The sequence below is a fragment of the Acidovorax sp. GW823-FHT01C06 genome, assembly GCF_058798375.1.
Genome location: NZ_JBXAKN010000017.1, coordinates 1 through 50107, shown reverse-complemented (window position 1 = coordinate 50107; position 50107 = coordinate 1). Strand labels below are relative to the sequence as shown.

Genomic DNA, 50107 nt, shown 5'->3' with positions numbered 1-50107 from the left:
TTCGTCCGCAGTGTTCAACTTCATTCCCAAGACGGCGATGGACTTCTACAAGGCCGTGGCGGCCGACGACACGGCCACGCAGCACAGGCTGCTCAAGGAGTTCTTCATGCCCTACCTGGCCATCCGCAACCGGGTGGAGGGCTATGGCGTGAGCATCATCAAGGCGGGCGCCAGGATCGTGGGCCATGACGGTGGGCCGGTGCGCGCGCCGCTGACGGACTTGAAGCCCAGCGAGATGGAAGAGCTCAAGGCGCTCATCGACAAGCTCGGCCCGCAGTAAGCGCGCCGAGGGGCCTGGCAAGCCAGGCCCCTCTTCTTTGGTTGCATTCCACCACGCGCCTGGCCGTGCACGGGCGCGTGGTGCAGCCGTGGCACGCACACACATCCCCAACACCACAACGGAGACAGACAAGATGTTCAAGCAAATCGTTCTCGCCACCGCCGCCGCCTTGGCCATTGCCGCGCTCACGGGCTGCGCCGCCAGCGCACCCGCTGCATCTTCGGCATCGTCCGAGCAATCGGTGGCCGCGGCTGCGGAAAAACTGCGCGTGGCCATGATCGATCCCACGCCCACGGCCCTCGCCCAACTCGTCGCCGACGACCTGAGCTACGGCCATTCGGGGGGCCGCGTGGACACCAAGGACAGTTTCATCGGCGACCTGATCGCAGGAAAATCCGACTTCGTCACCATCGCCATCTCCGACCAGACCATCAAGGTCGTGGGCAACACTGCCATCGTGCGCCACACCCTCACGGCCGATACCAATGACTCGGGCAAGCCCGGCAAGGTGCAGATCAAGATCCTGGGCGTGTGGCAGCAGCAAGGCGGCCAGTGGAAGCTGCTGGCGCGCCAGGCCGTGCGCGTCGCGGCATGATGTAGACACATCGGGGCGGCTGTGTGCCGCCGTATGCCGCCCGTTGCATTTTTTGGCACTGCTGCCCCACGAAACCATGACCACGACTCCCCACCGCATCCTGCAAATCGGCCGCCTGCCCCTTCCCGCGCTGGAGGCCGAACTGGCGGCCCGTTACAGCGTCGCCTGCCTGGCCGAACAGCCCGATCCAGCGGCTTTTCTGGCGTCACACGGTGCGGAGTTCACCGGGGTGGTGACCACCGCCGCCATCGGCCTCGAGGGCGAGGTCATCGCCGCGCTGCCCCACCTCCAGGTCATCAGCAGCTTTGGCGTGGGCTTTGACGCGCTGGACATCGATGCGGCCAAGGCGCGTGGCGTGCAGGTGGGCTACACGCCCGGCGTGCTCAACGACTGCGTGGCCGACATGGCATTTGCGCTGATGCTGGATGTGTCGCGCAACCTTGCCGCCAGCGACCGTTTTGTGCGCCGTGGCGAATGGCCGAAGGCCAGGTTTGCGCTCGGCAGCCGCGTGTCGGGCAAGCGCCTGGGCATCGTGGGCATGGGCCGCATCGGCCAGGCGGTGGCCGATCGTGCGGGCGGCTTCCGCATGGAGGTGGGCTACCACAACCGTCGGCAGGCCGAGGGCTGCGCACTCCCTTATTTCGAGTCCTTGACCGCGCTGGCGCAGTGGGCCGACTATCTGGTGCTGACCGTGGCGGGCGGCGCTGGCACGCGCCACCTCGTCAACCGCGATGTGCTGGATGCCCTGGGGCCGAACGGCTACCTCGTCAATGTGGCGCGCGGCAGCGTGGTGGACGAAGCCGCATTGACCGAAGCGCTGACCGAACGCCGCATCGCCGGTGCAGGGCTGGACGTGTTCGAGAACGAGCCCACCGTGCCCGCCGCGCTGATGGCGCTGGACAACGTGGTGCTGACGCCCCACACCGCCAGCGCCACGCACGAAACCCGACGCGCGATGGCCGACCTGGTGCTGGAAAACCTGGAATCGTTCTACACCACCGGTGCCGTGCTGGCGCCGGTGCCTGGCACCTTGGTACTTGAGTAAGCCGTAAACAGCGCCTCCGTGCCTGGCTCCTCGCCCTGCAGCACCGGAGACGCCCCCGCAGGGGGGAGGCACGAAGCGGCTCAGGGAGTCACTTCAGCTTGTCGCGCGAGATGTCCATGATCATGCGCGTGGCCAGGTACAGACGCGGCACGATGGTGTTGATCTGCACGTACTCCGCATCATTGGAGTGGGCGCCGTAGCCCGACAGGCCCATGCCCTCCACCACCGCGCCCTTGGTCTTGAGCGCCGCAAAGGCCGCATCGGTGCCGCCCCCGGTGGCTTTCTCGACCACATTGAGCGGCAGGCCCAACTCCTGGTAGATGACCTTGCCGTAACCGGCCACACGGCGCGATGCCTCGCTGGCTTCGAGCGGCGGCCGGCGCACCTCGAACTTCACGTCCACCTTGGAGGCGGGCAGCAGCCGGGTCTTGATCTTCTCCTGCAGCGCCTTCTCCAACCCGTCAAAGTCCGCCACCTTGAGGGCACGCGCATCGGCCTGGGCGGTGGCCTCGGCCGGAATCACATTGCGGTTGGTGCCGGACTTGGACACCGTCCAGTTGAGCTTGAGGCCTTCGTCGTTCTTCGACAGGTCCTTCATCTGCAGCAGCTGGTGCGACAGTTCGTACAGCGCGTTCACGCCATCCTCGGGCTTGGCCCCGGCGTGCGATGCCTTGCCCTGCACCGTGAGGTAGGCCGCCCCGATGCCGCTGGTGGCCAGGCGCAGCGTGCCGTCGGTGCCGCCGCCTTCGAACGACAACACCACGTCCTGCTCGGACGCCACACGGGTGATGGTGCTGCGCCAGCCGGGCGAGCTGATTTCCTCGTCGCCATTGATCAGCACGGTGAGCGTGCCGTAGTCCTTGAAGCTGAGCTTTTGCAGCAAGGCCACGGTGTGGATGATGAGTGCGATGCCCTGCTTGTCGTCCGAAATGCCCAGGCCATAGGCCTTGTCGCCATCGATGCGGAACGGCTGGCCTTTGAGCATGCCTTTCAGGTACACCGTGTCCATGTGCGCGATGAGCATGATCTTCTTGCTGCCCGTGCCCTTGAACACGGCCTGCACGGCAGGGCCCACCTTCTCGGGCGTGTCGTCCAGGCGGTAGATGTCGCTGGTCTGCAGCACGTCCACCGTACCGCCCAGTTGCTTGAGCTGGCTGGCAATGCGCTCGGCGATCTGGTTCAGGCCCTCGATGTCCTTGCTGCCCGACTCGATGTGCACCAGGTCGCGCAGGGTGTCGAGCACCGGCTGCTGCTCCTTCTGGGCCAGCGCGTGGACATCAGCCACCGGCGCAGCGTGGGCCACGGCGGCGGCAAACGCCAGCGCCAGCGAGGCCATCAGGGGGCGGACAAACGAAGGGGTTAGTGTGGGCGGCGCTGCGGATGGTGCATGGTGCAAAGGCTCGGTGAAGGGATGAGGAAAGCGATTATGGAGTCTTGCAACACCAATTTCAAACACTGATCCTCCTTGCAATGCTTCGGTCAGCGCCTGCGCGCCAGACTCAGCCCGCAGGCGCAAACACCTCGGGGCTCAGCCGTGACTTGTAGCCCCGGGGTTCAAACAGCCACATGCCATACAGCGGCAGAGATTCCGCCAGCCGCAGGGGCGCCACCAGCGTGGACGCACCGCCCAGCAACGCAGGGTGCGGCACAACAGCCAGCAGGTCGGACTGCGCCACCAGGTGCAGCAGGCTGGCAAAGTCGGGGCAGCGCACGGACATCTTGGGCGCGGGCATGCGGCGCACACGGTGCGCTTCCGTCAACACATCCACCGGCCCGCTGACACTGGGCCCCACACAGGCCCACGCAGCGCCCTGCAGTTGCGCCAGCGACTGGGCCCGGACCCATGGGTGGCCCTTGCGCGCATAGACCTGGGGATGCAACTCGTACAGGGGGCGCTCCGTCACATCGGGATGCGCAAACTTGCGCGGTTTGGGGGCAATGACCGCATCAAAGCGCCGCTGCAGCAGGCCCTCCAGCAGACTGCCTTCATCGGCCGTCGCCATCTCCAGCGAGCGCCGGGCGTTGGGCAGGCACCAACTGGCATACAGCAGCGGGCCACAGACCAGCGCCGCTGAAGACGTGAGCCCTACCCGCAGCAGGTAGCGGTCTGCCGCAGCCACTGACGCGCGGGGCAGCGCCTCAACCCCTCGTGCCAGGTGCAGGGCCTGCGCGGCTACAGCCCGGGCCAGGTCGGTGGGCACATGGCGGCGCCCCTCGCGCACCAGCAAGGGCTTCGCGAAGTGGGCTTGCAGTGCCTTCATGCCATGGCTGATCGCAGGCTGCGACACGCCGCAGGCCTTGGCCGCCAAGGCGAACGAGCCCTGTTCGACGACCGCACGGAGGTATTGCAGGTAGCGCAGATACATAAACACCTTTTATGTATAAGCCACCATTGTCTCTTGTCGTGCGGCGCGGAGTTGGCGAAGCTACGCACTCCACTCCACGCCCTTTGCATCGCCACGTATGAGCCCTACCCCCATCGACACCGTCCGCACCTACCTCGCCCACCTGCACGCCAGCCACACCGAAGGCCTGATCGCCTGTTTTGAAGACGATGGCGTGGTGCACTCGCCGTTCCTGGGCACGATGCGCGCGAGCGACTTTTTCAAGAAGCTCGCCCAGGCCTCCAGCGGCAGCGTGATCACCGTGCTGGATCTGTTCGCCTCCGCCCAACCAGAAAGCGGCGGCGCCGTGCGGGTCGCCGCCTATTTCCGCTACGACTGGACCTTGAACGATGGCCGCGAGGTGACGTTCACCTGCGTGGATGTGTTCACATTCGACGCGGGCAGCACCCGCATCCGCGACATGAACATCGTCTACGACACCCACCCGCTGCGCGAAGAAGTGGGCGGCAAGTACGCGCCTGATCCGATTGTCACAAAAGCTCCACGCCCTTGAGCGTCACGAAACTCGTCTCGCGCGTGACCTGCACAAAGTCCTGCAGGTACGGCTTGGCCGACAGGCTGGGCAGGCAGGCGGCGTGCAGTTCGCCCCGCAACCCCCGGGCTCCGATGGGCCTGGCCGTCACATACCCCCGGTCCAGGTAACTCTGCACCGCCCACAGCGGCAGCGCCGCCACGCCGCGCCCGCTGGCCACCAGCTGCAGCATGGCCACCGTCAGCTCGGTGGTGCGGCGCGGGGGGCGCACCCCGGCGGGCTCCAGCACCTGGCGGATCAGGTCCAGCATTTCGTCCGGCACGGGGTAGGTGATGATGGTCTGGTCGGCAAAGTCCTGCGCCACCAGGTGCGGCCTGGCGACCAGCGGGTGCGTGTTGGCCAGCAGCGCGCGGATCTCGAAGCCAAACAGCGCGTGGTAGTCCACGCCCGCCTCGTCGACATCCACCTCCGACACGATGGCCACGTCGGCCCGGCCCTGGTGCAGCAGGCCCACGGGGTCGGCGTGAAAGCCACTCACGATGTCCAGCTCCACCTCGGGCCAGCGGGTGCGAAACGCATCCATGGCGGGCATCAGCCAGTCAAAACAGGTGTGGCATTCCACCGCAATGCGCATCTGCCCGCCCTGCCCCAATACCAGGCGGGCAATGTCGCGCTCGGCTCCCTCCACCTGCGGCAGCATGGCATCGGCCAGGGCCAGCAGGCGTTCGCCCACGGCGGTGAACTGCGGCGGGACGGACTTGCGCTCAAACAGCGGCTGGCCATAGCGGTCCTCCAGCAGCTTGATCTGGTGCGACAGCGCCGACTGCGTGAGGTTGAGCAGCTGCGCGGCCCGCACCAGGCTGCCGCTGTCGCGCAGGGCGACCAGGGTGCGCAGGTGGCGCACTTCCAGAATCGACTGATTCATTATTAATTTTCAAGTTGATCGCATAAAACTTTCGTTTGAATAATAAACGAGCCCGCGCGACCATCGGTGCCTTCATTGCACTGCTCCATTCAGAAGAAGGAAATCACCATGTCGCTCGCCGCCCAATCCTCCTCTCGCCCTGTGCTCACGCACACACTGGGTTTTCCGCGCATGGGGGCGCAGCGCGAACTGAAATTCGCGCTCGAGTCCTTCTGGCGCGGCGACAGCACCGAGGCCGAGCTGCAGGCAACCGCCGCCCAATTGCGCCAGTTGCATTGGCAGGCGCAGGCCGATGCGGGCCTGGGTTGTGTGACGGTGGGCGACTTTGCGCTGTACGACCACGTGGCCAACCACATCCAGCTGCTGGGCTGCGAGCCTGCCCGTTTTGGCTTTGACGCCACGCCCGAGCTGGCGCGCTACTTTGCGATGGCGCGGGGCGTGTCGGCCCACGCCGCCGAAGACCATCAGGGCTGCAGCGCCGGTTGCCAGGCAAAGCACACCACCGCAGGCCAGCCCGCTCTGGAGATGACCAAGTGGTTTGACACCAACTACCACTACCTCGTGCCCGAGTTCAGCGCCCACACCCAGTTCCACCTGGCCAGCGAGCGCCTGTTCGCCGAAGTGGCCGAGGCCCAGGCCCTGGGCCACCGCGTCAAGGCCGTGCTGCTGGGGCCCCTGAGCCTTTTGTGGCTGGGCAAATCCAAAACGGCGGGTTTTGACCGCTTTAGCCTGCTGGAGTCATTGCTGCCGGTGTACGAAACCGTGCTGGCGCGCCTGAAAGCCCAGGGCGTGGAATGGGTGCAGATCGACGAACCCATCCTGGGGCTGGACTTGCCCGATGTGTGGCGCCATGCCTTTGAGCCCAGCTACTGGCAACTCGCCCGCAGCGCGCCCAAGCTGCTACTGGCCACCTACTTCTCGCCCCTGGCCGAGAACCTGCGCCTGGCCTGCCAGTTGCCAGTGGCCGGCCTGCATGTGGATGCCGTACGCGCGCCGGAAGAACTGGTGGGCGTGGCCGACTGGTTGCCGTCGCACAAGGTGCTGTCGGTAGGCATTGTGGACGGCCGCAACATCTGGCGCACCGACCTCGATGCCGCTCTGGCCAAGCTGCGCCCCGTGGCCGACAAGCACCAGGGCGAGCTGTGGCTGGCACCGTCGTGCTCGCTGCTGCATGTGCCGTTCAGCTTAGAGGCCGAAACGCAGCTGGATGCCGAAGTGAAATCCTGGCTGGCGTTTGCCGTCGAAAAGCTCGACGAGCTGCGTGTGCTCTCCACCGCCTTGTCGCAAGGCGAGGTTGCGGTGGACGATGAATTGCACGCCGCCCGCATCGCCCTGGCCGCCCGCCGCGCCAGCCCCCGCGTTCACCGTGCCACCGTGGCCGCCCGCCTGGCCGCCGCTGCGCCGGGGGCCGACCAGCGCCACGACGCCTTTCCCGCCAGGCAAAAGGCACAGCGCGCACGGCTGAAACTTCCGCTGCTGCCCACGACCACGATTGGTTCGTTCCCACAGACGGCCGAGATCCGTGCAGCCCGCGCCGCCTTCAAGCGCGGTGCGCTCGACGCGGCCCACTACCAACAAAAGATGCAAGCGGAAATTGCCCTGGCAGTGCGCAAGCAGGAAGCCCTGGGCATTGACGTGCTGGTGCACGGCGAAGCCGAGCGCAACGACATGGTCGAATACTTTGGCGAACAGCTCGATGGCTTTGCCTTCACCGCCAACGGCTGGGTGCAGAGCTATGGCTCGCGCTGCGTGAAGCCGCCCATCATCTACGGCGACGTGGCCCGCCCCACGCCCATGACTGTGGCCTGGACGCAGTATGCGCAGAGCCTCACCGCCAAACCCATGAAAGGCATGCTCACCGGCCCCATCACCATCCTGCAATGGAGCTTTGTGCGCGACGACCAGCCGCGCGCCACCACGGCCGACCAGATCGCCTGGGCCATCCGCGACGAGGTGTGTGATCTGGAAGCCGCCGGCATCGCCATCATCCAGATCGACGAGCCCGCCATCCGCGAAGGGCTGCCGCTGCGCCGCGCGGGGTGGAAGAGCTATCTGGAGCGCGCCACGCGAGCCTTCCGCATCAGTGCCAGCGGCGTGCGCAACGACACGCAGATCCACACCCACATGTGCTACAGCGAGTTCAACGACATCCTGCCCGCCATCGCGTCCATGGACGCCGATGTGATCACGATTGAGACGAGCCGGTCGGACATGGAGCTGCTACAAGGTTTTGGCGACTTCAAATATCCGAACGAGATCGGCCCCGGCGTGTACGACATCCACTCCCCCCGCGTGCCCGGCGTGCAGGAGATGGCCGCGCTGCTGGAAAAAGCCGCCGAGGTCGTGCCCGTGGAGCACCTGTGGGTGAACCCCGACTGCGGCCTAAAAACCCGGGGCTGGCCCGAGACCGAAGCCGCCCTGCGCCACATGGTGCAGGCCGCGCAGGAAGTGCGCGGGCGGCTGCTGGAGGAAGCGGCCCTGGCATGACGGAGGCCCGGCCGCGAGATCGGCTGGCCGCCCACTCAGCCCGCAGCGCCCTTCATCTCCGCCAATTTCACGAGGACCAGCAAAGCGTGGTTGAGAGGCGTGGGCACGCCCAGGGCGGCCCCGCGCCTGACGACGTAGCCGTTCAGATGGTCGATCTCGGTGGGCTTGCCCCGCGCCAGGTCCTGTGCGGTGGACGAGAACTGGCCGGGCATGGTGGCAGCGATGCCGCGCACGGCGGCCTGCACGTCGCCCGCAATCGTCACTCCGTCCGCAGCTGCCACCGTCAGGCATTCGGCCACGATGTCGGTGATCACCTGCGTCACGCCGGGCACCTGCACCAGCGGGCCATAAGGCTGTTGCGACAGGGCCGAGAGCGCGTTGTACGCGCTGTTGAGCACCAGCTTGGCCCACAGCGCACCGCGCACGTTGTCTGACACCTGGGTGGGGATGCCCGCCGCCGTGAGCTGGCGGGCGGCCTCGCCGCTGCGTGGCGATGGCGCAATCACCAGCTCGCCCCGGCCATGGTGCACCACATGCCCCGGGCCGCCCATGGCGGTGGCGACGTACACCACGGCGGCGGCCACGGTGGTGTTGGCGCCGAGCACGGCGCGCACGCGCTCGTCGTTGTCCACGCCGTTCTGCAGGGTCAGCACCAGCGCGCCGGGCGCCAGGTGCGGGCGCATCCCGCGCGCGGCGTCCTCCGAGTCCGAGGACTTGACGCAGAACAGCACCACGTCGGCCCCCTGCACCGCGCTGGCCTCGGTGCTGGCCGCCAGCGGCACCTGCACATCCAGCACGGCTGTCTGCAGGCGCAGCCCGCGTTCGCGCACGGCCTGCACATGGGCGGGCCGGCCAATGAGCGTCACCGGGTGCCCGGCGCGTGCCAGCAGCGCGCCGTAGTAGCAGCCCACCGCCCCCGCGCCCATGACGGCGATGCGCAGCAAGGGGCCGGGGGTGGGCGGGGCGCTGGAGGAAACGGCTGTGGTCATGGAAAGTCCGGGGGACACAAAAAAGAAGGCTGGGCCGATGGGCCTTGAGACTATATCGGGCGATCGGCCGCCCGCACGCTCATGCGCCGCGCAGCACGCGCTCCGCCCACCTGCCCGCCCCCAGGAAGAGGAAACCCACCAGCACGAAGCCGCCCAGCAGGCCAGCCGCATTGCGCAGCACCGTGGCATACCCCAGGGCGTTCACATCGATGAACGGATACGGGTAGCTGCCCAGCCACACGCCGCGCACCAGCGCATAGGCAAAGTACGCCAGCGGGTAGGCGCAGGCTGCGAGCGGCACCCACCACCGCAACCCGCGCTTGCCGGGCGCGGCCCCCAGCCAGTACAGGCCGAACAGCACGGGTACCGCGTAGTGCAGCAGCACATCGGCCAGCCACTGCCAGCCCTGGGGATCCCAGATGTTGCGCAGCAGGAAGTGGTAGGCCAGGCCCACCAGAACAATGCTGATGGCGGCACACGCCTGCACCGGCGCGCGCGCGAAGAACCGCCCCCAGGAGGAGCCTGCGGCCACCGCCGGCAGGGTCAGCACCAGGGCCACCAGGATGTTCGTGAGCACGGTGAAGTATCCCAGATAGGCCACCAGGCCCTGCAGGGCGGACTGGCCGCCGGCCAACGCAAGCCGCAGGGAAAGCACCAGCTGGAGCAGCACGGCGAACCAGACAAGCAGTGCAAGGGAAAAGGTGGCCCGCCTTTCGGCCGGGGTGGGGCGCGCGGCGTGCGCAGACGGGGGTGGCGAAGGATTCAAGGGTGTGCCCTGCTCTCGATGGGATGTGCCAGCACCATAGCCCAAAGGCCGTGGCACGGCCATCTCACCCAGGGCCGGAAGTTGCAATAACCCCTGGCAACAACTCGGGAATCAGTTGATTGCAAAGACAATCATTGTCTAGTCAATTAAATTCCTGCCCATGACTTCCGCGCGCCCCACCCCCTCGATCCAGGGCTTCTACAGCCCCGACCACCTCCAGCCCGAGGACAGCGTGGGCTACCTCATGCGCAAGGTGATGTCCTCCATCCGCACCCAGGCGGATGCGCAGTTGGCTCCGCGCGACCTGACCTACGCCCAGTGGCTGCCGCTGTACAAGATCTCGCGCTGCGACAAGACCACGGTGGCCAGCCTCGCCCGCGACCTGGAGACCGATCCGGCGTCGATGACCCGGGCACTCGACCGGCTCGAAGCCAAGGGCCTGGTGCTGCGCGAGCGTTCCACCACGGACCGCCGCGTGGTGCAACTCGCGCTCACGGCCGAAGGCCAGGCCGTGGCCGCCCAGGTGCCCGCCGTGCTGGCCGACGTGCTCAACGGCCACCTGAGCGACTTCACCCACGACGAATGGCAGCTGCTGCTGCGCATGCTGCGCCGCATGCTGGCCAATGGCGAAGCGCTGCGCCAGCAGCCGCCCGCGCAGCCCTGATCGCGGTGCCCCGTACTTTTTTCGAATCCCTGGAGATTGACGTGTCCCAACCCACCCCCTTTTCAACCCGCGCCGCCGTGGCGGCCCACTTCACCGTCTCGGCCGTCGCGCTGGCGGCCGCCCTGTTCCTGGTCGGCTGCGCCAGCCCCGGGCCGGCACACACGCCGCTGGCACAGACCACGCCCGCCGGGGCGGGCCTGAACGCCTCGGCCAGCGAATCGGCCGCCCCGTCGCAGTGGTGGACCACCCTGGGCGACACACAGCTCAATGCCCTGGTCGACAAGGCCCTGCAGGGCAGCCCCAGCCTGGCCGTGAGCCGCGCCCGCCTGGAGCAGGCCGTGGCGCTGAGCCAGGTGCGCGAAGCCGCCAGCGGCCCGCAGGTGAACCTGGGCGTGGACGCCACGCGCCAGCGCTACACCGCGCACGGCCTGGTGCCCGCCCCGGTGGCCGGCAACACCTACAACAGTGGCACGGTGCAGGCGACGTTCAGCTGGTCGCCCGACTTCTTTGGCCAGCACGCCGCCGAGCTGCAGGCCGCCCTGGGCCAGGCGCGCGCGGCCCAGGCCGATGCTGCCGCGGCAGCCAACACCCTGGCTGCCCAGGTGGGACGCAGCTACGTGGCCCTGGCGCGCCTGGTGTCGCAACGCGAAGTCGCGGTGCGCGCGCTGGAGCAGCGCGAAGAACAGCGCCGCCTGACCAATGACCGCGTGGCCGCGGGCCTGGACAGCCAGGTCGAGCTGACCCAGGCCCAGGCCGCCGTGCCCGATGCGCGCACGCAGATCGAGGCGCTGGACGAGCAGATCACCCTGGCGCGCCGCCAGGTGGCCGTGCTCACCGGCCAGGCGCCCGATGCGCTCACCACCCTGACCCCGCAGCTGGCCGCCCTGCAGCCCGCGCCCGTGCCCGAGGCGCTGGGCGCCGACCTGCTGGGCCGCCGCCCCGACGTGGTGGCCGCGCGCTGGCGCGTGGAAGCCGCCACCCAGGGCGTGAAGGTCGCGCGCACGGAGTTCTATCCCAACATCAACATCGGCGCCTTCATCGGCCTGAACTCGCTGGGGCTGGACAACCTGTTCAGCGCCGGCTCGCGCCAGATGGGCGTGACGCCCGCGCTGCGCCTGCCGATCTTCGACGGCGGCCGCTTGCGCGCGCAGCTGGGCGGCCGCCAGGCCGAGCTCGACGCCGCCATCGCCCAGTACAACGGCATGGTGCTCGACGCGGTCAAGGAAGCCGGCGACGCCATGGCCTCGGTGCAGTCGCTCACGCGCCAGCAGGCGCTGCAGGACGATGCCGCCGCCAGCGCCGAGAAGGCCTACCGCTTCGCGCAGGAGCGCTACCGCGCGGGCCTGGGCAACTATCTGGTGGTGCTGTCCACCGAAAGCCAGGTGCTCGCCCAGCGCCGCCTGGCCGTGGACCTGCGCGCGCGCCAGCTCGACACCCGCCTCATGCTGATGAAGGCCCTGGGCGGCGGCTGGACGGACGACACCGACACGCTGCGCACCGCCGCGCGCTGATTCCTGGCACACGCAAAACACACACAACAAACACCTACCGAAAGATCACAGCCATGAGCGAACCCCTCACCTCCCAAGAAGCCAACACCGCCCGCCGCCGGGGCCTGACCCTGATCGCCGCCGCCGTGGCCCTGGCCGCCATCGGCTGGGGCGGCTGGCACTGGGCCAATGGCCGCCATGTGGAGACCACCGACAACGCCTACGTGGCGGGCAACGTGGTGCAGATCACGCCGCAGATCGGCGGCACCGTGGTCTCCATCGGCGCGGACGACACCGATTACGTGAAGGCCGGCCAGCTGCTGGTCAAGCTCGACCCCGCCGATGCCCGCGTGGCGCTGGAGCAGGCCGAGGCGCAGCTGGCCCAGACCGTGCGCGAGGTGCGCACCCTGTTCGCCAACAACTCCACGTTGAAGGCCCAGGTCAGCCTGCGCAGCGCCGACCTGGCGCGCGCCCAGGCCGATGCCGCGCGCCTGCAGGACGACGTGGCCCGCCGCGCCCCGCTGATGGCCAGCGGCGCCGTGGGCAAGGAAGAGTTCCAGCACGCCAATGCCCAGGTCACGGCCGCCAGGAGCACCGTGGCCGCCGCCCAGGCCGCCGTGGTGGCCGCGCAGGAGCAACTGGCCGCCAGCCAGACGCAGACCGAAGGCACCTCCATCGAGCAGCACCCCAACGTGCAGCGCGCCTCGGCACGCGTGCGCGAGGCCTACCTGGCCGTGCAGCGCGCCCAGCTGGTGGCGCCGCTCGACGGCCATGTGGCCAAGCGCGGTGTGCAGGTGGGCCAGCGCGTGCAGGCAGGTGCCCCGCTGATGACGCTGGTGGCCCTGAACGACCTGTGGGTGGACGCCAACTTCAAGGAAAGCCAGCTGCAGAACCTGCGCATCGGCCAGCCCGCCGAGCTGGTGGCCGACGTATACGGCACCAAGGTCGTCTACCACGGCAAGGTCGCCGGCCTGGGTGCCGGCACGGGCGCCGCCTTCGCGCTGCTGCCCGCGCAAAACGCCACGGGCAACTGGATCAAGGTGGTGCAGCGCGTGCCCGTGCGCATTGCCCTCGACCCCAAGGAAGTCAGCGAACACGCCTTGCGCGTGGGCCTGTCGATGGACGTGAAGGTGGACACGGCCGACCAGAGCGGCAAGACCCTGTCCGACACCCAGCGCACCACGCCCGTGGCCGCCACCGCCGTGTTCGACGCGCAGTTCAAGGCCGCCGACGACGAGGTGGCCCAGATCATCGCCGCCAACCTGGGCCGCAAGGCCCTGGCCGTGGCCTCGCCCAAGGTGGTCCAGACGCCGGGCGGCAGCGCCGGGCAGGCACAGAACCACGCCTCCGCCCCCGTGCGCGCCCCTGTGGTGCAGTAAGCCGGAGTCTTTTCCATGACTGCCGCCAACCCCACCGCGGACCAGGCCGGCGCCTCGGCGCTGCCCGCCGCGCCGCCGCCAGCCGCCCCGCCCGGGCCGCCCACGGCCTACCCCCCGCTGCAGGGCACGGCCCTGCTGCTGGGCACGCTGTCGCTGTCGCTGGCCACGTTCATGAACGTGCTGGACTCGTCCATCGCCAACGTCTCCATCCCCGCCATTGCCGGTGACCTGGGCGTGAGCCCGGGCCAGGGCACCTGGGTCATCACCAGCTTCGGCGTGGCCAACGCCATCTCGGTGCCGCTCACGGGCTGGCTCACGCAGCGTTTCGGCGCGGTGCGGCTGTTCACCATGAGCGTGCTGCTGTTCGTGCTCACCTCCTGGCTGTGCGGCTTCGCCTCGTCGCTGGAGATGCTGGTCTTCTTTCGCGTGCTGCAGGGCCTGGTCGCCGGGCCGATGATCCCGCTGTCGCAGACGCTGCTCCTGGCCAGTTACCCGCGTGCCCTCGCCGGAACGGCGCTGGCCCTGTGGGGCGTGACCACGCTGGTCGCGCCCGTGGTGGGGCCGCTCCTGGGCGGGTGGATCACGGACAACATCTCCTGGCCGTGGATCTTCTACATCAACGTGCCCGTGGGGCTGCTGGCCGGCGTGCTCACCTGGGGCATCTACCGCAAGCGCGAGACCCCGATCCGCAAGCTGCCGATCGACACCGTCGGCCTGTCCCTGCTGGTGCTGTGGGTGGGTGCGCTGCAGCTCATGCTCGACAAGGGCAAGGAGCTCGACTGGTTCGCCTCCAACGAGATCATCGTGATGGCCGTCGTCGCCGTGGTGGCGTTCGCCGTGTTCCTGGTCTGGGAGCTCACCGACAAGCACCCGGTGGTGGACCTCAAGCTCTTCAAGGGCCGCAACTTCACCTTCGGCGCGCTCGCGCTGTCGGTGGCCTATGCCCTCTTCTTCGGCAACGTGGTGCTGCTGCCGCTGTGGCTGCAGCAGTGGATGGGCTACACCGCCACCTCGGCCGGCATGGCGCTGGCGCCGGTGGGCATCTTCGCCATCCTGCTCACGCCGCTGGTGGGCCGCAAGGTCGGCCAGTGGGACCCCCGGCGCATGGCGACGGGCGCGTTCATCGTGTTCGGCATCGTGCTGTGGATGCGTTCGCAGTTCACCGTGCAGACCGACTTCATCCACATCCTGATCCCCACGCTGCTGCAGGGTGCGGCCATGGCGTTCTTCTTCATCCCGCTGACCACGCTGACGCTGGCAGGGGTGGCGCCCGAGCGCATTCCGGCCGCCGCCGGGCTGAGCAACTTCGTGCGCATCACCGCCGGGGCCATGGGCACGTCCATCGCCACCACGCTGTGGGAAAGCCGCGCCGCCATGCACCATGCGCACCTGACCGAGGGCCTGGTGCAGGGCCAGGGCGTGTTCGCCATCACGCTGGATAACCTGATGGCATCGGGCCTGACACAGTTGCAGGCGCTGGCGCAGGTGAACCGCCTGATCGACCAGCAGGCGTTCACCCGCGCGGCCAACGACATCTTCCTCGGATCGGCCGGGCTGTTCCTGCTGCTGATCGGGCTGATCTGGCTGACCAGGCGGCCGCCCAGGGCCCAGGGCCCGGGCGCCGCCGACGCGGCCGGAGCGCATTGAGGGCCTGCGGGCCGGCAGCAGCTGAATAACACCGGAAAATGGCTGCAGCGCTTTAACAACAAGCGCTAGCAGCTATTTTTTTATAGCATTCAAGCCACCTGCCGCGCCCTGCGGCACTGCGCGGCCTCCCACAGGCCACGTCGGAAAAACCTGACCTCCAGGCGGGCGCGGCACCTTCGGCCGCACCCCGGGGGGCGCCCCAACAATGCAGTCACCGCAACACACAACAAGGAACTGCCATGTCGCTCTCGCTGATTCTGCTGATCGTCCTCATCCTCATCCTGGTTGGCGCACTGCCAACCTGGGGCCACAGCCGCTCATGGGGCTACGGACCCAGCGGCGGGATCGGGCTGGTGGTGCTGATTCTCGTGATCCTGCTGCTGATGGGCAGGATATGACGACGACGCCTCCCGGCTGAGGCTGGGGGCCCTGCTCCCGCAAGGGGGTGGAGGCACCTGTCGGCCCCGCAAGAGAACGGCGCTTCCTTGGAAGCGCCGTTTTTTTATGCCCGTTGGCGGCACCGGGTTCGATGCCCCTGCGGCCTGGCTTTTCACGCCCGGCGCTGGCCCGCTGCCGCGAAGGCTGTCGAGAACGCCGCGAACTCCTTCTGCGCCACCGTGCCATCCGCGTTGCCGCCCTGGTCCATGAGCTGCATCACCGCCTGCGAAAAACCACTGCCCGCCTGGGCGCCCTTGGTACTGGCCAGGCCCTTGAGGAATTCATCCTGCGAGATGGATCCGTCCTTGTTGGTGTCAAAACCTGCCGTCAGCTGCTCGGTTTGGGCCTCGGTGGCACCAAAGCGGGCAAGCAGGTCCCGAAAATCCTCCCTGGAGACCAACCGGCCGCCCGGTGCGCCGGAAGCCCCCGCCGGCACCGAACCGCCGCCCCGCCCCACCGCGCCCACGGCGGGGCCGTCGAGTTTGCCCTGCGAGACCAGAATGCCTTTTTCTGCAAACCCTGCCAGTGCCTCGGCCTGCGGACTCAGGGTGAGGACCGTGGAGGGCTCAGGCTCGGTCGCGCCAGCGCCGCGCCGCGATGCGGCTGACTTGCCCGGCCCGCTGGAGGCTGCGTTGAAGATCAGAGAGGCTACGGACGCAAGGCCGGAGATAAGAGGTGACATCGCCATGGACTCCTGTGGGGCAAAACCCGGTGTCCTGGCCCTTCCTGCTGGTCCTTGCTTGGAGAAGACAAAAGGACAAGGCCACCGTGATCACCGCTTCGCCCAGGACATGAAGGGTACGCCGCGCCCCACGACGCAGTGGCAGGATGAAAGCACCCTTTGGACCCCATTTCGGCACCTGTCCGGCACATCCCGGCTGCGATGCGGCGCTCCGTGCCCCAGCGTTGGAGCACGCCGGCGTCTCGCCTGCCCGGAGCGCGGGGACAAACCCGGGGGCTGGATGCCCCGGCGGCCCGCCGCAGTCGGCGTGCGCCCAGGGCCCTGCCCTACGGGTAACCCGGCCCGAACGCCACGAACTCTCCTTCCAGCCGCCCCGCTGGCCGCCCATCGCAGTGCAGCGCCGACGCCTGCACGATCCGGCCCAGCCCCTTGCGCTGCAGCATCCGGGTGAAAGAGCGCCAGGCCTGCGGCGTGGGCGCCTGCGCCACGGCGGTGAAGGCGCCGGCCATGGGCGCGAGGTAGTCCATGGTGTTGCGCTGGATCACCAGGCGGCTGCCCAGTTGCTCGGCCGACAGGCGCAGGTGCAGCATCGACCAGGCGGCCAGGATCGCCACGGCCGATGCGCTGCCGCCAAACACCGTATCGCGGTGGTTGATGTTGGGCCCCAGCGGAGCGGCCAGCACCACCTGCTGCGGCGTGGCGTCGACCACCGTCACCTCCATGGCGTGGGACAGGGGAATGTGCTGGTGCAGATAGGCTTGGAGGGCAAGGGGAGTCACGGCGTGCATTCTGAAGGGTCACGGGAGAAACTGTCGGTGGCGGACGCATGCAGTGCTCGCAGTTGCTGCGACAGAGGCAGCCCCCTGGCAATGAGGACCCAGTCATGCACGCGCCAGCACGAGGATCATCCTAACCCGGAGTGGTGACTGCCACTTTGCAGCCGGACGCCGGCGTGAGGCCCCCTCACACAGCGCTCCATGGATCCATGGATACAGCGCGCGCGTCAGACACGGCGCTCTGCATATCGCTCAACGCCAAAAAAGAAAGCCACCCCGCAGGGTGGCTTTCTTGTCTTGCTGTCTCCCCATCCCCCTGTGCGGGGGACGCCGGATCAGTGGAACTGCTCTTCTTCGGTCGAACCCGTCAGGGCCTTCACGGAGGACGAGCCGCCCTGGATCACCGTGGTCACGTCGTCGAAGTAGCCTGCGCCCACTTCTTGTTGGTGCGACACGAAGGTGTAGCCCTTTTCGCGTGCTGCGAATTCTGGCTCTTGCACCATCTCGGTGTAGTGCTTCATGCCTTCGCCCTGGGCGTATGCATGGGCGAACTGGAAGGTGTTGAACCAGTTGATGTGGATGCCGGCCAGCGTGATGAACTGGTACTTGTAGCCCAGTGCCGACAGGTCTTCCTGGAACGAAGCGATCTGCTTGTCGTTGAGGTTCTTCTTCCAGTTGAACGATGGCGAGCAGTTGTACGACAGCAGCTTGCCGGGGCAGGCGGCGTGCACGGCCTGGGCGAATTCACGGGCGAAGCCGATGTCCGGCACGCCGGTTTCGCACCACACCAGGTCGGCGTAGGGGGCGTAGGCCACGCCACGGCTGATGGCTTGCTCCAGGCCGTTCTTGACGCGGTAGAAGCCTTCTTGCGTGCGCTCACCAGTCAGGAAAGGCTTGTCGTTGGCGTCGTGGTCGGACGTGATCAGGTTGGCGGCTTCTGCGTCGGTGCGGGCCAGCACGATGGTGGACACGCCCATCACGTCGGCCGCGAAACGTGCGGAAATCAGCTTCTCGCAGGCTTCCTGCGTGGGCACCAGCACCTTGCCACCCATGTGGCCGCACTTCTTCACGGCCGCCAGCTGGTCTTCGAAGTGAACGCCTGCGGCGCCCGACTGGATCATGTTCTTCATGAGTTCGAAGGCATTCAGCACGCCGCCGAAACCGGCTTCCGCATCGGCCACGATGGGCAGGAAGTAGTCGATGAATTCCTTGTCGCCGGGGTTGATGCCACGGCCCCACTGGATTTCGTCGGCACGCTTGAAGGTGTTGTTGATGCGGCGGACCATGGTTGGCACCGAGTCATATGCGTACAGCGACTGGTCGGGGTACATGGTTTCGCTGGTGTTGCCGTCGGCGGCCACTTGCCAGCCCGACAGGTACACGGCTTCGAGGCCTGCCTTGGCCTGCTGCATGGCCTGGCCGGCGGAGATGGCGCCAAACGCGTTCACGTAGCCCTTCTTGGCGCCGCCGTTGATCTTGTCCCACAGCTTTTCAGCACCGCGCTTGGCCAGCGTGTGCTCGATGGGCAGCGAGCCGCGCAGGCGCACCACGTCAGCGGCGGAGTAGCCGCGCTTCACACCCTTCCAGCGGGGGTTGGTCGCCCAGTCTTTTTCCAGGGCGGCAATTTGCTGTTCGCGGCTCAGTTGTTCGTTGAGGGATTGGGGCATGAGATCACTCCAGGGGTTGGTTGAAAACGCCGGGCTGCTGCGTGCTGCCCTTGGGAACAACTTTAAGTCTTCTATAAGACTTGCGCAAGCTCTTATGTCTTATAGAAGAGATAAATTTTCTTCTTTCAAAACAACAGCTTACACACAACATTTCTCAATACAGAAATTGATTTCTCATATCGAGAAAAATTGCGGCAATGCAACATCTATCGCATTCCAAATCATGAAATCCAATTTCCGCATTGCAAAAGATTGATCAGGAATCGGCTGGCGGCTGCAGAGCCTGCAGCCAATCCCCCCCGGCGATGCGCTGGGCGGACTCCACGTACCTCGGGTTGACCTCATAGACCAGGCAGGGAACGCTGCGTCCCTCGACCTCGACCACGATGTCGCGCTTGGCATATTCGTCGCTCGGATTGGCGCCCAGGTCCTCGATCTCGTCCAGAACGGATTCCAGCGCCGGCGCGATGGCATAGACCTCCCCGGTCACCGACCGCCCTCCACCCAGCGTCATGCCGGGATACCCCCCGAGGTGATAGAGGCTGCCCGCCACCCGGGCCATCCCGATGAACCTTGGCGCCGGCCGCAGGCGGTTGATGTCGTTGGTGCCGCCGCGCCGCAGCGTTCCATAGACAAAGACATGGCGTGCGGGGGGGGCGGGCACGGATTCGTCGGGCATGATGCGCACTCTTTTTCGTTGAACGATCACCAGTCTAGTGAACACCACGCCCAGCCGCCCCTTCGCCTACCTGTGCCTGGCCCTCAGCATGGCGCTGGTCGGCAGCTATGTGGCACTGTCCAAGCCCCTGGCGACGGCACTGCCCGTGTTCCTGCTCGCATGGCTGCGCTTTGGCATTGGCGGCTTGGCGATGCTGCACTGGCTCAGAAGGCCTGTGGAGGAACCCCCGCTCACACGGCAAACCCGGCGGCTGCTGTTTCTGCAATCGTTTCTGGGCAACTTCCTGTTCACCGTCTGCATGCTGTACGGCGTGAGCCTGACCAACGCCGTCTCGGCCGGCGTCACCCTGGCCGCGATACCCGCTGCGGTGGCCGTGATGGGCTGGGTCTTCCTGCGCGAGAAGGTCGCGCCGCGCACCTGGGCGGCCGTGGCCTGCGCAGTGGCCGGCATTGTCTTGTTTTCGCTATCAAAACAAGAGCATTCAGCGCACATTGCACAAACGCCAGATGCCCAAAACATGCAAGATCTGGCATGGCTGGGCCCCTTGCTTCTGGTGGGTGCCGTGGTGTGCGAGGCCGCCTATACGGTGATCGGAAAGAAGCTCACGGGCAGCCTCGGGCCCAAACGCATCACCTCGCTCATCAACCTGTGGGGCTTCGTGCTGTCCACCCCCTTCGGCCTGTATGCGGCCTGGCAATTCGACTTTGCCGCCGTGGGCTGGGGCACGTGGACGCTGCTGGTGTTCTACGCGCTGGCCGCCTGCGTGTGGACGGTCTGGCTGTGGATGACCGGCCTCAAGGCCGTCCCGGCGGCGCAGGGGGGCGTTTTTTCGGTGATGCTGCCTGTCAGCGCGGCCCTCGTGGGCGTGCTGGTGCTCGGCGAATCGCTCACAGGCCTGCAATGGGCGGCATTTGCCATTGCCCTGGCCAGCGTGCTGATGGCCACCCTGCCCTCACGCGCTGCCTTGCGCGTGGGCCGGCGTGCCAGCTGACGCGCTGCCCACGGCCTGCGGCCTCCCCCCGTTCATGCAGCCAGGGGCCCCGCGCTGACCACGATGCCGTCTGCGTCGGCATACAGCCAGTCGCCCGGCCGCACCCAGACGCCCTGGATCTGCACCGCGACATCGCGCTGCCCTTCGCCCCGCCGCTCGGTGGGCAGCGGCATCAGCGCCAATGCGCGGATGCCCACGGCGGCCGCATTGAGCTCGGCCAGATCGCGCACGCAGCCATCGACCACCAGGCCCGCCCAGCCATTGCGTGCCGCGGCGGCGGCCAGGTTGCCGCCCACCAGCGCCCGGCGCAGCGACGCCCCGCCGTCCACCACCAGCACGCGGCCCTCTCCGGGCGACTCCACCGCGGCCTTCACGTGGGTGTTGTCCTCGTGGCACTTGACGGTGCTGACCGCGCCCGCGAACGCAGCCACACCGCCAAAGCTCTGGAAGACCGGGGGCAGCACACGAAAGGCCCCGCCCCTGTCCCCCTTGTGCACATCGCAGAAATCGCAGGTGCTGAATGTGTTGACAGGAAGTGCAGCGGTCATTTTCAAAGGCCTTTCAAACAGGAAAAGAAGGAAAGAGACGGGACGGGGGGTCTGCCGCCAGCGGTCCGTTTCCAGCTTCGGGCGGGCCACCGGCGTCGTGGTGCGTCCGGCATTGTCATACAGACCTCCAGGACGCCATCCAGGCCTGCGCTGCCATAGGGAAAACGCGTGCACACGCACCGCTTTGTCAAGGCAGGAGCGCCGCGCACGCGACTTATTGGCCCGCACGCGGCGCCACGGCTACAAATCGAGGCAAAAAAAGCCGTTTCTCCCTTGGAAACGCGTTTTTTTCCCAGTAGCATCAGCCTGCCAGTGGGACAGCCTAGTTTTCGCTGGTGAAAATTTACTTCCAACAAGGAAAACCCAACATGGCAACTGCAAAAAAAGCTCCGGCAAAAACAGCCCCCGCAGCCAAGACGGCTGCTGCCCCCGCCAAGAAGCGCACCCCCAACGCTGCCTTCATGAAGGCGCTCACGCCCAGCCCCGCGCTGGCCGCCGTGGTGGGCTCGGCACCGCTGCCGCGCACGGAGATCATCAGCAAGCTGTGGGTCTACATCAAGGCCAACAACCTGCAGGACGCCACCAACAAGCGCAACATCAATGCCGACGCCAAGCTCAAGGAATTGTTCGGCAAGCCCCAGGTGTCGATGTTTGAACTCGCCGGCCTCATTGGCAAGCACGTCAAGTAAGCGCTTCGCGCCCCCCGAAAAAGCCGGCTCTGCCGGCTTTTTTTCGTCCGTACCCAGGCAAAGTGTGGCGTGTAAACATCAATGCAAATGAGAATGACCCTCATTCGATGTAACATAAAGATGCACGAAGAAGCATGACTTTGTGACGTATTTCTCACAAGCGTCATTGCATCCGGCTCGTTTGCGGCGCACATCGGGCGCCGACCTGCACATCCCCCATCGACGGAGTCCATCTTGGCAAAATCACGCGCTCAGCGCCGCAGCACCGCGCTGCGTCAAACCGCATCCCCTGTTTCCACCGCCACCGGCGCATCGTCCGACATGGCCCTGCTGCCCCTGGGCGCCCTGATGCTGGCCGCCTCCATGGGCGCCATGGCCCAGTCCGGCACACCGGAAGCCACCATGTCCACCGTGACGGTGCAGGAAGCGGCCGAAGTGCAAGGCAAGGACACCCTGCTGCTCAAGAAGACCACCGTCGGCAAGGGCAACCAGGACATCAAGGACATCCCCCAGTCCGTGACGGTGTTCACCGAAAAGCTCATGAACGACCGCAACCAGGACGACTTCCGCGAGGTGCTGCGCACCACGGCGGGCGTGACCTTCCAGTCGGGCGAAACGGGTGAAGAAGACGTGCGCATGCGCGGCTTCTCGCTGGGCCTGGCCGGTGACATCTATGTGGACGGCATGAAGGACGCTCCACTGATCGAGCGCGACACGTTCAACAACGACCGCATCGAAGTCCTCAAGGGCTCGGCCTCCATGCTGTTCGGCAAGGGCTCGACCGGCGGCATCGTCAACCAGGTCAACAAGTACCCGCTGCTGATTGACCAGCACGAAGCCAGCTACACCTTCGGCACTGGCCAGTTCCACCGCGCCACGGGCGACTTCAACTGGAAGACCGGCGAAAACGCGGCCTTCCGCCTGAACGCCATGGTGCAGGAGTACGACAACTACGGCGCCAAGCAGGACAAGCGCGGCATTGCGCCCACCTTCGCCTGGGGCATCGGCACGCGCGATGAATTCTCCATCGGCCTGTACTACCTCGAATCCAAGGGCCGTCCGCTGTACAACCACCCCTGGCGCGTGGTCGACGGCAAGATCAACACGCCGCTGGACGCCCGCAACTACTACGGCCTGGCCAGCGACCACAACGACACCTCGTCGCAGTACGTCACGCTGGGCCACATCCACCGCTTCGACGACAACGGCGAGCTGACCACGCGCCTGCGCTATGGCAAGTACGAGCGCGACCTGCTGGCCAGCACCATCGGCTTTCAGAACGGCAGCATCACGCTGGGCCAGATCAATGGCAGCACCGTGCTGACCCGTGGCTCCAAGGGCCGCCTGGGCGAGAGCGAAGTGCTGCAGGTGCAAAGCGACTACAACAACACCTTCAACTGGGGCGGCCGCAAGCACGCGGTGCTGGCCGGCGTCGACTACTACGACGACGATGCCAAGCGCAACCAGAACTACGCCAACACCACGCCGCGCCCCAATACCACCGTGGGCTCGCCCAACGATGGCGCCTGGGTGGCCGACGGCCGCGCACCGGTGCAGTGGAACACCTTCACCTCGCGCAACCTGGGCCTGTACTTCCAGGACACGGTCGCGATCAACGACACCCTGAAGCTGGTGGGTGGCCTGCGCTACGACAACTTCAGGGCTTCCTACAAGAACGCCACCGGCGCGCTGAGCAACTCCCGCTCCGACAGCCTGGTCAGCCCCCGCGTGGGCCTGCTGTTCCAGCCCACCGAGCTGACCTCGTACTACGTGTCGTACGGCACCTCGTACAACACCTCGGGCGACACCTACCAGTTCGGCAACCCCGGCGCCGGCACGGCGCGCACGGCCAACACCGACCCTGAAAAGAGCCGCAACTTCGAGATCGGCAGCAAGTTCGAGCTGTTCGAGCGCCGTGCCCTGCTGGGTGTGGCCGCGTTCTACAGCCAGAAGTACAACGAGCGCAACACCGACCCCGACACCGCAGCCCAGCAAGAGCTGCTGTCCGGCAAGCGCCACGCCACCGGCATGGAATTCAACCTCGCCGGCCGCCTGACGCCCCAGTGGGAACTGTTCGCCAACCACACCTGGATCCCATCGGCCAAGATCGACCACAGCAATGTGGTGGTGCCAGCCAACGGAGGTGGCGCCCAGGCGCAGGGCGACCGCCCCGGCCTCACGCCCAAGCACAGCGGCAGCGTGTGGACGACCTACGCCGTCACCTCCAAGGTGCGCGTGGGCGCGGGCGTGACCTACCGCGGCAAGCAAAACCCCGAAGGCTCGCGTGCCGTGTACGCCAGCGGCTTCGCGGTGATGGACGCCATGGTCGAATACGCGTTCGACGACAAGACCACGCTGAAGCTCAACGTCAACAACCTGTTCGACCGCACCTATGCGGACGGCCTGTACCGCGGCTTCTACACGCCGGGCACGGCGCGTTCCGTGCAGCTGTCGCTCAAGACGCGCTTCTGACGCGCATGCAATGCGCCTGTGGTGCGTTGCTGACGCACTGAAAGCGCCGATGTTTTGACGAAACGACACCGCCCCTTCATTGGGGCGGAGTCACAATCAGGCCCCATGTTCCTGCACATCCAAGACGTACTGACGGCCGACGAGGTCGCCCTGTTCCGGCAAAAGCTCTGGGCGGCCGACACCCCCTGGGTGGATGGCGCCCGCAGCGCGGGCAGCCAGGCCGTGCACCAGAAGAACAACCTGCAACTCGCGCAGGGCAGCGAGCTGTCGGCCCAGCTGCAAGGCATCGTCAAGGCCGCGCTGGCCCGCAATGCGCTGTTCTTCTCGGCCGCCCTGCCCCGGCGCATCTACAACCCGCTGTTCAACAACTACGGCGACGGCGCCAACTTCTATGGCCGCCATGTGGACAGCGCCGTCATGCACTCCAAGGCAGACAGCTGCTGGGTGCGCAGCGACCTGTCGTGCACGCTGTTCCTGACCCCGCCGGACGAATACGACGGCGGCGAACTGGTCGCCACCGAAGCCTGGGGCGAAAAACGCATCAAGCTGCCGGCCGGCGACATGATCCTGTACCCCAGCAGCACCGTGCACCAGGTGTCGCCCGTCACCCGCGGCCACCGCATCAGCAGCTTCTTCTGGGTGGAAAGCATGGTGCGCGGACTGGAGCAGCGCCAGCTCTTGTTCGACATGGACATGGCCCTGCTGCGGCTGCGCCAGAGCGTGGGTGAAACGGATCCTTCGGTCATCGCCCTGTCGGGCACGTACCACAACCTGCTGCGCATGTGGGCCGACGTGTGAGCGCCGCCCCTTTCGCTCCTTTATTGATAGCACCTTGCGCGCTCTGAAAAAGCGCCAGGTGCTTTTTTCATTGCCATGACCCACGTCCCCGCACGCCAACAGCTTCCTCCGGGCATCGTCAGCCTGGCCGACCACGAGCAGCAGGCCCGGCAGCACCTGGACGACAACGCCTGGGCCTACTTCAGTGGCGGCGCGGCCGATGAGATCAGCCTGCGCAGCAACCGCAGCGCATGGGACGCCCTGCCCCTGTGGCCCCGCGTGCTGCGTCCGCTGGCGGGCGGGCACACCCGCGTCCAGCTGCTGGGCCGCACGCTGGCACACCCCATCCTGCTGGCACCCGTCGCCTTTCAGCGCCTGGCCCACGCCGACGGCGAGTTGGCGATGGCCTACGCGGCTGCGGCCCTGGGCGCGGGGGTGGTGCTGAGCACCCAGGCGAGCGTGTCGCTGGAGAGCATTGCCCAGGCCGCACTGCCCGACCCCGGCCGCGGTCCGCTGTGGTTTCAGCTGTACCTGCAGCCAGACCGTGGCTTGACCCGCGCACTGGCACAGCGCGCCGAGGCCGCAGGGTTCGAAGCCCTGGTGCTGACCGTGGACGCGCCCGCCAGCGGCGCACGCGACCGCGAGCGCCGCACAGGCTTTCGCCTGCCGCCCGGCATCGGCCCCGTCAATCTGGCCGGCATGCAGGCGCCGCCCACCCCACCCCTCGGCGCGGACCAGAGCGCGCTGTTCGACGGGCTGCTGCACCACGCCCCCACGTGGGACGACGTGGCGTGGCTGCAGTCCGTGACCCGGCTCCCCGTGCTGCTCAAAGGCGTGCTGCACCCGGCGGATGCGCGCCAGGCCGTGGCGGCCGGCGTTGCGGGCGTCATCGTGTCCAACCACGGCGGGCGCACGCTGGACACCGCCCCGGCCACGGCCACCGCCCTGCCGCGCGTGGTGCAGGCCGTGGGCGGCGCACTGCCGGTGCTGGTGGATGGCGGCATCCGGCGCGGCACCGACGTGCTCAAAGCGATGGCGCTGGGGGCATCCGCCGTGCTGGTGGGGCGCCCGGCCGTCTGGGGGCTGGCCAATGCGGGGGCCACCGGCGTCGCCCACGTGCTGCGCCTGCTGCGCGACGAGCTCGAGATCGCCATGGCGCTCACCGGCTGCGCCACGCTGGCAGACGCCACGCCAGCCTTGCTCACCGCAGACAGCCCCGGCTGAGGCGGCGGCTTTGCGCCGGTTTCTCCCTCATGGCAGAAATGGCTTATTGCAAATGCGATAGATTCTTATTTATAATGGCGACACCTTCAACAGCCAGCCACACTGCCTGCCGCCATGATCGTCTGTGTTTGCCGCCGGATTTCCGACCGTGAGATTGCCCGCCACGCACGTGCGGGCATGAGCTTTGACGAAATCCAGTTCGAGCTGGGCGTGGCCACCCAATGCGGATGCTGCGAAAGCTGTGCCCGCGACGTGGTGGCACAGTGCAGCGCATCGAATCCGGTGGCGGCCCTGCACAATGAGGCAGCGCCGCAAACGATCCAGCTTGCCAGCTCCATCCTGGAAAGCAAGTCATGGAACTCCTCTCAACGCTCGCTGGCAGCCTGATCCTCGTCGCAGGCTCGGCCTGGTGGATCTTTCGCAAATAATCAAGGTCTTTTAGGGCGCTAGCGCTTGATCCACAAGCGCTAGCTGCTATCATTTTTATGTCTCACCCAGATCGTTTTGCCACCCCCGGGGGGTTCAGCCGCAACACCGTGATCGTGGGCTCCGTCGTCGCACTGCATGTTGCGGGCCTCTGGGCCCTGCAGTCGGGCCTGCTGCGCCGCGCGGCCGAAGTCATCGTGCCGGCGGAATTGCTGACGGAATTCATCGCACCACCCGCGCCCCCCAAGGTCACGCCACCGCCTCCCGCGCCGCCACCGCCCCCCAAGCCGGCCCCGAAGGCCGCCCCGCGCCCCGCCCCCATGCCGGTGGCCATCGCGGACCCCACGCCCGCCCCCAATGCCCCCACGGGCATCACCACCCCGCAGCCGCCGGCACCGCCCATCGAAGCGCCCATGGCCCCGCCCGCACCGGCGCCAGCCCCTCCAGCGCCCCCCGCGCCGCCCAAGATCGAACTGCCGTCCAGCGACGCCGCCTACCTGAACAACCCCAAACCCAGCTATCCGGCCATCAGCAAGCGCATGGGCGAGCAGGGAAAGGTGGTGCTGCGGGTACTGATCGGCACCGACGGCCTGCCCCAGAAGGTCGAAATCAACAAGTCCAGCGGCTTCGACCGGCTGGACCGACAGGCCCAGGAAGCCGTCATGCGCTGGCGCTTCGTGCCCGGCAAACGCAACGGCGTGCCCGAGACCATGTGGAACCTGGTCCCTGTCAACTTCGTTCTCGAATAACCAAATCACCGCAAATCACCGCTTTAGGGAGTTTTTCTCATGGAATCGCAATTCGGCATCGCCAACGTCTGGATCCAGGGTGACTTCGTCACCCGCGCCGTCGCCATCCTGCTGCTGGCCATGTCGCTGGCCTCGTGGATCGTCATCCTCATCAAGGCGCTGGACATCATCAAGTTCAAGAAGCACGCCCGCACCGCGCAGGACTTCTGGCACAGCGAGGACTTCGCCGCCGGCCTGACCAAGCTGGGCACGGACCCTACCAACCCCTTCCGCCACCTGGCGCTGGAAGGCCGTGAAGCCACCGCCCACCACCGCAACACCAAGGCCCACCTGCACGACACGCTGGACGTGAGCGACTGGGTCACCCGCTGCCTGCGCAACTGCATCGACGAGTTCACCTCGCGCCTGCAGTCGGGCCTGGCCATCCTGGCCTCGGTCGGCTCCACCGCCCCCTTCATCGGCCTGTTCGGCACCGTCTGGGGCATCTACCACGCGCTGCTGGCCATCGGCACCTCGGGCCAGTCCACCATCGACAAGGTGGCCGGCCCCATCGGCGAAGCGCTGATCATGACCGCCCTGGGCCTGGCCGTGGCCATCCCCGCCGTGCTGGGCTACAACGCCCTCGTGCGCGGCAACAAGTCCATCCTGGGCGGCCTCAACAGCTTCGCCCACGACCTGCACGCCTACTTCGTCACCGGCGCCCGCGTGAGCGCGGCGGGCGAACAGGGCAAGGTGCTGCCCATGAAGAAAGGCGGCTGAGCCATGGCTTTCGGAACGCAAGACGATGCCGATGACGTGATGAACGAGATCAACATGACGCCGCTGGTGGACGTCATGCTGGTGCTGCTCATCATCTTCATCATCACCGTGCCCGTCATGAAGCACTCGGTGAACGTGGACCTGCCACGCGCCACGAACCAGCCCGAGAACATCAAGCCCGAGACGGTGCGCCTGTCGGTATCGGCCGACGGCAAGTACTACTGGAACGAGTCGCAGGTCACGGAGGAAGAACTCTTCCCGCGCCTGCAGGTCGAGGCGGCCAAGGAGCCGCAGCCCGATCTGCACATCCGCGGCGACAAGGAAGTGCGCTACGAGCGCGTGGCCCAGGCCATGGCCGCCGCGCAACGCGCTGGCGTGCGCAAGATCGGTTTCGTGACCGACCCCGCGCCCTGACGGCAGTCAATCAGTCAGACAATCCGCCAGCGTCCTGCGCGCCAAAAACCCGCCCGGCCCGGCCGCTGCACCACTAGCTGCAGAGGACGCGCCGGGTTTGTTCGTCTTTGGGTCGTTTTTCCTGCCCAGCCCGATGTCGGCGGGGGGATGTGAAATTCTTCCGTCGCCCAGTGACACGCTCGGGCGCCGAGAACGCCCTGGCTTCCTTCATCCTCTGAAGCGGCTCGCCCGGCGGTGGAGAGGCGGGTCCCTGCAGAGACCCCACAGTGGTCTCTGCCAAGACTGACCCACAGCGGCGCCGCATCCGGGGTCAGTTCACACCTGGGCGGTTCCCGTCGGAGCGGGGTGACACCCGCCGCCCGAGACGTGACCGTTTCCGTTTCCCCCCGGCTGCTTGACCTACTTTCCCGCTTGAGACTGCGTAAATCGGCGCCAAAACCAGCGGCGCACCATTCGAAAGTGGGGAGGTGATCGAATTGGCACGGTCGGGGGCTGTGGATAAATTTGGGCCTCGCTAATGCTTGCGCGGGTTTGCGGGCGATTCAGGGTGTTTGGGCGTTGCCGATGGCTTTGGCACGGAACGGGCGGACCATAGGGGCAAAACGGCCGAAATGGGCGGCTTCCTTCCGGGCAAAGGTGGGCCTGGGGTGACAGGAACTGGTTTCGGGGCCTTGTTGCCCCGTTTTCATAGGGGAAAGCCGTTGGCACAGGCCTCAGCAGGACGGCCGCTCGGTGGACTGAGAGTCAGGCGACAAGTCGCACGTTTGGAAGTCGCACGTTGCGGCGAGTGCGAGTTTCGGTATCTCTTTTGAAATCAATGGGTTAGAGAGACGCACATCGAACTTATCCACAATGCGTGACTTAGTCCAAGTCGCACGTCTTTAAACCCACCCCACCCCGTCTTTAAAACAGCACAGCCTGGCGGCGATCCTCAGGCGCCCGGACTCCATGTGCAGCCACGATGCGCACGATCTGGCTTTCGGTCAGGTGGTATTCCACCGCCAGTTCGCGGGCGGTCTTGTGGGTGGCTTTAAAGAGCGGTACTGGCTGCATCGCAACTGAAGAACACCCAATGATCACATTTCAGAACGCCAGTGGCCTTGAGCTGATTGATGCCAATCGGGAATCGACGGCTGTCGGCGCCTACAAGGCGCGGCAAGCCAACATTTCGATCCTGCTGGCGGCATTGAACGATGAGCTGGCAATGCATAGCCACAGGGCTGGAAACCAGCCGCGCCATTGGGGCTTTGCTGGTGATCTGGGCGGCGTGGAGGAAGGCCTGGAACGGCTCGTGGAGCTTCTCGCGAGCGAGTGAAACCCTCACCGTGCTGGGTTTAAAGCCGCCTTCGGGCGGCTTTTGTTTGACCCTTGGAGTGCCAAAGGCGGCGAGATTTAGCGCCAAAGGCGGCGTAAATCAGTGCCAAAGCGCGCGGCGCGCCATTCGAAATCAAATGTCTCACCCAGAAGAACAAAAAGAAACACTCCTGTTGCTTGACTTGCAATTGCGAATCGTTATCATTAGCAAAACGCACTGCAACGCACCAGGAACAACCTCATGCAAGCCACATTGACCGCCGCTTCGATCCTGCGCCCCGCCTCCGCCAGCAAGGGGGTTTCGCACGCCGACGGACTGGCCAGCCAACGCACCGAGCCCACCCCCCCTACCGCCGCCGTGGACAGCAGCTCCCTGCTGCAAGGCCAGAAGGCCGTGGCCATCAGCCACAACGGATCGGTGTACCGCCTGCAGGCAACCAAGCTGGGCAAGCTGATCCTGACCAAGTAGTCCCTGGCAGCGGCTCCAAGTTTCATCGTGGGGCGACTCCCGGGCTTGCTACAAGCTCGAAAGGGTCGTTTTTGCCAGCCAACGGGTTCGCCCGCGTAGCCAGGCTTTTTTTGCGGTCCCATCCCCGCCCCAGATTTCTCCATCACGCCATGAAAAAACCGGCCTCGCGGGCCGGTTTTTTCATTGAGGGGCACAGGACCTGAAAGCTCTTCAGCCCCCTGCCCCCTGCGGGCCCACGCCCTGGAATCCCATCAAAGCCCCAGAGCGGCGATGCCGGCGCGCGCCACCTGCGCGTCCTCGGTGGACTTCACACCGCTCACCCCCACGGCGCCAAGGCACTGGCCGTCCTTGAGGATCGGCACGCCGCCTTCCAGCAGGCCGTCGATGGCGGGCGCGCTCAGGAAGGCCGTGCGGCCGCCGTTGACGATGTCCTCGTACACCTTGCTCTCGCGGCGCCCCAGGGCGGCCGTGCGGGCCTTGGACGGGGCGATGTGGGACGACACCGCGGCGGCGCCATCCAGGCGCTGCAGCCACAGCAGGTGGCCGCCATCGTCCACGATGGCGATGGTCACGGCCCACTGGTTCTTGAGCGCCTCGGCTTCGGCGGCAGCGGCAATGGCCTTCACGTCGGCCAGTTCGAGTTCATGCTTGGTTTTCATTGGTATACCCGCAAAGGAGAAGAATGCCGGGCCGCGAGAGTCCGCGCCGGCGGGGGAAAGACGGCAAGCATAGCGGCATACGCCCACCGCCTCACCCCCATGCAGGGTGAAAGAACCCTTACCCAAAGTAGGTGACCGGACGCGGATATTGGAAGGCCTCCAGCCGCCACCACCTAGAATTTGCACTGTCTGCGTCGTGCAGGCCAACAAGGAGAGACACAAGATGAATGACCAAGTCACCACCCTGGGGCACTCTGCGGGCTATGGCATCTCGCAGGAGGAGCGCCACAAGGTGCTTCGCAATACCTACTGGCTGCTCGCGCTGAGCATGATCCCCACGGTGCTGGGCGCATGGGTCGGCGTCGCCACCGGCATCACCCAGTCGCTGCGCGGCGGCGTGGGCCTGATCGTGTTTCTGGGCGGCGCGTTCGCCTTCATGTTCGCGATCGAGAAGACCAAGCGTTCGGCAGCCGGCGTGCCCGTGCTGCTGGCCTTCACGTTCTTCATGGGCCTCATGCTCTCACGCCTCATCGGCATGGTGCTGGGCTTCAAGAACGGCACCGACCTCATCATGACGGCCTTCGCCGGCACCGCGGGCGTGTTCTTCGTGATGGCCAGCCTGGCCAGCGTGATCAAGCGCGACCTCTCGGGCATGGGCAAGTGGCTGATGGTGGGCGCGCTGGTGCTCATGGTGGGTGCCGTCATCAACGTGTTTGTCGGCTCCTCGGTCGGCATGATGGCGATCTCGGTCGCTGCCATCGGCATCTTCAGCGCCTACATGCTGTATGACTTGAAGCAGATCCTGGACGGCGGCGAAACCAACTACATCAGCGCCACGCTGGCCCTGTACCTGGACATCTTCAACGTGTTCCAGAGCCTGCTCGCGCTGCTGGGCATCATGGGCGGCGAGCGCGACTGACCCCGTGGCGCGCTCCCGGGCGCCACCTCAAGGCAAAAAGGCTCCTTCGGGAGCCTTTTTCTTGCGCTTCGCACCGCCAAGCCCTCAATAGCGCGGCCGGCGTGCCGATAATGCAAGCACATGTATCGCAAAACCCGCTCCACCGCACTGCGCATGCTGGCCCTGTGCAGCATCCTGCTGCTGGCCGCCTGCAACAAGATCCCTGGCCTGGGCCCGGATCCCAGGATCGTCCAGCGCGAGGAAGAAGCCAAGGCCATCGGCGGCGCCTGCCGCCACGCGCTGCGCGGGCTGGAAGACTGCTACACCCTGAACCCCAAGGCCGCCAAGGCCTCGGTGTTCGCCGGGTGGAAGGACATGGACGCCTACATGCGTGAAAACAAGCTGGAAGGCACGCCTTCGGTGCTCGGCAAGGTGGTCGAGAAGCCCGAGCGCGCCGAACGGTCCGGCGATATCGAGACCGAGCCCCGCGACGCGGCTTCGAACCGCAACCGCAGCTAGGGCTAGCGGGCCGCTCCCCCGTGCGCGCGGCCAGGCCGGCGCACACCGGCTGCGGCGGCCCTTTCTCCCCTCAGGCGCGGTCGAACACCGCCATGCTTTCCACGTGCGCCGTGTGCGGGAACATGTTCACCATGCCAGCCGCCGTGCAGCGGTAGCCCGCCAGATGCACCAGCAACCCGGCATCGCGGGCGAGCGTGGCGGGATTGCAGCTGACGTAGACGATGCGTTTGGGCGGGGTCCAGCCTTCGGCCCCGGCGGGCAGCGGGCCCGCGCCCTCGGCGCCGATGCGCGCCTGCTCGATGTCGGCGAGCGCCTTGGCCAGCGCGAACGCGCCTTCGCGGGGCGGATCGACCAGCCACTTGTCAGCCGCGCCGTCGGCCACCAGCATCTCCGGGGTCATCTCGAACAGGTTACGCGCTACAAAATCAGTAGCTGCCAGCGCTTTATGGTCCTGCGCTGCAGCATGATTCAATGCATAGTTCTCGCGCGAGCGGGCCACCAGGGCCTCGCTGCCCTCGATGCCCAGCACCTCGCGCGCCTGCGTGGCCAGCGGCAGCGTGAAGTTGCCCAGGCCGCAGAACCAGTCGATCACACGCTCGTGGGGCTGCACGTCCAGCAGGCGCAGCGCGCGGGAGACGAGCACGCGGTTGATGTGCGGGTTCACCTGCGTGAAGTCTGTCGGCTTGAACGGCATGGTGATGCCGAAATCCGGCAGCGCATAGGAAAGCTGCTCGCCGCCCTCCTCGAGCAGCTTCACCGTGTCCGGGCCCTTGGGCTGCAGCCACCATTGCACGCCGTGCCCGGCGGCGAAGGCGCGCAGCCGGGCGATGTCGCCGGCGCTCAGCGGCTCCAGATGGCGCAGCACCAGGGCCGTCACGCTGTCGCCGCAGGCCAGCTCGATCTGCGGGCAGGTGTCGCGCGCATCCATGTCGGCGATCAGGGCCCGCAGGGGCATCAGCATGGCGTCTACATGGGGCGGCAACACGGGGCACTGCTGCATGTCCGCCACGTAGCGGCTCTTGCGTTCATGAAAGCCGATCAGCACCTGGCCCTTCTTGATCACATGGCGCACCGACAGCCGCGCACGGTAGCGGTAACCCCAGGCGGGGCCTTCGATGGGGCGCAGCACGGTGCCGGCCTTGACCTTGCCCAGGTGCCACAGGTTGTCTTCCAGCACCCGCTGCTTGACGGCCACCTGGGCGCCCACGTGCAGGTGCTGCATCTTGCAGCCGCCGCAGGCTCCGGCATGCAGGCCAAAGTGCGGGCAGCCGGGGCGCACGCGCTGCGACGATTCGCGGTGGATCGCCGTCAGGCTGGCCTGCTCCCAGTTGTTCTTCTTGCGGTGGGTGTTGGCGGTGACCAGCTCGAACGGCAGGGCACCGTCGATGAAGATGACCTTGCCGTCGGGCTTGCGGGCGACGCCCTGGGCATCCAGGTCCATGGACTGGACCTGCAGCCAGCCCTCGGGCAGATCGCCGTGGGAATCCTGCGCGGTGGGTTCAAACGAGGGGGATAGTTCTTTCGGTTCGCTCATCCCCCGATTGTCTCAGGCCCGGGCCGGTGCCTGCCCGGGGATCGCCGCAGCCTGCCGGCTCGGTCAGGTCAGCCGCGGTCCGCGCGCGCGGGGCGGCCGCCGACGGATCCCATGGATCCCGTGGCGCCCTGCGCGGACGCCAGGGGCAGCTTGTTGACGGTGAGGTCGCAGTTGTAATTGTCCGGCGTGAACACCAGCGTGGCGCCCGGCGCCACCAGCGGCAGGGTCTGGTGGATCTGGTAGGACATGTCCACCGGCGGTTCGGGCGCGCGGTACACGATGTCCTTGTCGGGGCCGTAGACCACGTAGCACGAAGCCGCGGCCGACTGGCTGAAAAGGGCGCCCAGCAGCGCGGCGGCAGCGGCAGTGGCGTATGGGAAGCGGGTCATGGTTCTTCTCCTCGATCTGGCATGTCTGCCTGGGATTATGGAGGCTTTGGCGTGCCGAGCCAATGCAGCCGTGGCTCCATGGCAGCGGCGCGCACCGCCGGGCCCCGCGCGCCCCTTCAACGCAGGTGCAGGTGGTTGGTGTGCTTGACCTCTTCCATCACCGCATAGGTGCGTGTCTCGCGCACCCCGGGCAGTTGCCACAGGACCGCGCCTGCGAACACGCGGTAGGCGTTCATGTCGGCCGAGCGCGTCTTGAGCAGGTAGTCGAACCCCCCTGCCACCATGTGGCACTCCATGATCTCGGGATGCACCTGCACCGCCGCCTTGAACTGGTCGAACACATTCGGCGTGGTGCGGTCGAGCAGCACCTCCACGAACACCAGCATGCCCGCCCCCAGCTTCAGCGGGTTGAGCCGCGCCTCGTAGCCCAGGATGAAGCCGTCGCGCGTGAGGCGCTGTACGCGCGCCAGCACCGCGGTGGGCGACAGCGCGACGGCGTCCGCCAGCTTGAGATTGGCAATGCGCCCATCTTCCTGCAGGATTGACAAAATCTTGCGGTCAATACGGTCCAGATCGGTTTCCATCGTCATTTTGGATAGTGATTTATTCTGACAGACCGCCTATTTTCGACCATTTATTCATCCACAGACCAAGGATCATCGCATCCAGCCGCCCCCGGCAGGCCCTGGGGGCCCAACCCACCAATACCCCTGATACCCACCGAAAGACACGCCATGACGCAGCCCATCGGCGCCCTGCCCTCTTCCACCAGCCCCGCCGGCTTTGCCCCGCGCTCGCCCCTGGCCAGCCCGTTGCGCGCCGCCATCACCGCGGCCTACCGGCGCCCCGAGCCCGAGGCCCTGGCCCCGCTGCTGGCGCAGGCCCGTTTGCCGCAGGCGATGGCGCAAGCGGCCGGGCAGCTGGCGCTGCGCATTGCGGGCGCCCTGCGCAGCCGCAAGAGCGCCGGGGGCCGCGCGGGCATCGTGCAGGGATTGCTGCAGGAGTTCGCGCTGTCGTCGCAAGAAGGCGTGGCGCTGATGTGCCTGGCCGAGGCGCTCCTGCGCATCCCCGACAAGGCCACGCGCGATGCATTGATCCGCGACAAGATCAGCAACGGCCAGTGGGAACCCCACCTGGGCAAGAGCCCTTCGCTGTTTGTGAATGCGGCCACCTGGGGCCTGCTCATCACGGGCAAGCTGGTGGCCACGCACAGCGAAGGCAGCCTGGGCGCATCGCTCGGCCGCCTGATCGGCAAGGGCGGGGAGCCGCTCATCCGCAAGGGCGTGGACATGGCCATGCGCATGATGGGCGAGCAGTTCGTGACCGGCGAGACCATTGGCGAAGCCCTGGCCAACGCCCGCCAGATGGAAGGCGAGGGCTTCCGCTATTCCTACGACATGCTGGGCGAGGCCGCGCTGACCAGCGAGGACGCCCAGCGCTACTACGCGTCGTACGAGCAGGCCATCCACGCCATCGGCAAGGCATCCGCCGGGCGCGGCATCTATGAAGGCCCCGGCATCTCGATCAAGCTGTCGGCCCTGCACCCGCGCTACAGCCGCGCGCAGTTCGCCCGTGTGATGGACGAGCTGTACCCGCTGGTGCTGCGCCTGACCGAGCTCGCGCGCAGCTATGACATCGGCATCAACATCGATGCCGAGGAGGCCGACCGGCTGGAGCTGTCGCTGGACCTGCTCGAACGCCTGTGCCACGAGCCTTCGCTGGCCGGCTGGAACGGCATCGGCTTCGTGATCCAGGCCTACCAGAAGCGCTGCCCCTTCGTCATCGACTACGTGGTGGACCTGGCGCGCCGCACGCAGCGCCGACTGATGGTGCGCCTGGTCAAGGGTGCCTACTGGGACAGCGAGATCAAGCGCGCCCAGGTCGACGGGCTGGACGACTACCCCGTGTACACCCGCAAGGTGCACACCGACATCTCGTACATCGCCTGCGCGAGGAAATTGCTGGCCGCGCCCGAGGCCATCTACCCGCAGTTCGCCACGCACAACGCGGAAACACTCGCCACCATCTACCACCTGGCGGGCCACAACTACTATGCCGGCCAGTACGAATTCCAGTGCCTGCACGGCATGGGCGAGCCCCTGTACGAGCAGGTGGTGGGCGCCGTCACCGCCGGCAAGCTGGGTCGGCCCTGCCGCATCTACGCCCCCGTCGGCACGCACGAGACCCTGCTGGCGTACCTGGTGCGCCGACTGCTGGAAAACGGCGCCAACACCTCGTTCGTGAACCGCATCGCCGACGAGACCATCGCGCTGGAGGACCTGGTGAAGAGCCCCGTCGAGGTGGTGGACCAGCAGGCCGCCGCAGAAGGCGGCGCAGGCCTGCCCCATCCGCGCATCGCCACGCCACGGGGCCTGTACGGCCCGCACCGCGCCAACTCGCGCGGGCTCGACCTGTCGAACGAGAACACCCTCGCGCAACTGGACGCGATCCTGCAGGCCACCGCCAGCCAGGGCTGGACCGCCGGCCCCTTGCTCGGCGCCGACGCCGCGCCGGGCGCGCCGATGCCCGTGCGCAACCCCGCGGACCACCGCGACGTGGTGGGCCAGGTGCAGGAGGCCACGGCCGCCGACGTGGATGCGGCCCTGCAACACGCCCTGCGGGCGGCCCCCTTGTGGGCCGCGACGCCCCCGGCCGAGCGCGCCGCCACGCTCGACCGTGCCGCGGGCCTGCTGGAGGACCGCATGCAGCCCCTGCTGGGTCTGCTGATGCGCGAAGCAGGCAAGAGCTGCAGCAACGCGGTCGCCGAGGTGCGCGAGGCGGTGGACTTCCTGCGCTACTACGCCGCGCAGGTCGAATCCACCTTCGACAACACCACCCACCTTCCGCTGGGCCCCGTGGCCTGCATCAGCCCCTGGAACTTCCCGCTCGCCATCTTCATGGGCCAGGTGGCCGCAGCCCTGGCCGCCGGCAACCCCGTGCTGGCCAAGCCGGCCGAACAGACCCCGCTGATCGCCGCCGAGGCCGTGCGCATCCTGTGGCAGGCGGGTGTGCCGCGCGGCGTGGTGCAGCTGCTGCCCGGCCAGGGCGAGACCGTGGGCGCCCGGCTGATCGGCGACCCGCGTGTGATGGGCGTCATGTTCACCGGTTCGACCGAGGTGGCGCGCATCCTGCAACGCGCCGTCGCAGGTCGCCTGGATGCCGTCGGCCGCCCCATCCCCCTGATCGCAGAGACGGGCGGGCAGAACGCGATGATCGTGGACTCGTCGGCGCTGGTGGAGCAGGTGGTGGCCGACGCGGTCTCCTCCGCGTTCGACAGCGCCGGCCAGCGCTGCTCGGCCCTGCGCGTGCTGTGCGTGCAGGAGGACGCCGCCGACCGCGTGGTGGAAATGCTCAAGGGCGCCATGGGTGAACTGCGCATGGGCAACCCGGGCGCGCTGCAGGTCGACGTGGGCCCGGTCATCGACGCCGAGGCCCAGGCAGGCATCACCGCGCACATCGATGCGCTCAAGGCCAGGGGCCATCGCGTGTTCCAGCAGTGCCGCTGCAGCGCCGATGAAACGGCCCAGGGCACCTTCGTGCCGCCCACGCTGATTGAACTCCACGGCATCCAGGAGCTGCAGCGCGAGGTCTTTGGGCCCGTGCTGCACCTGGTGCGCTATGCCCGCAACGACCTGGACCAGCTGCTCGACCAGATCAACGCCACCGGCTACGGCCTCACGCAGGGCGTGCACACCCGCATCGACGAAACCATCGCCCGCGTGGTGAGCCGCGCCCATGCGGGCAACGTCTACGTGAACCGCAACATGGTGGGCGCCGTGGTGGGCGTGCAGCCGTTTGGTGGCGAGGGCCTGTCGGGCACGGGCCCGAAGGCGGGCGGGCCGCTGTACCTGCTGCGCCTGCTGTCGCGGCGCCCGGCCGATGCGCTGGCACGCACCTTCGCCGCGGCGGACCGCACGGCGCCACCCGACGTGGCAGCGCGCGAACCCTGGCTGGCGCCCCTGCACGCACTGGAGCAGTGGGCACACACGCAGGGCCGCCCCGCGCTGGCGGACACCTGCCGTGCGTTCGCCTCCGCCACCCAGAGCGGCACGGCGCGCACCCTGCCCGGCCCCACGGGTGAGCGCAACGTCTACACCCTGGCCCCCCGGCCCCGCGTGCTGTGCCTGGCCCAGGCCGAAGGCGACCTGCTCACGCAGACCGCGGCCGTGCTGGCCTCGGGCGGCAAGGCCCTGTGGCCTTCCACCCGGGCGGGCTTGCTTGCACAGCTTGCCCCGGCCGTCCAGGCCAGCATCGCGGTGGCGGATCAGGTGCTGGACGACGGCCGCATCGAACTGTCCGCCGTGCTGCACCATGGCGATGCGGCTTCGCTGCACGCAGTGTGCGAGGCGCTGGCCCGCCGTCCCGGCCCCATCGTGGGCGTGACCGCATTGCCCCCGGGCGCCACCGACGTGCCGCTGGAGCGCCTGCTGATCGAGCGCGCACTGAGCGTGAACACCGCTGCCGCGGGCGGCAACGCGAGCCTGATGACGATTGGCTGAGGTGGCCGTGCCCGCAGGATCTGAATAAAAACTGCCCCCACGGCTTATCCTTCAAGCGCTGTCAGCTACTTTTTTTATAGCATTTGATTTGAACCACCCCGCGGCGGCGGATCTTCGCCGGCCGGCGCGGGCTGCCGGCCCTGCTCCGCCTGAAAAAAGGCCGGCTGGCCCAGGCCCCATCGCCCCAGCACCTGGTAGGGCCCGGGCGAGCCGCGGCGGTTGTAGAGCAGCTGGAAGGCATCCACCCTCCAGTCAAGAGGCTCCACGCCGTGTTCCTCCACGGCAGAAGGGCCGTAGAGCAGCGTCATGTGCGGCGTGAACGATGGCTCGGCGCGCGCTGGCGCAGGGCCTGGCACGCACGCCCGCAGGGATTGGCGCAGCGCCTGGTGCAGCGCCACCATGCCCGCCACGCCGGTTTCGCTGCCGCACAGGACCAGGGGCCGCCTGGACTCGCGCCCCTGAAAGCTCAGGCAGCGGTCCAGCCGCAGCGAAAACGCCGGTGCGCAAACTTGCGCGGCGGCCGCACACGCCCACCAGACCTTGCGCGGGTTGAAATCGGCATCCCATCCGAGCGAGGCCAGCGTCACATGCAACCGCTCGGTGCGCACCCTGTGGCCCTCCTCCACCTGGCGGGCGGCCGTCTCCTGGTCGCACAGCCGGACAGCGCGGGCGGCCACGGCGCCATCCGCCAGCACGGCGAAAAAGAGGTGGTGGTCATGGCGCCGCGCGGCTGGAGACAAGGGCAGGTTCTCCATCCCCGGCAGCCACCGCAGGCCGTCAAACATCCCGTTGGCTCCTGAAAATGACGACATTCACCCATCTCATGCCATCCTCCACGCCCCATCTACTGTCCAAATAAAAGACTGAGGAAATGGATGCTGCCACACAGAGTACCCTCCCCAGAAGACCTCTCAGCGGCGGCGTGCCGAGCGCACGCCCGGCACGCTGGCCACGATGCCGAGGACCTTGTTGAGGCGGCCTGAATCGGCGACCTCCACCGTGAAGGTCATCCACGCAGTGCCTTTCACCGACTGGGTCTGCACGCCGATCACATTGGTTTTTTCCCGGGCAAAGACTTCAGAGATGTCGCGCAACAGGCCCTGGCGGTCGGCGGCTTCCACGGCCACATCGACGGGATACACGGCTGCAACCGCCGCTGACTTTGGCGCGCCCCATTCCACCTCGATGACACGCTCGACGCTGCGCGCGGCCATCTCGCGAAAGTTGCTGCAATCGGCCCGGTGCACGCTGACCCCCTTGCCGCGCGTCACGAAGCCGCGAATCAAATCGGGCGGTGCCGGCTTGCAGCACTTGGCCAGCTGGGTCATCAGCGAGTCGATGCCGACGACCAGTACGCCGCCCTTCGGAGCGGCATTCGTGCGGGCCTTCTTGAGCAGCAGGTAGTCATCCGGCTGCATCACAGGCTCGGGCGGTCGCAGCACCGTTTCGATGTTGCGCAGCGAGAACTCGTCCTTGCCCACCACCTCAAACAAGGCGTCGGCGGACTTGAAACCCAGTTGCACCGCAAGGTCGTCCAGCTTGACGGCGGTCTTGCCCTCGCGCTGCAGCAGCTTCTCGACCGCCTCGCGGCCCCGCGCCACGGTTTCGTGTGTCGCCTGGGCGTTGAACCAGGCACGCACCTTGGCCTTGGCGCGATGGCTGGTGAGGTAGCCCAGCTCGGCATTGAGCCAGTCGCGCGAGGGGCGGCCCTCCTTGACAGTCGATATCTCCACGGTCTGCCCGTTTTGCAGCGGGGTGTTGAGTGGCACCATGGCGCCGTCCACCCGGGCCCCCCGGCAACGGTGCCCGAGGCTGGTGTGCACGGCATATGCGAAGTCCACGGGCGTGGCGCCCTGCGGCAACTCCACCACGGCGGCATCGGGCGTCAGCACGTAGATGCGGTCCTCGAACAGCCCCCGATTGGGTACAGCACCCGACAGGTCGCGCTCCCATGCCAGCAGCTGGCGCAGCACCGCGATCTTGGCGTCGTATTCTCCCGAGGCAGAAACCCCCGCATAGCCCTTGCTCCCCGCCTCCTTGTAGGCCCAATGGGCGGCCACGCCGTGTTCGGCATGGTCATGCATGGCCTGGGTTCGGATCTGGATTTCGATGGGCTTGCCGTGGTCGTCGCGCACGATGGTGTGCAGCGACTGGTAGCCGTTGGGCTTGGGCTTGGCGATGTAGTCGTCAAACTCCTCCACGATGGGCTTGAACTGCTCGTGCACCCAGCTCAGGGCGGCGTAGCAATCCTTCACCGTGGGCACGACAACCCGCAGCGCACGGATGTCGAACACCTGGTCGAAGTTGAGCGACTTGCCGCGCATCTTCTTGACGATGCTGTAGATGTGCTTGGGGCGCCCCTGCACGCTGGCGCTGATGCTGCGCGCGCGCAGGTCAGCCTCGAGCCGCGCGCGCAGCTGCTCCATGTACACCTCGCGCTCGCCGCGTTTTTCGTCGAGCAGCCGCGCCACTTCCTTGTAGGTGTCGGGCTCCAGGAAACGAAAGGACAGGTCCTCGAGCTCCCACTTGACCTGCCAGATGCCCAGGCGATTGGCCAACGGCGCGAATACCTGCAGCGATTCGCGCGCCAGGCTGGGCGACACGGGGCGCTTGGCGGACGCATGAAAGCGCAGCGTCTGCAGGCGCGAGGCCAGGCGCAGCATCACCACGCGCAGGTCGCGCGAGAACGCGAGCAGCATCTTGCGCACGTTCTCCGTCTGGATGGCGGGGTCGTCCAGGTGCTCGGCGGCGCGGGCCTGCTGCTGCACGCGCATGAGCTTGGTGGTCTCCACCGCAAGCGCCGCGAAGTTCTCGCCAAAGGCCTTGGCAATGACCTCTTCGGGCTTGTTGAGGTGAATGCATGCGTGCACCAGGTAGCTGGCCGCCTGCATGGCCTCGGAGCCGCCTATTCCCTTGAGGATGGCGGCCACGGCATCGGCATGGGCCAGCGTGTTTTCGCCCGAGTCCAGGGTCTCGCCCGCCATCAGGGGCTCGGCAAAGGCGCGGGCGCGGGCCAGCGCGTTGACCTGCTCGGGCAGCGTGTGCGCAGTGGCTGCAATGAGCTGGGGGAGAACCTCGGCCTGAGGGGCGAGGGACGCCTGTGCGGGAGGGTAGGTTTTCATCCGGCCAAAGCACCTTCCGCCGCCAGCAGGAAACCGGTGACCGCAGCGACCTGGTCGGCCGCCACCAGCGTGGGCGCATGCCCCACGCCTTCGAACTCCACCAAGCGCGCACGGGGGCCTCGCTGCGCCATGGCCTGCGCGGTTTCGCGGGACAGTAGATCCGATTGCGCACCGCGCAGCAGCAGCGTGCGCGCGGCGATATGGTCATACAGCTGCCAGAGCATGGCCTCCCCCGCCGCGGCGGACTCCTGCGTCAATGCCCGAAACGGCACCGCAATGGCAGGGTCGTAGTGCAGTGTGATGCCGCCCTCCGGCAGCGTGCGCACCATGTGGCGCGAAAGTTCCAGCCACTGTTGCGGCGTGTGCGGGCCAAAGCTCGTCGAAATGGCCCACATGGCATCCGCCGCCTGCTGCAGCGACTCGAACCGTGCCAGCTGTCCCAGATAGAGCCCGATGCGCTGCAAGGCTTCCCACTGGATGACCGGCCCCACGTCGTTGAGCACCAGGCGCCGCACGGGCACGGGCAGCGGCAGCCCTGGCTGCCCCGCGACGCCCATGCCGATGAGCCCTCCCATGCTGGTGCCCACCCAGTCGAGGGTGGCGATGGGGCCCTGCCCCTGCAACTGGGCCACCAGCGCGAGCATGTCGGCCGCGTACTGGGGGATCTGGTAGCCCATGGGATCGGCCAGCCAGTCGCTCTGGCCCCGCCCGACCACATCAGGACAGATGACGCGGGCATGCGCGCTCAGCGCGCGCGCGAGGGTGTCGAAGTCCCGCCCCTGGCGCGAGAGGCCGTGCACGCAGAGCACCACGTGCGGATGTGCTGGATTGCCCGTGGCATTCCACTCCCAGTACGCCATGCGGTGGCGAGACTCGGCAACGGAGGCGTTACCAGAAGACACCCCGGTGGCCGCGGGGCCAGGGCACAGTACGTAGTTCAGCGTAGGTTCAATCATGGGGAGCGGAATCGAGGGGCAGCGCTTGATAATGCCGGGAAGGTCGGCACGGATCGCCGCACTGCGTCCATCCGCAGTCCCGGGTGTCTGCCGCGCTGCAAATCCCCGACCGCCGTGGCCGTCGCTGCGATTTGCGCCCTGCATCCATCCTGATCCGGGTGGCCGCGTGCCACGCAATCCGTGCCGCCCTTCCCTTGCGTTCATCGTAATTCATTCGGAGAGACTCTCATGCTGAAAGGCAAAACCGCCCTCGTCACCGGCTCGACCAGTGGCATTGGTCTTGGAATCGCAAAGGCACTGGCCCGCCAGGGCGCCAACATCGTGCTCAATGGCTTCGGAGACGTGGAAGGCCCGCGCGCCGAGGTGCTGGCCGCTGGCGAGGCCGCAGGTGTCCAGGTGGCCTACCACGGCGCCGACATGAGCCGTGTGGCCGACATCGAAGACATGATGAAGTACAGCACCGCGCAGTTCGGGCGCGTGGACATCCTCGTGAACAACGCCGGCATACAGCATGTGGCCAACGTGGAAGACTTCCCCGTGGAACGCTGGGACGCGGTGATCGCCATCAACCTCACGAGCGCCTTTCACACCTCGCGCCTGGCGCTGCCCGCCATGAAGGGCGCCAACTGGGGCCGCATCATCAACGTGGCATCGGTGCACGGCCTGGTGGGCTCGGCACAGAAGGCCGCCTACGTGGCAGCCAAGCACGGCATCGTGGGCCTGACCAAGGTGACCGCGCTGGAAAACGCCACCACCGGCGTGACCTGCAATGCCATCTGCCCCGGCTGGGTGCTGACGCCCCTGGTGCAAAAGCAGGTGGATGCCAAGGCAGCGGAACATGGCCTGTCCAACGAGGACGCCAAGAAGCTGCTGCTGGGCGAAAAGGAGCCCTCCATGCAGTTCACCACGCCGGAAGAACTGGGCGAGCTGGCCGTGTTCTTCTGCTCCCCCGCCGCCAACAACGTGCGCGGGGTGGCCTGGAACATGGACGGCGGCTGGGCGGCGCAGTAAGGGGCTGGGCCCCCGGGGGCACGGGGCCACGGCCACATGCTCCCGGCAGATGCTCCATTTTCAACAGCAGGTGCCGCTGCTCAGCCCAGAACAGACGGCACTTTCAGTGCGGGATTTGACTTTCAGCCTTGGCGCTGCGGCCGGGCCGGCCGGTCTCAACGCATCTGCACCGAGCCCGACACGTTGACGACCACCTGGGCCTTGCCCGCTTCCACCGGGACGGCGGAGTCCGCATAGGCCCCGCCCATCTTGGCCTCGGCGGCCATCATGCGTGGGCGGGGACCAGGCGCCATCTCATTGCTGTTCACCGCCACCTCGCGCAGGCTGTAGTTGCTGAAGCCAAACCCCTTGGCCAACTCGGCCGCGCGGGCCTTGAACTGCTCGATGGCCTGGGTCTGGGCCTCATCCTCCACCTTGGCACGCGCCTCGCGCGACAGGCCGAACGCGACCTGGTGGATGGCCATGGTCTGGATCTTGCCCGCCGTGGTGGTGATGCGGGCGAAATCGCGGCCTTCCAGCACCAGTTCCGCGCGGCCCTGCCAGCCATTGATCTTGCCGTCCTTGTTGTAGCGCGGGAAAAGGCCGAACGGGCCCGTGCGCACATCCAGCTGGCCGGGCTGGGCATTGCGCTTGGCTTCGGCCAGCGCCGTGTCGAGCGCCTGCTTGAGCTGCGCCTGCACGGTGGCGGCATCCGCGGCCTCCTTGCTGGTGGCGAGGCTGAGCACCAGCAGATCCTGCTGCACTTCGACCGTGCCCGTGGCTGACAGCTGCACCACATTGCGCGGCTCCGCTGCAGGTGCATTCTGAGCAAATGCGGCTCCAGCGCAAGCCAGAAAAGCGCCTGCAGCTATCATTTTGGTAGTCATCTTCATGGCGGAAACATCCTTGGCATCAAAGCGCCGCCCTTTGTTGGGCAGCGCGGGGCACCACCATAACCGCGTGGCATCCCGCCCGTGATGAAGCCCCGCTGCGCACTGTGCGAAGCTGGGCAAAACTTGTAACAGTTGGTCAAACCCAAGGTCAAAACCCGAACTTCGGCGTTCCAAGTGGTCAGAATCGGCTCTGTTACAAATTGGACTTGGGATCAAGATGGCCACAACAACCAATCGCACCGACAAAGTTCTGGTGGTGGATGACGATGCACGAATCCGTGATCTGCTGCGCCGCTACCTCACCCAGGAAGGCTTTGAAGTCATGGTCGCCGAAGACGGCAAGGCACTCAACCGCCTGCTGTTGCGCGAGACCGTGGACATCATCGTGCTCGACCTGATGATGCCGGGCGAGGACGGCCTGTCCATCTGCCGCCGCCTGCGTGCGGCCAATGACCGCACGCCCATCATCATGCTCACCGCCAAGGGCGAGGACGTGGACCGCATCGTGGGCCTGGAAGTGGGCGCCGACGACTACCTGGGCAAACCGTTCAACCCCCGCGAACTGCTCGCGCGCATCCACGCCGTGCTGCGCCGCCGCCCCGCGCAGGAAGCCCCCGGTGCGCCTTCGGGCGACAACGAGGTCGTGACCTTCGGCCCCTTTACCTTCGACCTGGGCACCCGCGCACTGCAGCGCAATGGCGAAGAGCTGCCCCTGACCACGGGCGAGTTCGCCATGCTCAAGGCCCTGGTACGCCACCCGCGCCAGCCGCTGTCGCGCGAAAAGCTGGCCTTGCTGGCACGCGGCCGCGAGTTCGAGCCCTTCGACCGCAGCCTGGACGTGCAGGTCTCGCGCCTGCGCAAGCTGGTGGAAGTGGACGCCGCCGCGCCGCGCTACATCCAGACCGTGTGGGGCGTGGGCTACGTTTTCGTGCCGGACGGAACGAGCTGACCCCTTCCTTCTTTCTTGTATGCGCAAATCCGACGGCCATCCGAGGTCGAGATCACCATCGTTCCGGCAGTCCGTGACCGCTCCTTCCGACGCCACCAGCCCCGCCCCCCTCGAGTCCCTGAGACAGGCTCGGGAGCAACGGGCGCGCGTGGGCCTCAATCTCTTCTGGCGCACATTCTTCCTGCTGGCGCTGCTCCTGGTGGGCAGCATCCTGGCATGGCTGCAGACACTGCGGGCGCTGGAGTTTGAACCGCGCACGCTGCACACCGCGCAGCAGATCGCCTCGCTGGTGAACCTGAGCCGCGCCGCGCTCGTGCACTCCGATGCCATCGCCCGCGTGTCGCTCATCAAGACCATGGCCGATCAGGAAGGCGTGCGCATCCTGCCGCGCGAGCCGCGCGACAAATTCGAACTGCTGGAGGGCACGGCCCTGGGCAACCGCCTGACCGACGAGCTCACCCAGCGCCTGGGCCCCGACACCATCGTGGCGCAAAACGTGAATGGAGAAACAGGCCTGTGGGTCGGCTTCAACATCAACGGCGACCCCAACTGGCTGCTGATGGACCGCTCGCGCTTCAGCCCGGCGGGCGGCCGCACCTGGCTGATCTGGCTGATCACGGCGGGGGCGCTGTCACTGGCGGGCGCCGCGGCCATTGCACGGCTGATCAATCGGCCGCTCAAGCAGCTTTCCTACGCCGCCAACCGCGTCAAGGACGGCGATTTCGCGGCCAGCCATCTCGACGAAGAGGTGGTGACCAGTGAAATCCGCGAGGTGAACATCGGCTTCAACCGCATGGCGCAGAAGCTCGCCAAGCTGGAGCAGGACCGCGCCGTGATGCTGGCCGGCATTTCGCACGACCTGCGCACGCCGCTGGCGCGCCTGCGGCTCGAAACCGAGATGAGCGTGAACGATGAAGTCGCGCGCGAGCACATGGTGGCCGACATCGTGCAGCTCGACGCCACCATCGACAAGTTCCTCGACTACGCGCGGCCTGACCACGTGACGCTGACACCCGTCAACCTGCATGCGGTGGTCTCGTCCTGCGTGTACGCCGTGCAGGACCACCGCGAACTCCAGATCACCATGTCGGTGCCCGAAGACCTGAACGTGCTGGCTGACGAAGTGGAACTGGCGCGCGTGATCTCCAACCTGCTGGAGAACGCCCGGCGCTATGGCAAGACCGAGGACACCGGCATCACCAGCGTGGACATCGTCGCGAAAGGCCGGGAGAACTGGGTGCTGGTCAAACTGCGCGACCATGGCCCGGGCGTGCCGCCCGAGCAGCTGTCCAACCTGACCAAACCCTTCTTCCGGGGGGATTCCGCCCGCACGGCCGCCGCCGGTGCGGGGCTGGGGCTGTCCATCGTCGACAAGACGGTGCAGCGCATGGGCGGCATCTTCGCGCTGGCCAATTCCAGCACGGGCGGCCTGGTGGCCCACCTGCAGTTGCAGCGTGCCACCGACCTGCCCGACGGCGCCGACCCCAAGCAGCGCCTGCAGCGGCCGTCCATCAAGCGCCAGCTGCCAAGACGCCGGGCGGAAGACAAGACCGCCTGACTTCAAGCATCCGCTCCCCGGGCCGCAGGCCCGTTCAGCGCACCATGCAGGGCGATTTGTTGTTGAACTTCCAGCCGGGGATCAGGTACTGCATGGCGATCGCATCGTCACGCGCGCCCAGCCCATGCTGCAAGTACAGGCGGTGGGCGCGCTCCACCTCCTCCATGTCCAGCTCCACGCCCAAGCCGGGCTTGGTGGGCAGCTGGATGAAGCCGTCCTTGATCTGGAAAGGCTCCTTCGTCAGCCGCTCACCGTCCTGCCAGATCCAGTGCGTGTCGATGGCCGTCACGCGCCCCGGTGCGGCGGCGCCCACGTGGGTGAACATGGCCAGCGAGACGTCAAAATGGTTGTTGGAATGCGAGCCCCAGGTCAGGCCGAAGGCCTGGCACATCTGCGCCACGCGCACCGAGCCGGCCATGGTCCAGAAATGCGGGTCGGCCAGCGGAATGTCCACTGACTGCAGGGCCAGGCTGTGCGCCATCTCGCGCCAGTCGGTGGCCACCATGTTGGTGGCGGTGGGCAGGCCCGTGGCGCGGCGGAACTCCGCCATCACCTCGCGGCCCGAGAACACGCCTTCGGCGCCGCAGGGGTCTTCGGCATAGGCCATCACGCCGTGCAGGTCGCGCGTGATGCGGATGGCGTCCTTGAGCAGCCAGCCGCCGTTGGGGTCCAGCGTCACGCGCGCCTCCGGGAAGCGCTCATGCAGCGCGCGAATCGCCTCGACCTCTTCCTCGCCACGCAGCACGCCGCCCTTGAGCTTGAAGTCGGCAAAGCCGTAGCGCTCGTACGCGGCCTCGGCCAGGCGCACGATGCCGTCGGCCGTCATGGCCTTCTCGTTGCGCAGGCGGAACCAGTCGTTGTCGGCACCGGGCTCGGCGCGGTAGGCCAGGTCGGTCTTGGCGCGGTCGCCCACGTAGAACAGGTAGCCCAGCATCTGCACCGACTCGCGCTGCACGCCATCGCCCAGCAGCGCGGCCACGGGCACGTTCAGGTGCTGGCCCAGCAGGTCCAGAAAGGCTGATTCCACGGCGGTGACCGCGTGGATGGTGATGCGCAGGTCAAACGTCTGCAACCCGCGCCCGCCTACATCGCGGTCGGCAAACTGCGCGCGCATGGCATTGAGCACGGCGTTGTGGTGCCCGATGGGGCGGCCCACGATCAGCGCTCGCGCATCCTCGATGGTCTGGCGAATCTTCTCGCCGCCGGGCACCTCGCCCACCCCGGTGTTGCCCGCGCTGTCACGCAGGATGATCAGGTTGCGCGTGAAGAACGGGCCGTGCGCACCGCTCAGGTTCATGAGCATGCTGTCGTGGCCCGCCACGGGCACCACGCGCAGCTCGGTGACGACGGGGGTGCTGGCGGCAGAAGGGTTGGAAGAGGTGGTCATGGTGTTCTGGAATATGGGGGGGAGCGCCCCCCGGGTCTTTCGTGTCAAAGCGGCTCACAAACCTCGGCGAAGCGGTTCTGGCCAGGCGCTACGTCGCAGCCAGTGCAAGGAGCACGACAAGACGGAGCAACAACGCCACAAGAGGTTTTTGAGTCGCTCTCAATCGGCAGTGATCTTGCGGGTCTCGATGACTGTCTTCCATCGCGCGAATTCGCGCGCCTGGTAAGCGGTGAAGGCTTCGGGCGTGCTGGCCACGATCTCCAGGCCCTGGTCGAGCATGCGCTTCTTCACGGCCGGGTCGTTCAGGGCGGCGATGGCAGCGTCCGAGAGCTTCTTCTTGAGCGCTGGCGGCAGACCCTTGGGAGCGGCCATGCCTTGCCACGAGTACACCTCGGCACCGGCCACACCGGCCTCGGCCAGGGTGGGCACGTCGGGCAGCACCGGGCTGCGCTTGTCGCCGGTCACAGCGATTGCATGCAGCTTGCCGCCGCGGATGTGCTGCAGCACGGCGTTCACGTTCTGGAACGAGAACTCCACCTGCCCGCCCAGCAGGTCGTTGATGGCCGGAGCGCCGCCCTTGTAGGGGATGTGCAGGCCTTCGGTGCCACTTTGCTGCCAGAACACTTCGGCCGAGAGGTGGTCCGACGAGCCGTTGCCCGAACTCGCAAAGCTCACCTTGCCGGGGTTGGCCTTGAGCTGGGCGATCACTTCCTTCACGGTGCGCGCCTTCTGGCCAGGGGCGGCCACCAGCACGTTGGGCGCCTGCACCGGCACGGTGATGTAGTCGAAATCCTTGAGCGCGTCGTACGGCACGCTCTTGAGCAGGTGCGGCGCCACGACGAAGGCGCCCAGCGAGGACACCAGCAGCGTGTAGCCATCGGCCGGCGCGCGCTTGACCATGCCAGCGCCCAGCGTGCCCGTGGCACCGGGGCGGTTGTCCACCACGAAATTCTGGCCCAACTTGTCGCCCATGTGCTGCGCCATGGCGCGGGCCACCATGTCGGTGGAGCCGCCGGCCGGGAACGGCACGACGATGGTCACGGGCTTTTCAGGCCAGGCTGCGGGTGTACCGGGCGCGGCCGTCTGGGCCGATGCGGCGAAAGCAAAAGCCAGGCTGCACGCGCTTGCGGTCAGCAGCAGTTTCTTGATGAACATGGTGGATGTCTCCGAAGTTGGATGGTTGACACAGCCCTCTGCGGGGCCTGGGTCGGGTCTTGCGTGGAACGGGATGGGGTCGGGCTGGGCGCGTAGTGCAGTTACTGCGGGCCGAGCTTGTCGATGAGCGCCTTGAGCTCTTCCATCTCTCTGGGCTTCAAGTCCGTCAGCGGCGCGCGCACCGGCCCACCGTCATGGCCCACGATCCTGGCGCCCGCTTTGATGATGGAGACACCGTAGCCTTCCACCCGGTTGCGGATGGCCAGGTAGGGCATGAAGAACTCCTTGAGCAGCCTGTGTTGCGTGGCCGTGTCGTCGGCCGCCACGGCCTTGTAGAAGTCCATCGCCGTCTTGGGAATGAAGTTGAACACTGCCGAGGAG

Annotated in this window: 49 protein-coding genes; 28 read left to right on the top strand and 21 right to left on the bottom strand. The window is 67.0% G+C overall.

Annotated elements, in window-relative coordinates; translation table 11 throughout:
- From AC1RCS_RS24555 to AC1RCS_RS24545, 3 genes are all read left to right on the top strand, one after another.
- Positions 1-280, top strand: a 280-nt coding sequence (locus AC1RCS_RS24555; protein WP_492246474.1) for a dihydrodipicolinate synthase family protein, incomplete at its 5' end; no start/stop codon positions are given.
- Positions 281-413: 133 nt separating this feature from the next.
- On the top strand, positions 414-875 hold the full coding sequence (locus AC1RCS_RS24550; protein ID WP_492246475.1) for a nuclear transport factor 2 family protein: 462 nt from the start codon (positions 414-416) through the stop codon (positions 873-875).
- 76 nt (positions 876-951) lie between these two features.
- Positions 952-1920, top strand: a complete 969-nt coding sequence (locus AC1RCS_RS24545) for a 2-hydroxyacid dehydrogenase (protein WP_492246476.1) — start codon at positions 952-954, stop codon at positions 1918-1920.
- A gap of 88 nt (positions 1921-2008) precedes the next feature.
- On the opposite strand, the gene AC1RCS_RS24540 is transcribed toward AC1RCS_RS24545, so the two are convergent.
- Both AC1RCS_RS24540 and AC1RCS_RS24535 read right to left on the bottom strand, forming a co-directional pair.
- Positions 2009-3316, bottom strand: coding sequence for a M20/M25/M40 family metallo-hydrolase (locus AC1RCS_RS24540; RefSeq protein WP_492246477.1), 1308 nt, complete (start codon positions 3314-3316; stop codon positions 2009-2011).
- Positions 3317-3419: 103 nt separating this feature from the next.
- Positions 3420-4286: a LysR family transcriptional regulator gene (locus AC1RCS_RS24535; RefSeq protein WP_492246478.1), complete on the bottom strand. Its 867-nt coding sequence runs from the start codon at positions 4284-4286 to the stop codon at positions 3420-3422.
- A gap of 97 nt (positions 4287-4383) precedes the next feature.
- Here AC1RCS_RS24535 and AC1RCS_RS24530 point away from each other — a divergent pair, with 97 nt between their 5' ends.
- Positions 4384-4818: a nuclear transport factor 2 family protein gene (locus AC1RCS_RS24530; protein WP_492246479.1), complete on the top strand. Its 435-nt coding sequence runs from the start codon at positions 4384-4386 to the stop codon at positions 4816-4818.
- Here AC1RCS_RS24530 and AC1RCS_RS24525 read toward each other — a convergent pair.
- Positions 4796-5722 carry a LysR family transcriptional regulator gene (locus AC1RCS_RS24525; RefSeq protein ID WP_369642512.1) on the bottom strand — a complete coding sequence of 309 codons (927 nt, stop codon included), beginning with the start codon at positions 5720-5722 and terminating at the stop codon, positions 4796-4798. The genes AC1RCS_RS24530 and AC1RCS_RS24525 overlap by 23 nt on opposite strands.
- Positions 5723-5830: 108 nt before the next feature.
- On the opposite strand from AC1RCS_RS24525, the gene metE reads away from it, so the two are divergent.
- Positions 5831-8209: a 5-methyltetrahydropteroyltriglutamate--homocysteine S-methyltransferase gene (gene metE, locus AC1RCS_RS24520; protein ID WP_492246480.1), complete on the top strand. Its 2379-nt coding sequence runs from the start codon at positions 5831-5833 to the stop codon at positions 8207-8209.
- Between the two features lie 35 nt (positions 8210-8244).
- On the opposite strand, the gene AC1RCS_RS24515 is transcribed toward metE, so the two are convergent.
- Together AC1RCS_RS24515 and AC1RCS_RS24510 are read right to left on the bottom strand one after the other, a co-directional pair.
- Entirely contained in the window at positions 8245-9198 is a 954-nt protein-coding gene (locus AC1RCS_RS24515; RefSeq protein ID WP_492246481.1) for a ketopantoate reductase family protein, read from the bottom strand.
- Between the two features lie 79 nt (positions 9199-9277).
- On the bottom strand, positions 9278-9964 hold the full coding sequence (locus AC1RCS_RS24510) for a Pr6Pr family membrane protein (RefSeq protein ID WP_492246482.1): 687 nt from the start codon (positions 9962-9964) through the stop codon (positions 9278-9280).
- A 160-nt stretch (positions 9965-10124) separates the two neighbouring features.
- On the opposite strand from AC1RCS_RS24510, the gene AC1RCS_RS24505 reads away from it, so the two are divergent.
- From AC1RCS_RS24505 to AC1RCS_RS24485, 5 genes are all read left to right on the top strand, one after another.
- The gene (locus AC1RCS_RS24505) at positions 10125-10628 is read left to right on the top strand and encodes a MarR family winged helix-turn-helix transcriptional regulator (protein WP_218338520.1); all 504 of its coding nucleotides are present in this window, start codon (positions 10125-10127) and stop codon (positions 10626-10628) included.
- 41 nt (positions 10629-10669) lie between these two features.
- Positions 10670-12139 carry an efflux transporter outer membrane subunit gene (locus AC1RCS_RS24500; RefSeq protein ID WP_492246483.1) on the top strand — a complete coding sequence of 490 codons (1470 nt, stop codon included), beginning with the start codon at positions 10670-10672 and terminating at the stop codon, positions 12137-12139.
- Positions 12140-12192: 53 nt separating this feature from the next.
- Positions 12193-13497: an HlyD family secretion protein gene (locus AC1RCS_RS24495; protein WP_369642516.1), complete on the top strand. Its 1305-nt coding sequence runs from the start codon at positions 12193-12195 to the stop codon at positions 13495-13497.
- Between the two features lie 15 nt (positions 13498-13512).
- A complete protein-coding gene (locus AC1RCS_RS24490; RefSeq protein ID WP_492246484.1) occupies positions 13513-15144 on the top strand; it encodes a DHA2 family efflux MFS transporter permease subunit in 1632 nt (543 codons plus the stop codon).
- 239 nt (positions 15145-15383) lie between these two features.
- Entirely contained in the window at positions 15384-15542 is a 159-nt protein-coding gene (locus AC1RCS_RS24485) for a DUF3309 family protein (protein ID WP_007856361.1), read from the top strand.
- A gap of 152 nt (positions 15543-15694) precedes the next feature.
- On the opposite strand, the gene AC1RCS_RS24480 is transcribed toward AC1RCS_RS24485, so the two are convergent.
- From AC1RCS_RS24480 to aceA, 3 genes are all read right to left on the bottom strand, one after another.
- Complete coding sequence (locus tag AC1RCS_RS24480) at positions 15695-16264, bottom strand: EF-hand domain-containing protein (protein ID WP_492246485.1); 570 nt, start codon at positions 16262-16264, stop codon at positions 15695-15697.
- Positions 16265-16590: 326 nt separating this feature from the next.
- Positions 16591-17052, bottom strand: a complete 462-nt coding sequence (locus AC1RCS_RS24475) for a YiiD C-terminal domain-containing protein (protein ID WP_492262028.1) — start codon at positions 17050-17052, stop codon at positions 16591-16593.
- Between the two features lie 323 nt (positions 17053-17375).
- Positions 17376-18707, bottom strand: coding sequence for an isocitrate lyase (aceA, locus tag AC1RCS_RS24470; RefSeq protein ID WP_055402695.1), 1332 nt, complete (start codon positions 18705-18707; stop codon positions 17376-17378).
- On the opposite strand from aceA, the gene AC1RCS_RS24465 reads away from it, so the two are divergent.
- The gene (locus AC1RCS_RS24465; protein ID WP_492246487.1) at positions 18706-18963 is read left to right on the top strand and encodes a hypothetical protein; all 258 of its coding nucleotides are present in this window, start codon (positions 18706-18708) and stop codon (positions 18961-18963) included. The genes aceA and AC1RCS_RS24465 overlap by 2 nt on opposite strands.
- On the opposite strand, the gene AC1RCS_RS24460 is transcribed toward AC1RCS_RS24465, so the two are convergent.
- Positions 18964-19386 (bottom strand): gamma-glutamylcyclotransferase family protein, encoded by a 423-nt coding sequence (locus tag AC1RCS_RS24460; protein WP_492246488.1) that lies wholly within the window; start codon positions 19384-19386, stop codon positions 18964-18966.
- A 37-nt stretch (positions 19387-19423) separates the two neighbouring features.
- On the opposite strand from AC1RCS_RS24460, the gene AC1RCS_RS24455 reads away from it, so the two are divergent.
- Complete coding sequence (locus AC1RCS_RS24455) at positions 19424-20377, top strand: DMT family transporter (RefSeq protein ID WP_492246489.1); 954 nt, start codon at positions 19424-19426, stop codon at positions 20375-20377.
- 32 nt (positions 20378-20409) lie between these two features.
- Here AC1RCS_RS24455 and rraA read toward each other — a convergent pair whose 3' ends face one another.
- The gene (gene rraA / locus AC1RCS_RS24450; RefSeq protein WP_492246490.1) at positions 20410-20925 is read right to left on the bottom strand and encodes a ribonuclease E activity regulator RraA; all 516 of its coding nucleotides are present in this window, start codon (positions 20923-20925) and stop codon (positions 20410-20412) included.
- A gap of 368 nt (positions 20926-21293) precedes the next feature.
- On the opposite strand from rraA, the gene AC1RCS_RS24445 reads away from it, so the two are divergent.
- From AC1RCS_RS24445 to hemP, 10 genes are all read left to right on the top strand, one after another.
- Positions 21294-21614, top strand: a complete 321-nt coding sequence (locus AC1RCS_RS24445) for an SWIB/MDM2 domain-containing protein (protein WP_055402700.1) — start codon at positions 21294-21296, stop codon at positions 21612-21614.
- A 321-nt stretch (positions 21615-21935) separates the two neighbouring features.
- Positions 21936-24086 carry a TonB-dependent receptor gene (locus AC1RCS_RS24440; protein WP_255590906.1) on the top strand — a complete coding sequence of 717 codons (2151 nt, stop codon included), beginning with the start codon at positions 21936-21938 and terminating at the stop codon, positions 24084-24086.
- Between the two features lie 105 nt (positions 24087-24191).
- The gene (locus AC1RCS_RS24435) at positions 24192-24884 is read left to right on the top strand and encodes a Fe2+-dependent dioxygenase (protein WP_369642334.1); all 693 of its coding nucleotides are present in this window, start codon (positions 24192-24194) and stop codon (positions 24882-24884) included.
- A 75-nt stretch (positions 24885-24959) separates the two neighbouring features.
- Positions 24960-26087 (top strand): alpha-hydroxy acid oxidase, encoded by a 1128-nt coding sequence (locus AC1RCS_RS24430; RefSeq protein ID WP_492246491.1) that lies wholly within the window; start codon positions 24960-24962, stop codon positions 26085-26087.
- 114 nt (positions 26088-26201) lie between these two features.
- Positions 26202-26474 carry a (2Fe-2S)-binding protein gene (locus AC1RCS_RS24425; RefSeq protein ID WP_218297553.1) on the top strand — a complete coding sequence of 91 codons (273 nt, stop codon included), beginning with the start codon at positions 26202-26204 and terminating at the stop codon, positions 26472-26474.
- A 98-nt stretch (positions 26475-26572) separates the two neighbouring features.
- Complete coding sequence (locus tag AC1RCS_RS24420) at positions 26573-27262, top strand: energy transducer TonB (RefSeq protein ID WP_218297554.1); 690 nt, start codon at positions 26573-26575, stop codon at positions 27260-27262.
- A gap of 39 nt (positions 27263-27301) precedes the next feature.
- The gene (locus tag AC1RCS_RS24415) at positions 27302-28021 is read left to right on the top strand and encodes a MotA/TolQ/ExbB proton channel family protein (RefSeq protein WP_218297555.1); all 720 of its coding nucleotides are present in this window, start codon (positions 27302-27304) and stop codon (positions 28019-28021) included.
- 3 nt (positions 28022-28024) lie between these two features.
- On the top strand, positions 28025-28435 hold the full coding sequence (locus AC1RCS_RS24410; RefSeq protein ID WP_218297556.1) for an ExbD/TolR family protein: 411 nt from the start codon (positions 28025-28027) through the stop codon (positions 28433-28435).
- Between the two features lie 961 nt (positions 28436-29396).
- Positions 29397-29750: a hypothetical protein gene (locus AC1RCS_RS24405; protein ID WP_492266994.1), complete on the top strand. Its 354-nt coding sequence runs from the start codon at positions 29397-29399 to the stop codon at positions 29748-29750.
- Positions 29751-29990: 240 nt separating this feature from the next.
- Complete coding sequence (gene hemP / locus AC1RCS_RS24400; RefSeq protein ID WP_218338805.1) at positions 29991-30218, top strand: hemin uptake protein HemP; 228 nt, start codon at positions 29991-29993, stop codon at positions 30216-30218.
- A 251-nt stretch (positions 30219-30469) separates the two neighbouring features.
- On the opposite strand, the gene AC1RCS_RS24395 is transcribed toward hemP, so the two are convergent.
- Positions 30470-30877: a GlcG/HbpS family heme-binding protein gene (locus tag AC1RCS_RS24395; RefSeq protein ID WP_218297558.1), complete on the bottom strand. Its 408-nt coding sequence runs from the start codon at positions 30875-30877 to the stop codon at positions 30470-30472.
- A 223-nt stretch (positions 30878-31100) separates the two neighbouring features.
- Here AC1RCS_RS24395 and AC1RCS_RS24390 point away from each other — a divergent pair, with 223 nt between their 5' ends.
- Together AC1RCS_RS24390 and AC1RCS_RS24385 are read left to right on the top strand one after the other, a co-directional pair.
- Positions 31101-31796, top strand: a complete 696-nt coding sequence (locus tag AC1RCS_RS24390; protein WP_010458089.1) for a Bax inhibitor-1/YccA family protein — start codon at positions 31101-31103, stop codon at positions 31794-31796.
- Positions 31797-31916: 120 nt separating this feature from the next.
- The gene (locus AC1RCS_RS24385) at positions 31917-32294 is read left to right on the top strand and encodes a hypothetical protein (RefSeq protein WP_218297559.1); all 378 of its coding nucleotides are present in this window, start codon (positions 31917-31919) and stop codon (positions 32292-32294) included.
- Between the two features lie 70 nt (positions 32295-32364).
- Here the strand turns inward: AC1RCS_RS24385 and rlmD are convergent, their stop codons facing one another.
- The 3 genes from rlmD to AC1RCS_RS24370 all read right to left on the bottom strand — a co-directional run bounded on the left by rlmD (position 32365) and on the right by AC1RCS_RS24370 (position 34807).
- Positions 32365-33828, bottom strand: a complete 1464-nt coding sequence (gene rlmD / locus AC1RCS_RS24380) for a 23S rRNA (uracil(1939)-C(5))-methyltransferase RlmD (protein WP_492246494.1) — start codon at positions 33826-33828, stop codon at positions 32365-32367.
- A gap of 68 nt (positions 33829-33896) precedes the next feature.
- Entirely contained in the window at positions 33897-34217 is a 321-nt protein-coding gene (locus AC1RCS_RS24375; protein WP_218297561.1) for a hypothetical protein, read from the bottom strand.
- Positions 34218-34333: 116 nt separating this feature from the next.
- On the bottom strand, positions 34334-34807 hold the full coding sequence (locus AC1RCS_RS24370; protein WP_218297562.1) for an Lrp/AsnC ligand binding domain-containing protein: 474 nt from the start codon (positions 34805-34807) through the stop codon (positions 34334-34336).
- Positions 34808-34951: 144 nt separating this feature from the next.
- Between AC1RCS_RS24370 and putA the strand changes: the two genes are divergently transcribed.
- Positions 34952-38716 (top strand): trifunctional transcriptional regulator/proline dehydrogenase/L-glutamate gamma-semialdehyde dehydrogenase, encoded by a 3765-nt coding sequence (gene putA / locus AC1RCS_RS24365; RefSeq protein WP_492246495.1) that lies wholly within the window; start codon positions 34952-34954, stop codon positions 38714-38716.
- Between the two features lie 74 nt (positions 38717-38790).
- Here the strand turns inward: putA and AC1RCS_RS24360 are convergent, their stop codons facing one another.
- The 3 genes from AC1RCS_RS24360 to AC1RCS_RS24350 form a co-directional block, all read right to left on the bottom strand.
- Positions 38791-39501: a 2'-5' RNA ligase family protein gene (locus tag AC1RCS_RS24360; protein WP_492246496.1), complete on the bottom strand. Its 711-nt coding sequence runs from the start codon at positions 39499-39501 to the stop codon at positions 38791-38793.
- Between the two features lie 126 nt (positions 39502-39627).
- Positions 39628-41838 (bottom strand): RelA/SpoT family protein, encoded by a 2211-nt coding sequence (locus AC1RCS_RS24355; protein ID WP_218340856.1) that lies wholly within the window; start codon positions 41836-41838, stop codon positions 39628-39630.
- A complete protein-coding gene (locus AC1RCS_RS24350; protein ID WP_369642241.1) occupies positions 41835-42794 on the bottom strand; it encodes an alpha/beta fold hydrolase in 960 nt (319 codons plus the stop codon). Before AC1RCS_RS24350 ends, AC1RCS_RS24355 begins: the two co-directional genes overlap by 4 nt.
- A 228-nt stretch (positions 42795-43022) precedes the next feature.
- On the opposite strand from AC1RCS_RS24350, the gene AC1RCS_RS24345 reads away from it, so the two are divergent.
- Positions 43023-43805, top strand: a complete 783-nt coding sequence (locus AC1RCS_RS24345) for a 3-hydroxybutyrate dehydrogenase (RefSeq protein WP_218294229.1) — start codon at positions 43023-43025, stop codon at positions 43803-43805.
- Positions 43806-43960: 155 nt separating this feature from the next.
- Here the strand turns inward: AC1RCS_RS24345 and AC1RCS_RS24340 are convergent, their stop codons facing one another.
- Positions 43961-44677, bottom strand: a complete 717-nt coding sequence (locus AC1RCS_RS24340; RefSeq protein WP_218340854.1) for an SIMPL domain-containing protein — start codon at positions 44675-44677, stop codon at positions 43961-43963.
- Positions 44678-44894: 217 nt separating this feature from the next.
- Here AC1RCS_RS24340 and ompR point away from each other — a divergent pair, with 217 nt between their 5' ends.
- Together ompR and AC1RCS_RS24330 are read left to right on the top strand one after the other, a co-directional pair.
- On the top strand, positions 44895-45626 hold the full coding sequence (ompR, locus tag AC1RCS_RS24335; protein WP_010460834.1) for an osmolarity response regulator transcription factor OmpR: 732 nt from the start codon (positions 44895-44897) through the stop codon (positions 45624-45626).
- Positions 45627-45645: 19 nt separating this feature from the next.
- Positions 45646-47184, top strand: coding sequence for an ATP-binding protein (locus AC1RCS_RS24330; RefSeq protein WP_218294227.1), 1539 nt, complete (start codon positions 45646-45648; stop codon positions 47182-47184).
- Positions 47185-47218: 34 nt separating this feature from the next.
- Here the strand turns inward: AC1RCS_RS24330 and gudD are convergent, their stop codons facing one another.
- From gudD to AC1RCS_RS24315, 3 genes are all read right to left on the bottom strand, one after another.
- Positions 47219-48571: a glucarate dehydratase gene (gene gudD / locus AC1RCS_RS24325; RefSeq protein WP_492246497.1), complete on the bottom strand. Its 1353-nt coding sequence runs from the start codon at positions 48569-48571 to the stop codon at positions 47219-47221.
- Positions 48572-48730: 159 nt separating this feature from the next.
- Positions 48731-49720 (bottom strand): Bug family tripartite tricarboxylate transporter substrate binding protein, encoded by a 990-nt coding sequence (locus AC1RCS_RS24320; protein ID WP_492246499.1) that lies wholly within the window; start codon positions 49718-49720, stop codon positions 48731-48733.
- Between the two features lie 107 nt (positions 49721-49827).
- The coding region (locus AC1RCS_RS24315) for a dihydrodipicolinate synthase family protein (protein ID WP_492246498.1) at positions 49828-50107 on the bottom strand (280 nt) is incomplete at its 5' end.

Coding starts and splice junctions, on each gene's coding strand:
- AC1RCS_RS24445 (WP_055402700.1), top strand. CDS start 21,294: ATGGCAACTGCAAAAAAAGCTCCGGCAAAAACAGCCCCCGCAGCCAAG.
- AC1RCS_RS24340 (WP_218340854.1), bottom strand. CDS start 44,677: ATGAAGATGACTACCAAAATGATAGCTGCAGGCGCTTTTCTGGCTTGC.
- AC1RCS_RS24415 (WP_218297555.1), top strand. CDS start 27,302: ATGGAATCGCAATTCGGCATCGCCAACGTCTGGATCCAGGGTGACTTC.
- AC1RCS_RS24350 (WP_369642241.1), bottom strand. CDS start 42,794: ATGATTGAACCTACGCTGAACTACGTACTGTGCCCTGGCCCCGCGGCC.
- AC1RCS_RS24480 (WP_492246485.1), bottom strand. CDS start 16,264: ATGTCACCTCTTATCTCCGGCCTTGCGTCCGTAGCCTCTCTGATCTTC.
- AC1RCS_RS24460 (WP_492246488.1), bottom strand. CDS start 19,386: ATGCCCGACGAATCCGTGCCCGCCCCCCCCGCACGCCATGTCTTTGTC.
- AC1RCS_RS24490 (WP_492246484.1), top strand. CDS start 13,513: ATGACTGCCGCCAACCCCACCGCGGACCAGGCCGGCGCCTCGGCGCTG.
- rlmD (WP_492246494.1), bottom strand. CDS start 33,828: ATGAGCGAACCGAAAGAACTATCCCCCTCGTTTGAACCCACCGCGCAG.
- AC1RCS_RS24355 (WP_218340856.1), bottom strand. CDS start 41,838: ATGAAAACCTACCCTCCCGCACAGGCGTCCCTCGCCCCTCAGGCCGAG.
- ompR (WP_010460834.1), top strand. CDS start 44,895: ATGGCCACAACAACCAATCGCACCGACAAAGTTCTGGTGGTGGATGAC.
- hemP (WP_218338805.1), top strand. CDS start 29,991: ATGCAAGCCACATTGACCGCCGCTTCGATCCTGCGCCCCGCCTCCGCC.
- AC1RCS_RS24370 (WP_218297562.1), bottom strand. CDS start 34,807: ATGACGATGGAAACCGATCTGGACCGTATTGACCGCAAGATTTTGTCA.
- AC1RCS_RS24390 (WP_010458089.1), top strand. CDS start 31,101: ATGAATGACCAAGTCACCACCCTGGGGCACTCTGCGGGCTATGGCATC.
- AC1RCS_RS24425 (WP_218297553.1), top strand. CDS start 26,202: ATGATCGTCTGTGTTTGCCGCCGGATTTCCGACCGTGAGATTGCCCGC.
- aceA (WP_055402695.1), bottom strand. CDS start 18,707: ATGCCCCAATCCCTCAACGAACAACTGAGCCGCGAACAGCAAATTGCC.
- AC1RCS_RS24440 (WP_255590906.1), top strand. CDS start 21,936: ATGGCCCTGCTGCCCCTGGGCGCCCTGATGCTGGCCGCCTCCATGGGC.
- AC1RCS_RS24345 (WP_218294229.1), top strand. CDS start 43,023: ATGCTGAAAGGCAAAACCGCCCTCGTCACCGGCTCGACCAGTGGCATT.
- AC1RCS_RS24475 (WP_492262028.1), bottom strand. CDS start 17,052: ATGCACGCCGTGACTCCCCTTGCCCTCCAAGCCTATCTGCACCAGCAC.
- putA (WP_492246495.1), top strand. CDS start 34,952: ATGACGCAGCCCATCGGCGCCCTGCCCTCTTCCACCAGCCCCGCCGGC.
- AC1RCS_RS24505 (WP_218338520.1), top strand. CDS start 10,125: ATGACTTCCGCGCGCCCCACCCCCTCGATCCAGGGCTTCTACAGCCCC.
- AC1RCS_RS24360 (WP_492246496.1), bottom strand. CDS start 39,501: ATGTTTGACGGCCTGCGGTGGCTGCCGGGGATGGAGAACCTGCCCTTG.
- AC1RCS_RS24410 (WP_218297556.1), top strand. CDS start 28,025: ATGGCTTTCGGAACGCAAGACGATGCCGATGACGTGATGAACGAGATC.
- AC1RCS_RS24525 (WP_369642512.1), bottom strand. CDS start 5,722: ATGAATCAGTCGATTCTGGAAGTGCGCCACCTGCGCACCCTGGTCGCC.
- AC1RCS_RS24430 (WP_492246491.1), top strand. CDS start 24,960: ATGACCCACGTCCCCGCACGCCAACAGCTTCCTCCGGGCATCGTCAGC.
- AC1RCS_RS24485 (WP_007856361.1), top strand. CDS start 15,384: ATGTCGCTCTCGCTGATTCTGCTGATCGTCCTCATCCTCATCCTGGTT.
- AC1RCS_RS24550 (WP_492246475.1), top strand. CDS start 414: ATGTTCAAGCAAATCGTTCTCGCCACCGCCGCCGCCTTGGCCATTGCC.
- AC1RCS_RS24495 (WP_369642516.1), top strand. CDS start 12,193: ATGAGCGAACCCCTCACCTCCCAAGAAGCCAACACCGCCCGCCGCCGG.
- AC1RCS_RS24405 (WP_492266994.1), top strand. CDS start 29,397: ATGCGCACGATCTGGCTTTCGGTCAGGTGGTATTCCACCGCCAGTTCG.
- AC1RCS_RS24545 (WP_492246476.1), top strand. CDS start 952: ATGACCACGACTCCCCACCGCATCCTGCAAATCGGCCGCCTGCCCCTT.
- AC1RCS_RS24465 (WP_492246487.1), top strand. CDS start 18,706: ATGAGATCACTCCAGGGGTTGGTTGAAAACGCCGGGCTGCTGCGTGCT.
- AC1RCS_RS24435 (WP_369642334.1), top strand. CDS start 24,192: ATGTTCCTGCACATCCAAGACGTACTGACGGCCGACGAGGTCGCCCTG.
- AC1RCS_RS24375 (WP_218297561.1), bottom strand. CDS start 34,217: ATGACCCGCTTCCCATACGCCACTGCCGCTGCCGCCGCGCTGCTGGGC.
- AC1RCS_RS24535 (WP_492246478.1), bottom strand. CDS start 4,286: ATGTATCTGCGCTACCTGCAATACCTCCGTGCGGTCGTCGAACAGGGC.
- AC1RCS_RS24515 (WP_492246481.1), bottom strand. CDS start 9,198: ATGACCACAGCCGTTTCCTCCAGCGCCCCGCCCACCCCCGGCCCCTTG.
- AC1RCS_RS24385 (WP_218297559.1), top strand. CDS start 31,917: ATGTATCGCAAAACCCGCTCCACCGCACTGCGCATGCTGGCCCTGTGC.
- AC1RCS_RS24395 (WP_218297558.1), bottom strand. CDS start 30,877: ATGAAAACCAAGCATGAACTCGAACTGGCCGACGTGAAGGCCATTGCC.
- gudD (WP_492246497.1), bottom strand. CDS start 48,571: ATGACCACCTCTTCCAACCCTTCTGCCGCCAGCACCCCCGTCGTCACC.
- AC1RCS_RS24530 (WP_492246479.1), top strand. CDS start 4,384: ATGAGCCCTACCCCCATCGACACCGTCCGCACCTACCTCGCCCACCTG.
- rraA (WP_492246490.1), bottom strand. CDS start 20,925: ATGACCGCTGCACTTCCTGTCAACACATTCAGCACCTGCGATTTCTGC.
- metE (WP_492246480.1), top strand. CDS start 5,831: ATGTCGCTCGCCGCCCAATCCTCCTCTCGCCCTGTGCTCACGCACACA.
- AC1RCS_RS24420 (WP_218297554.1), top strand. CDS start 26,573: ATGTCTCACCCAGATCGTTTTGCCACCCCCGGGGGGTTCAGCCGCAAC.
- AC1RCS_RS24330 (WP_218294227.1), top strand. CDS start 45,646: ATGCGCAAATCCGACGGCCATCCGAGGTCGAGATCACCATCGTTCCGG.